The organism is Enterocloster aldenensis, from assembly GCF_003434055.1.
In the GTDB taxonomy this organism is placed as follows: Bacteria; Bacillota; Clostridia; order Lachnospirales; family Lachnospiraceae; genus Enterocloster; species Enterocloster aldenensis.
The window spans coordinates 230,170-287,840 of the sequence record NZ_QVEX01000001.1; the positions used below are offsets into that span (position 1 = coordinate 230,170).

58 protein-coding genes (1 of these 58 running past the window's edge) are annotated in these 57,671 nt (G+C 48.1%); 6 read left to right on the forward strand and 52 right to left on the reverse strand.

Annotated features, from left to right (window positions below):
* The 7 genes from DWX59_RS01030 to DWX59_RS01060 form a co-directional block, all read right to left on the reverse strand.
* Nucleotides 1-513: the start of a type I restriction-modification system subunit M gene (locus DWX59_RS01030; RefSeq protein WP_117555456.1), read on the reverse strand. The gene continues 1,218 nt to the left of window position 1, outside the view; 513 of the gene's 1,731 nt are visible here — the first part of the coding sequence; its start codon is at nucleotides 511-513; its stop codon lies beyond the left edge, outside the window.
* Complete coding sequence (locus DWX59_RS01035; protein WP_235844836.1) at nucleotides 510-785, reverse strand: helix-turn-helix domain-containing protein; 276 nt, start codon at nucleotides 783-785, stop codon at nucleotides 510-512. Before DWX59_RS01035 ends, DWX59_RS01030 begins: the two co-directional genes overlap by 4 nt.
* 99 nt (nucleotides 786-884) lie before the next feature.
* Nucleotides 885-1,406 (reverse strand): TnpV protein, encoded by a 522-nt coding sequence (locus DWX59_RS01040; protein WP_353626739.1) that lies wholly within the window; start codon nucleotides 1,404-1,406, stop codon nucleotides 885-887.
* Between the two features lie 64 nt (nucleotides 1,407-1,470).
* The gene (locus tag DWX59_RS01045) at nucleotides 1,471-2,304 is read right to left on the reverse strand and encodes an ATP-binding protein (protein ID WP_117555460.1); all 834 of its coding nucleotides are present in this window, start codon (nucleotides 2,302-2,304) and stop codon (nucleotides 1,471-1,473) included.
* Nucleotides 2,301-3,008, reverse strand: a complete 708-nt coding sequence (locus tag DWX59_RS01050) for a replication initiator protein A (protein WP_117555462.1) — start codon at nucleotides 3,006-3,008, stop codon at nucleotides 2,301-2,303. Before DWX59_RS01050 ends, DWX59_RS01045 begins: the two co-directional genes overlap by 4 nt.
* A 23-nt stretch (nucleotides 3,009-3,031) precedes the next feature.
* A complete protein-coding gene (locus tag DWX59_RS01055; RefSeq protein WP_117555464.1) occupies nucleotides 3,032-3,367 on the reverse strand; it encodes a plasmid mobilization protein in 336 nt (111 codons plus the stop codon).
* A 1-nt stretch (nucleotide 3,368) separates the two neighbouring features.
* Nucleotides 3,369-4,454, reverse strand: coding sequence for a site-specific integrase (locus tag DWX59_RS01060; protein WP_117555466.1), 1,086 nt, complete (start codon nucleotides 4,452-4,454; stop codon nucleotides 3,369-3,371).
* A gap of 384 nt (nucleotides 4,455-4,838) precedes the next feature.
* On the opposite strand from DWX59_RS01060, the gene DWX59_RS01070 reads away from it, so the two are divergent.
* The gene (locus tag DWX59_RS01070) at nucleotides 4,839-5,354 is read left to right on the forward strand and encodes a helix-turn-helix domain-containing protein (protein ID WP_117555470.1); all 516 of its coding nucleotides are present in this window, start codon (nucleotides 4,839-4,841) and stop codon (nucleotides 5,352-5,354) included.
* A 385-nt stretch (nucleotides 5,355-5,739) separates the two neighbouring features.
* On the opposite strand, the gene DWX59_RS01075 is transcribed toward DWX59_RS01070, so the two are convergent.
* From DWX59_RS01075 to DWX59_RS01090, 4 genes are all read right to left on the reverse strand, one after another.
* Complete coding sequence (locus DWX59_RS01075; RefSeq protein WP_117555472.1) at nucleotides 5,740-6,369, reverse strand: dual OB domain-containing protein; 630 nt, start codon at nucleotides 6,367-6,369, stop codon at nucleotides 5,740-5,742.
* 12 nt (nucleotides 6,370-6,381) lie between these two features.
* Entirely contained in the window at nucleotides 6,382-6,822 is a 441-nt protein-coding gene (locus DWX59_RS01080; RefSeq protein ID WP_117555474.1) for a DUF488 domain-containing protein, read from the reverse strand.
* A 9-nt stretch (nucleotides 6,823-6,831) separates the two neighbouring features.
* Entirely contained in the window at nucleotides 6,832-7,461 is a 630-nt protein-coding gene (locus DWX59_RS01085; protein ID WP_117555476.1) for a DUF488 domain-containing protein, read from the reverse strand.
* A gap of 162 nt (nucleotides 7,462-7,623) precedes the next feature.
* Nucleotides 7,624-7,872 carry a helix-turn-helix domain-containing protein gene (locus DWX59_RS01090; RefSeq protein WP_117555478.1) on the reverse strand — a complete coding sequence of 83 codons (249 nt, stop codon included), beginning with the start codon at nucleotides 7,870-7,872 and terminating at the stop codon, nucleotides 7,624-7,626.
* A gap of 120 nt (nucleotides 7,873-7,992) precedes the next feature.
* Between DWX59_RS01090 and DWX59_RS01095 the strand changes: the two genes are divergently transcribed.
* Entirely contained in the window at nucleotides 7,993-8,289 is a 297-nt protein-coding gene (locus DWX59_RS01095; RefSeq protein ID WP_117555480.1) for a DUF6809 family protein, read from the forward strand.
* A 124-nt stretch (nucleotides 8,290-8,413) separates the two neighbouring features.
* Here DWX59_RS01095 and DWX59_RS01100 read toward each other — a convergent pair whose 3' ends face one another.
* The 6 genes from DWX59_RS01100 to DWX59_RS01125 all read right to left on the reverse strand — a co-directional run bounded on the left by DWX59_RS01100 (nucleotide 8,414) and on the right by DWX59_RS01125 (nucleotide 12,986).
* Nucleotides 8,414-8,719, reverse strand: coding sequence for a hypothetical protein (locus DWX59_RS01100; RefSeq protein WP_117555482.1), 306 nt, complete (start codon nucleotides 8,717-8,719; stop codon nucleotides 8,414-8,416).
* Complete coding sequence (locus DWX59_RS01105) at nucleotides 8,652-9,935, reverse strand: plasmid recombination protein (protein WP_117555483.1); 1,284 nt, start codon at nucleotides 9,933-9,935, stop codon at nucleotides 8,652-8,654. Before DWX59_RS01105 ends, DWX59_RS01100 begins: the two co-directional genes overlap by 68 nt.
* Nucleotides 9,936-10,250: 315 nt before the next feature.
* Nucleotides 10,251-11,231: an AAA family ATPase gene (locus DWX59_RS01110; protein WP_117555485.1), complete on the reverse strand. Its 981-nt coding sequence runs from the start codon at nucleotides 11,229-11,231 to the stop codon at nucleotides 10,251-10,253.
* 104 nt (nucleotides 11,232-11,335) lie between these two features.
* Nucleotides 11,336-11,716 (reverse strand): plasmid mobilization protein, encoded by a 381-nt coding sequence (locus tag DWX59_RS01115; RefSeq protein ID WP_117555487.1) that lies wholly within the window; start codon nucleotides 11,714-11,716, stop codon nucleotides 11,336-11,338.
* Nucleotides 11,700-12,776: a site-specific integrase gene (locus tag DWX59_RS01120; protein WP_117555489.1), complete on the reverse strand. Its 1,077-nt coding sequence runs from the start codon at nucleotides 12,774-12,776 to the stop codon at nucleotides 11,700-11,702. Before DWX59_RS01120 ends, DWX59_RS01115 begins: the two co-directional genes overlap by 17 nt.
* Before the next feature lie 15 nt (nucleotides 12,777-12,791).
* Nucleotides 12,792-12,986, reverse strand: a complete 195-nt coding sequence (locus DWX59_RS01125) for an ICEBs1 excisionase (protein WP_087225176.1) — start codon at nucleotides 12,984-12,986, stop codon at nucleotides 12,792-12,794.
* 177 nt (nucleotides 12,987-13,163) lie between these two features.
* Between DWX59_RS01125 and DWX59_RS01130 the strand changes: the two genes are divergently transcribed.
* Entirely contained in the window at nucleotides 13,164-13,718 is a 555-nt protein-coding gene (locus tag DWX59_RS01130; protein ID WP_117555491.1) for a helix-turn-helix domain-containing protein, read from the forward strand.
* A gap of 130 nt (nucleotides 13,719-13,848) precedes the next feature.
* Here the strand turns inward: DWX59_RS01130 and guaA are convergent, their stop codons facing one another.
* The 5 genes from guaA to DWX59_RS01155 form a co-directional block, all read right to left on the reverse strand.
* Nucleotides 13,849-15,390, reverse strand: coding sequence for a glutamine-hydrolyzing GMP synthase (gene guaA, locus DWX59_RS01135; protein ID WP_117555493.1), 1,542 nt, complete (start codon nucleotides 15,388-15,390; stop codon nucleotides 13,849-13,851).
* Between the two features lie 316 nt (nucleotides 15,391-15,706).
* Nucleotides 15,707-17,152 carry a sulfatase family protein gene (locus DWX59_RS01140; protein ID WP_117555495.1) on the reverse strand — a complete coding sequence of 482 codons (1,446 nt, stop codon included), beginning with the start codon at nucleotides 17,150-17,152 and terminating at the stop codon, nucleotides 15,707-15,709.
* Between the two features lie 3 nt (nucleotides 17,153-17,155).
* Nucleotides 17,156-18,694: a tripartite tricarboxylate transporter permease gene (locus DWX59_RS01145; protein ID WP_117555497.1), complete on the reverse strand. Its 1,539-nt coding sequence runs from the start codon at nucleotides 18,692-18,694 to the stop codon at nucleotides 17,156-17,158.
* Nucleotides 18,695-18,715: 21 nt separating this feature from the next.
* On the reverse strand, nucleotides 18,716-19,777 hold the full coding sequence (locus DWX59_RS01150; protein ID WP_166460142.1) for a tripartite tricarboxylate transporter substrate binding protein: 1,062 nt from the start codon (nucleotides 19,775-19,777) through the stop codon (nucleotides 18,716-18,718).
* Nucleotides 19,778-19,867: 90 nt separating this feature from the next.
* Entirely contained in the window at nucleotides 19,868-20,308 is a 441-nt protein-coding gene (locus DWX59_RS01155; RefSeq protein WP_117555502.1) for a tripartite tricarboxylate transporter TctB family protein, read from the reverse strand.
* Nucleotides 20,309-20,520: 212 nt separating this feature from the next.
* On the opposite strand from DWX59_RS01155, the gene DWX59_RS01160 reads away from it, so the two are divergent.
* Nucleotides 20,521-21,558 carry a substrate-binding domain-containing protein gene (locus tag DWX59_RS01160; RefSeq protein ID WP_165642530.1) on the forward strand — a complete coding sequence of 346 codons (1,038 nt, stop codon included), beginning with the start codon at nucleotides 20,521-20,523 and terminating at the stop codon, nucleotides 21,556-21,558.
* A gap of 62 nt (nucleotides 21,559-21,620) precedes the next feature.
* Here DWX59_RS01160 and uvrA read toward each other — a convergent pair whose 3' ends face one another.
* From uvrA to ftsH, 9 genes are all read right to left on the reverse strand, one after another.
* Entirely contained in the window at nucleotides 21,621-24,476 is a 2,856-nt protein-coding gene (gene uvrA / locus DWX59_RS01165) for an excinuclease ABC subunit UvrA (protein WP_117555506.1), read from the reverse strand.
* Between the two features lie 69 nt (nucleotides 24,477-24,545).
* On the reverse strand, nucleotides 24,546-26,216 hold the full coding sequence (locus tag DWX59_RS01170; protein WP_117555508.1) for a M20/M25/M40 family metallo-hydrolase: 1,671 nt from the start codon (nucleotides 26,214-26,216) through the stop codon (nucleotides 24,546-24,548).
* A gap of 17 nt (nucleotides 26,217-26,233) precedes the next feature.
* Nucleotides 26,234-26,707 (reverse strand): LURP-one-related/scramblase family protein, encoded by a 474-nt coding sequence (locus DWX59_RS01175; RefSeq protein ID WP_117555510.1) that lies wholly within the window; start codon nucleotides 26,705-26,707, stop codon nucleotides 26,234-26,236.
* 330 nt (nucleotides 26,708-27,037) lie between these two features.
* Nucleotides 27,038-28,018, reverse strand: a complete 981-nt coding sequence (locus tag DWX59_RS01180; protein ID WP_008718748.1) for an ABC transporter permease — start codon at nucleotides 28,016-28,018, stop codon at nucleotides 27,038-27,040.
* 16 nt (nucleotides 28,019-28,034) lie between these two features.
* Nucleotides 28,035-29,153 (reverse strand): ABC transporter permease, encoded by a 1,119-nt coding sequence (locus tag DWX59_RS01185; protein ID WP_117555513.1) that lies wholly within the window; start codon nucleotides 29,151-29,153, stop codon nucleotides 28,035-28,037.
* Nucleotides 29,146-30,678 carry an ABC transporter ATP-binding protein gene (locus DWX59_RS01190; protein WP_117557145.1) on the reverse strand — a complete coding sequence of 511 codons (1,533 nt, stop codon included), beginning with the start codon at nucleotides 30,676-30,678 and terminating at the stop codon, nucleotides 29,146-29,148. Before DWX59_RS01190 ends, DWX59_RS01185 begins: the two co-directional genes overlap by 8 nt.
* A gap of 160 nt (nucleotides 30,679-30,838) precedes the next feature.
* A complete protein-coding gene (locus DWX59_RS01195) occupies nucleotides 30,839-32,116 on the reverse strand; it encodes a BMP family ABC transporter substrate-binding protein (RefSeq protein WP_117555515.1) in 1,278 nt (425 codons plus the stop codon).
* A 252-nt stretch (nucleotides 32,117-32,368) separates the two neighbouring features.
* Complete coding sequence (locus DWX59_RS01200) at nucleotides 32,369-32,653, reverse strand: DUF6809 family protein (protein WP_117555517.1); 285 nt, start codon at nucleotides 32,651-32,653, stop codon at nucleotides 32,369-32,371.
* A 262-nt stretch (nucleotides 32,654-32,915) separates the two neighbouring features.
* Nucleotides 32,916-34,799: an ATP-dependent zinc metalloprotease FtsH gene (ftsH, locus tag DWX59_RS01205; protein ID WP_117555519.1), complete on the reverse strand. Its 1,884-nt coding sequence runs from the start codon at nucleotides 34,797-34,799 to the stop codon at nucleotides 32,916-32,918.
* Nucleotides 34,800-35,109: 310 nt separating this feature from the next.
* On the opposite strand from ftsH, the gene DWX59_RS01210 reads away from it, so the two are divergent.
* A complete protein-coding gene (locus tag DWX59_RS01210) occupies nucleotides 35,110-35,610 on the forward strand; it encodes a MarR family winged helix-turn-helix transcriptional regulator (protein ID WP_117555521.1) in 501 nt (166 codons plus the stop codon).
* Nucleotides 35,611-35,799: 189 nt separating this feature from the next.
* On the opposite strand, the gene DWX59_RS01215 is transcribed toward DWX59_RS01210, so the two are convergent.
* From DWX59_RS01215 to DWX59_RS01255, 9 genes are all read right to left on the reverse strand, one after another.
* Nucleotides 35,800-36,549, reverse strand: a complete 750-nt coding sequence (locus DWX59_RS01215) for an amino acid ABC transporter ATP-binding protein (RefSeq protein WP_117555523.1) — start codon at nucleotides 36,547-36,549, stop codon at nucleotides 35,800-35,802.
* Nucleotides 36,539-37,231: an amino acid ABC transporter permease gene (locus tag DWX59_RS01220; RefSeq protein ID WP_117557147.1), complete on the reverse strand. Its 693-nt coding sequence runs from the start codon at nucleotides 37,229-37,231 to the stop codon at nucleotides 36,539-36,541. Before DWX59_RS01220 ends, DWX59_RS01215 begins: the two co-directional genes overlap by 11 nt.
* Nucleotides 37,232-37,476: 245 nt before the next feature.
* Complete coding sequence (locus DWX59_RS01225; protein WP_117555524.1) at nucleotides 37,477-38,322, reverse strand: basic amino acid ABC transporter substrate-binding protein; 846 nt, start codon at nucleotides 38,320-38,322, stop codon at nucleotides 37,477-37,479.
* Nucleotides 38,323-38,499: 177 nt separating this feature from the next.
* Entirely contained in the window at nucleotides 38,500-39,360 is an 861-nt protein-coding gene (locus tag DWX59_RS01230) for a bifunctional 5,10-methylenetetrahydrofolate dehydrogenase/5,10-methenyltetrahydrofolate cyclohydrolase (RefSeq protein ID WP_117555526.1), read from the reverse strand.
* Nucleotides 39,361-39,436: 76 nt separating this feature from the next.
* Nucleotides 39,437-40,063 (reverse strand): cyclodeaminase/cyclohydrolase family protein, encoded by a 627-nt coding sequence (locus DWX59_RS01235; RefSeq protein WP_117555528.1) that lies wholly within the window; start codon nucleotides 40,061-40,063, stop codon nucleotides 39,437-39,439.
* 52 nt (nucleotides 40,064-40,115) lie between these two features.
* Complete coding sequence (locus tag DWX59_RS01240; RefSeq protein WP_117555530.1) at nucleotides 40,116-40,718, reverse strand: pentapeptide repeat-containing protein; 603 nt, start codon at nucleotides 40,716-40,718, stop codon at nucleotides 40,116-40,118.
* A gap of 10 nt (nucleotides 40,719-40,728) precedes the next feature.
* Entirely contained in the window at nucleotides 40,729-41,193 is a 465-nt protein-coding gene (locus DWX59_RS01245; protein WP_117555532.1) for a pyridoxamine 5'-phosphate oxidase family protein, read from the reverse strand.
* A gap of 25 nt (nucleotides 41,194-41,218) precedes the next feature.
* A complete protein-coding gene (locus tag DWX59_RS01250) occupies nucleotides 41,219-44,203 on the reverse strand; it encodes an AAA family ATPase (protein WP_117555534.1) in 2,985 nt (994 codons plus the stop codon).
* A complete protein-coding gene (locus DWX59_RS01255; RefSeq protein WP_117555536.1) occupies nucleotides 44,200-45,342 on the reverse strand; it encodes an exonuclease SbcCD subunit D in 1,143 nt (380 codons plus the stop codon). Before DWX59_RS01255 ends, DWX59_RS01250 begins: the two co-directional genes overlap by 4 nt.
* Nucleotides 45,343-45,627: 285 nt before the next feature.
* On the opposite strand from DWX59_RS01255, the gene DWX59_RS01260 reads away from it, so the two are divergent.
* Complete coding sequence (locus DWX59_RS01260) at nucleotides 45,628-45,870, forward strand: hypothetical protein (RefSeq protein ID WP_117555538.1); 243 nt, start codon at nucleotides 45,628-45,630, stop codon at nucleotides 45,868-45,870.
* Between the two features lie 51 nt (nucleotides 45,871-45,921).
* On the opposite strand, the gene DWX59_RS01265 is transcribed toward DWX59_RS01260, so the two are convergent.
* The 12 genes from DWX59_RS01265 to DWX59_RS01320 all read right to left on the reverse strand — a co-directional run bounded on the left by DWX59_RS01265 (nucleotide 45,922) and on the right by DWX59_RS01320 (nucleotide 57,563).
* Complete coding sequence (locus DWX59_RS01265) at nucleotides 45,922-46,341, reverse strand: DUF1893 domain-containing protein (protein ID WP_235844841.1); 420 nt, start codon at nucleotides 46,339-46,341, stop codon at nucleotides 45,922-45,924.
* 18 nt (nucleotides 46,342-46,359) lie between these two features.
* Nucleotides 46,360-47,541, reverse strand: a complete 1,182-nt coding sequence (locus DWX59_RS01270; protein ID WP_117555542.1) for a MalY/PatB family protein — start codon at nucleotides 47,539-47,541, stop codon at nucleotides 46,360-46,362.
* A 48-nt stretch (nucleotides 47,542-47,589) separates the two neighbouring features.
* Nucleotides 47,590-48,951, reverse strand: coding sequence for a C4-dicarboxylate transporter DcuC (gene dcuC / locus DWX59_RS01275; RefSeq protein WP_117555544.1), 1,362 nt, complete (start codon nucleotides 48,949-48,951; stop codon nucleotides 47,590-47,592).
* Between the two features lie 430 nt (nucleotides 48,952-49,381).
* A complete protein-coding gene (locus DWX59_RS01280; RefSeq protein ID WP_117555546.1) occupies nucleotides 49,382-49,885 on the reverse strand; it encodes a MarR family winged helix-turn-helix transcriptional regulator in 504 nt (167 codons plus the stop codon).
* A 99-nt stretch (nucleotides 49,886-49,984) separates the two neighbouring features.
* Nucleotides 49,985-51,202 carry a phosphopentomutase gene (locus tag DWX59_RS01285; RefSeq protein WP_165642539.1) on the reverse strand — a complete coding sequence of 406 codons (1,218 nt, stop codon included), beginning with the start codon at nucleotides 51,200-51,202 and terminating at the stop codon, nucleotides 49,985-49,987.
* Nucleotides 51,199-52,365, reverse strand: coding sequence for a YhfX family PLP-dependent enzyme (locus DWX59_RS01290; RefSeq protein ID WP_117555550.1), 1,167 nt, complete (start codon nucleotides 52,363-52,365; stop codon nucleotides 51,199-51,201). Before DWX59_RS01290 ends, DWX59_RS01285 begins: the two co-directional genes overlap by 4 nt.
* Nucleotides 52,366-53,460 (reverse strand): aminotransferase class V-fold PLP-dependent enzyme, encoded by a 1,095-nt coding sequence (locus DWX59_RS01295; protein WP_117555552.1) that lies wholly within the window; start codon nucleotides 53,458-53,460, stop codon nucleotides 52,366-52,368.
* Between the two features lie 12 nt (nucleotides 53,461-53,472).
* Nucleotides 53,473-54,387, reverse strand: a complete 915-nt coding sequence (locus DWX59_RS01300; RefSeq protein WP_117555554.1) for a phosphotriesterase family protein — start codon at nucleotides 54,385-54,387, stop codon at nucleotides 53,473-53,475.
* A gap of 37 nt (nucleotides 54,388-54,424) precedes the next feature.
* On the reverse strand, nucleotides 54,425-55,435 hold the full coding sequence (locus DWX59_RS01305; protein ID WP_207621850.1) for an amidase family protein: 1,011 nt from the start codon (nucleotides 55,433-55,435) through the stop codon (nucleotides 54,425-54,427).
* 38 nt (nucleotides 55,436-55,473) lie between these two features.
* On the reverse strand, nucleotides 55,474-55,830 hold the full coding sequence (locus DWX59_RS01310) for a DUF2620 domain-containing protein (protein WP_180215727.1): 357 nt from the start codon (nucleotides 55,828-55,830) through the stop codon (nucleotides 55,474-55,476).
* Nucleotides 55,831-55,850: 20 nt separating this feature from the next.
* Nucleotides 55,851-57,173 (reverse strand): YhfT family protein, encoded by a 1,323-nt coding sequence (locus tag DWX59_RS01315; RefSeq protein WP_117555559.1) that lies wholly within the window; start codon nucleotides 57,171-57,173, stop codon nucleotides 55,851-55,853.
* Nucleotides 57,174-57,200: 27 nt separating this feature from the next.
* Nucleotides 57,201-57,563 carry a PRD domain-containing protein gene (locus DWX59_RS01320; RefSeq protein ID WP_165642541.1) on the reverse strand — a complete coding sequence of 121 codons (363 nt, stop codon included), beginning with the start codon at nucleotides 57,561-57,563 and terminating at the stop codon, nucleotides 57,201-57,203.
* Nucleotides 57,564-57,671 lie beyond the last annotated feature (108 nt).

The window sequence follows — 57,671 nt, forward strand, 5'->3', positions numbered from 1 at the left end:
CTCGGAAAATCTACGAATAATCTCTTCGAAAATATATCCCATTTCCAGATTGGAAATAACATCAGGGTGCAGGTTCGCTCTTGGCGACGTAAACTCCTTGATGACAATATAAAGAATCCCTTTATTTGCCATTGTGGTAATATGTCCATCAAACTTAAATTTCTCGATAATATCCTGAACATTGTCAGAGAATCCGTTCAGATAATCACGAAAATTCTCTTCAATATTATCTGGATCATCAAGCATTCTTTCAAATGTATACTTGCTTGTATTATAGAATGCGTGTCCGGATGCCTTACGAAGAAGAACATCTTTCATCGGAAGTTGTTTCACTTCTTCATATTTCTTCAGCACATAATCTTTGGTATCAGACAAAATGCAATCAAAACGTCTCATAACAGTAAGTGGGAGAATAACCTCACCATATTCGTGTGGCTTGTATACGCCAGTTAATTTATCTGCAATCGCCCAAATAAGGGCAGCCTTTTCACTTACATTTGAACTTAAACTCATTTTGAGTTCCCTCCATCTTCCAATTTATTTAATTCCATAATGTCATCCATCGTACAATTTAGTACATTACAAATTTTCGCAAGAGTCTCCACTCGGACATCTTCATTTCTTCCAAGCTTCGCCATTGCGTTTGTTGTAATCTTTGCCTTTTCGCAAAGTTGCGTTTTGTTTATCTTTTTATCAATCATTAATTTCCAAAGTTTGTCGTAGCAGACAGCCATGTTTTCTGCCTCCTTTTTGCTCGAGTTTAACATTGTTAACGTTATTCTCATTATACTCCCTTATTAAATATCATTCAAGATTATCTTGAAATATTCAAGACTCAAAAAGTAAAGAAAATGAGCCAGCATTTCTGCCAGCCCATCCATTCTTTAAGCATAAATCAATTCGAATTTTACAGTTTCTTCTGCCTGTGCTTTTATGGTATTCATATACTGCACCCACTTCATTTGCTCAGTCTTTTTATCCGGTGCAGGATTCTGTTCCTGATACTGCTGCATTAACAGCTCCACTCTCTTATTTGCAGTTTCATCTATCTCTTTCAGGTGAGGATATAGCGTTTCGCTCAGCACCATATCCTCATACATCATGGGATTATGGAGCTTTAAGAACGCCTTCCTCATCATTCCATACTTGCCAATCGGTCCGACAAGCTTGATTTGGACGTTCGGAATCAGATAGTCCCCTTGTTTCGTATACGTTAATTTGTTCTCCATGGTCGTTTTCTCCTTTATTTTCGTCATTTTTGAATTTTCTTGCTTTTCACTAATTGTCACAACTTGGCAAGCAGTGTAAACCGGTACCGGTTCACTCATTTTCGCAAATTTGCCTATCGGCTCATTTTGCAAAAATTGCTTGTTGGGGAAATCTCCCCAATCCCCATTGAACAACATCTGCGATGTTGGCTTGCAAGTCATTTTGACTTTTTTCTTAAAACGGTTTGCGTGTACTTTTTCATCAACTGCATAATAATTCTCTTGCCATTTTCATATTTTCTACCCGATTGATTTGTCGAATATTTTGATTATTTATCTTGAGTGGCATACAGCGTTCCAGCACTCTATCGTAGATTCGACTGTGTGCCAAATCTTTTGGATTTCTCAGCTCATCCAATGTCAGATTCGTTGTAACAATGAATGGTAGCTTGCTGCGATATCGACTATCTATGACATTGAAGATTTGCTCTAATGCAAATTCTGATGAATTACGCTCCATGCCTAAGTCATCAATAATCAAAAGCGGATACTGGTTGAAACTGTCGATATATTTATTCTTATCTTCAAATCCCATTGACCCTAATACATTTAAGATTCTTGCAAAGTTTGTCATCAACACTGGTATGCCTTTATCCAATAATGCGTTGGCAACGCATCCCGCAAAGAATGATTTTCCTGTTCCAACATTTCCCCACAGCAACAGCCCTGTGGATGAAGCTTTCATCTCACTCCAATGATTCACATATTTGTGTGCCATCTTCATTTCAGGATTGATGCCATTATCATTTGCAAAGGTATAATCACGCAATGCACTATCTTGCAGCCCTGCCGATTTCAATCGGGCGATTCTATTTAATTCTTCCCTGCGTCTCTGTTCCGCAAGCTCTGCTTCACGCTTTTCTCCCTGACACTCACAAATACAACTTGGATGAATTCCTCCGATAATAACTGTTGATTGTCTGGGCGTATGACACTTTTTGCAATAGAACAGACCAGTATCTTTGTCTAAATATTCATCCTCCAACATTTCTCTTGGTGTTAAGCGTATTCCTAAAATATCGTTAATATCTTTCATAGGCTGTCTCCTTCTGCACATTCATAAACTCGTTTCATAGGTGCTGTACTTTCTTTGTCCTTGGTTGCCCAAGAGCGAATGGTTGCTGCATGATTTTTATAACTCTTCCCTACAGATTCCATATAGGCAGATAGCCGTTCAATATAATCATCACTCGCCGGTATTTCTTCATGCAGTTCCCTAAGCTCATCCTCAGTCAGATAAACATTTTGATATTTACCTAACTTGTGTTTCTCTTTACTCCTTTGTTTTTGATGATTGTTTTTAATAGACTCTTTATTATTAGTGGAAAGTTTTCTTACCCCTTGAGAGTCAGTATTCTGTCCCTCTATAGGTAAGTTTTCTATACCTACTGGGGTAAGAATTCTTTCCTTCTGTTTTGGAATCTTTACATATATCCAATTCGGATTTCCAGAGCCTTGACGCATTCGCATTATCAATCCTTCTTCGGTCAATGCATTCAATGCTGTCTTGATTGTGATTTCACTTTTGCGAAGCGTGGCTGCCATATTCTTTATGGTATAGATGATATAGATGCGATTGTATTCATCTGCCCAGCCTTCATTTTGCATGGAGAGTCTGGCTCGATCCAGCAATATCACATAAAGCAATTTTGCCGTTTCATTCACATTGATGTCTAAGAGGAACTTTGGGAATACCATGTAGGGAGGAAAGCAGGTATTGCCTGTAATGTACTCTGTCACGAGTTCACCTCCGATACATTTTCTTATAATGCGGGTTTGTCATCCTCTTTCAATCCATTCATCGTCATATTGATTAAGCCAAGCACTTCTAACAACTCCGGCGATACTTCATCTGCCTTTGAAATTCGTTCCAGTTCTGAAAGCACCTTGTCGAGTTCTCTTTTCAGCATGATATATACCCTAGGATTGCCGTATACCGTCACCTCCTTATCCATAAGCTTCCTGATAATATAATCCTGTTTCGTGAGCCCTGAGAGCCGCACAGCAGCCTCAATGACCTCATCCTCTTGGGGTGATACTCGGAAAGCAACCGTTTTATTTCTCCAGCGACCTCTTTGATCCAATACTTTCGATGACATTTCATTTTCCTCCTTCTAGTCCGATTCGTTCTGTGTTGAGCGCTTGCACCATTTCATCCTGTTTTGATGGAAACAGATGTGCATAGCGATATGTTATTTTCTCCGACTCATGACCCACTCTGTCAGCGATTGCCAGTGCAGAGAATCCCATATCAATCAGCAATGATACATGGCTGTGTCTCAAGTCATGAATTCTGATTTTCTTTACGCCTGATGCCTTACATCCTCTTTCCATTTCGTGAAACAGATATTTCTTCGTTACTGGAAACAATCTATCCTTAGGTTCAAGGCTGTAATACATCTTCATGCAGTCCTGCATTTCTTCGACCAAGAAGTCCGGCATCTTAATGATTCGGTTACTTTTCTTGGTTTTAGGCGATGTGATGACATCTTTCTTTTTCAGCCTTTGATAAGATTTATTGATACGGATAGTCTGTGTATTGAAATCAAAATCTTCTGGCGTTAGAGCAAGCAGTTCTCCCTCTCGAATACCACACCAGTACAGCAGTTCAAATGCATAATAGGATAGTGGCTTGTCCATCATTTCTTCCGCAAATTTGAGGTACTCCTCCTTTGTCCAAAACAGCATTTCTTTACTTTCTTCTGTCCCCATTGTTCCTGCACGCTTGGCAGGATTGGAACTCATTTCGTAATAACGAATCGCATGATTGAAGATAGAACTGAGCTGTGCATGAATCGTTTTCAAGTAAGTCGGTGACAGGTGTTTCTCCTCCCCAATCTCAATCTGACGCATTGCATTTTGCCAATCCATCACATCCTTTGGTGTTATCTCTGACATTTTCCTCTTACCAAGATACGGCAATATCTTTTTTCTGATGATAGATTCCTTTGTAAGCCAAGTATTCAGCTTCAATTTCTCTTTTACATCCTGTTCATATAATTTACAGAACGATTCCATTGTCATATCAATATCAGCGTGTTTTTGTAATTGGAACTGCCTTTCCCACTCCTGTGCATCTCGCTTTGTTGTAAAACCTCGCTGGCACTTTTGCTTGTTTTTGCCTGTCCAATCGGTATATCGTGCCATCACATACCAGGTACCATTGTCTTGTTTATATACTGGCATTAGGTGTTCCTCCTCTCAAAATGCTTCGTTCCATAGAATTGCTCAAAGAAGTATTTACGATCAATCCTGCCTTTGATGATTGGTCCTTTATATCCTTCCTCTACCATTTGCTTGTTCAATTTCTGCACCAATTTATAGGCATAGGATTGTGATACTCCTAATAGCTCCGCTGCTTCATTCACTTTAATAAACATTGACTCCATTCACTTTCCTCACTTTCACTTTTACTATACTAATTTGTTTTGGTGTGTTTTTAGATTACTATACTTTTCTGTATTGGTCAATAGGTTTTCAAAAAAATATTTAATTTATTTGTTTAGATTATCTTGAATTATCTAAACATATTTGTTATACTAGAATGAATACAGGAAGGAGACTACCACTATGGCTATAGGAGAAAGAATACATTTTTTTCGTATTTTGCGTGGCATGACGCAGAAATACCTGGGTACCGTCATTGGCTTTGACGATAATTCAGCTGATGTTCGTATCGCTCAATACGAAACAGGTAAAAGAAAGCCGAAAGAACTATATCTAAATAAAATAGCTGAGAAATTGGGTGTCTCCCCGCAGGCTCTTGATGTTCCTAACATTGATAGCTACGAGGGGCTTATGCACACTCTTTTTGCCTTGGAAGATATATATGGTTTAAGGATCGATAAGCTGGATGATGAGCTATGCATCAGTATCAAGAAAGTAAATAATCCCGATTACAAGCAACTTAGAGAAAACTTTGACTCCTGGTATGAACAGGCAAACAAGCTACGCAATGAAAAGATTACAAAAGATGAATATGACGAGTGGCGTTACCACTACACGCAAAAAGATAATACAAGTGGCATTCACGCTTCTGTACCATCGCAGGCAATCAGTGACTTATTCTCTACACCGGAGAAATAGTCTCTATTGGCTTGCCAACTAACGCAAAAAAGGTCTTACTGAATTTTCACACTCAGTAAGACCTTTTCTTATGGAATTAAGCTTAACACCTGTAAACCATCTGTCTATATCAAAACAAATGTGTTTAGAAAAGTGTTATCAAATCGTTATCAACTCAACTAAAAAAGTCCCGAAAACCCAGTATTTATGCGGGTTTTCGGGACAGCAGTCCTTATTCGAATTCCTCGGCGGATAGCTTGAACTGGCTGTTGTCACCTGCATTTTGCTGAACTTATTATCTATATTCTTCAAAATTTGCTCTCATTTTTGTGCCAAATAAAATTTCTAGAGCCAAAATAGAGCCAATCACAACAACTAAATTTTGGTAGGCATACCATTATAAAATTTAAACATAAATTGCAGATATAAATTTATAGTATTTATTATTATAAGGTGTGCCAATACTAACAACTAGATAGGCTTCTTTAAATAAAGTTCCATCTGCTATCGAATAAAATCTATAATCTGTAACAGAAATATTTTCATATTTCTCAAACTGGTATGTAAAATCAGCCTTAGTTTTAGGACTTCCTCCCGGATTTGAAACCTGTTTTATTAATAGATTATTTACTTTTACTAATGTTAAAGAATATCCAAGTTGTCCTACTTTTTCATCTTTAATATAAGGATATTTATTTCCTAAAATATAATTTCTAATTTCTGTTGGATGAATTTTTAGAACATCTCCCATTGTAGCTTTTCCTATCAATTGTATATATTTTGATGTATCCATCTTAATATTCTCAGGTTGCAAAACGTCATTTACACTACCAATAATTGGTACTTTTATAACATCTAAAATTTCACATTCTTTTCCATCTTTATAAATTAAATCTTCTGCTCTCACCGCCCCATGCGAAACCAAATCTTCTGTTACCAATCTTACCCATTCACCAGAATAATAATTTATACCAGCAACACAATAGCCTGAAAACTTCGATGATTTAGTAAGAACTACTACTGTAACTTCCCCCATTATGTTTCCTCCTCATAAGTGAACTATATCTACATTTGCAACGCAATTTTTAAGCCTTTCTGCCAATAAGCGCCTATGGCAATTTTCTGCTGTTGCTTCCGAACACAACAATAAAATCTTATTAAATTCTGTATACTTCTTTACAAATACTTTTTCAACATTACGCTTTTCAATCAATAAATTATATTGTACAACATATTCTTCCCAAGTTATTTGTTGTTTTTTATAATCGTTCAATATCTCTTTAGTTGGTGCAAATATAATATTATGCTCATACTTACAATTACATATTTTGTTTAGAAAGAACTCCAAATCTCTACCTTTTGTAAATCCTGCTAATTGTGATTGATTATTCAAACGCACATCAATCAATAATTCTATTTCATTACTACTAACCAGTCCAAAAAATTGTTCTGCACTTTTTTGGGTAAATCCCATTGTAAAAATTTTCATAACCATCTCCTACATAACGAGAATTTTTTTAGTTTCATCAATATAATATCCAATTTCTCTATTCCTTTTTTTATAAGCTTCCATCAAATATTCTTGTTCGCTAATTTCTCTTCCACACGTAAATAATGACAGTTGCCCTCTATCCGGGAAATATTGTTGTAAAAGTCGTTCATTTAGTTGTTTTTGTGTCAATATACCTCCATTTGGTAAAATATGTTTGGCATAAATCATTTGCAACTCAAATGCTCTTGCCACCAAAATTGCCCTATGACAATCAATCGGCTCTTTTTCCGTACACATCAACGCAATTCTATGACCTTGATTTAAGCCTAAAATTACATTTTCTATTCCTTTATTAAAATCTCTCGATTTTCTTACTTTTTCAAAGTCCAAATACCCTTCATTATTATACAGGTCTATATTTTGCGGTCTTGCACCAAAATACTTTCCCATGAAAGTATATTTAATATTAGCAAACTCTAATTCTCTACTAATATTTTCTTTATTGTATTGCTCTGCATATTTAGAATATGGTGTACTCCTAACGTCAAGAAGATAATCAATATCATACCCCTTCAATAAACCAATAAAATATTTTATACCATATTGTGAGTGACCAATAGTAAATAAATCTCCCAAAATTTCACCACCTTTATAAGTATATCTTTTTATATAGTCTTATATCTTATTCAAAGAGTTCTAATAATAAAATTCATTATTCACAGACAAATATGTTTCGGTCTAAACTGTCGCAATTTCCAGCTTTTAGCTTTCCTTAATCATATTATACTATAATACCCCCTAATCATCTAGCAAATCCTGATAACTCACTCCCAAAACTTCCGCAATAATTTTCAACTCAATATCCGTCACAAACCGTTTGCCGCTCTCTATTCTCTGCACAGCATTTTTATCAATATCCAACCCTGCTCTTTGAAGCATATCCGCAAGTTTTCTTTGTGATGTTTTTTCTGGCAGCTTCTCCCTAATTCCCTTTATCCTCTGTCCACAGATATTGTTACCGCCGTCCCCTGCCTTATTCTTATACATAAAGTTCTCTCCCATTTGACATTTACTAATTGTCATTTATTCCATTATATGATAAACTAAGAAATAAGTTGACATTTAATAGATGTCAATATAAACATTTTAGAAAAGGAGACACTATTTATGAAAAGCGTATTACTTAGATTGTATGACGGTGAGATTTGCCCTGCCGAGCAATTCGGTCTTAAAACAGAGGAATATCGCTCCATGCGGCAAGCACAATACCAACACTATGAAGATTTTATTGAAAAACTAAAGTCTCTCGCCCCACCACTACACGAAAAATTCATTGACATCATGGACGAACAACTTGATACCGTCCCCCTTGAACTTTCTGGGTCATTCCTTGATGGCTTCCGTCTGGGCGCAAGAATGATGATTGAAGTGTATCAAAGCAATTACACAGACCTTGAAGAATAATTTCTCTGTCCGTAAATCGTCCATTTGACAGCCGAAACTTAGAGGGCGAAACAACTAATATCACGTTGTCCGCCCTCTCCATCATGGCGCTAGCGCCATGCTCCTGTATGCAATCAAGGAAAAATCAAATCTCCCGTTCCAACTTCCACAGCTTATGCTTCACTTCCTGCTGGCTTTCATACAACTCGTCCCTTCTACCACAAATTTCTTTTCCTCGCTCTAAGGCTTCTCTAATACTTTCCCTCCGCTCCGGTTCCCCCTTTTTATATTCCGCCATTAAAGAACGGATTTCATTGTTGTTCTGCTTCCGCTGATTATCGAGCAGAACCCAATTTACCAACCGCTCCGCTTCCCGGTCTGTCTCAAAATCTGCATATTGCGTAACCTTTGCGCATAGCCGGAGCATGACTTTTTTCTCCATGTCTGTCATAGTGATACCTCCGTTTTTTGTGTTGTTTAGGAACCGTTAAGCACATTTCTGCCGCTTTTTGACCTTCAATTATGGCTTTTACCTCTTGTTCTCCAAGTGCGGCTTTTACGCGCTCATAGTCTTTTAAATCAGTTGATAGTAAAATATTTTGTTCTTCTGCCTGCTTTACCCGTCCCTCCAAATAATTGATATTTCTTTGAAGCCGCTCCACCTGCTGTTTTAGTTTATCAGCCGCTTCTATCAACTGGACATTCCGAACAAGTGCCGCCACCAGTGCTTCCTTGACCTTCTCTAACAGGGGCATTGCTTTCTTATCCCGATACGTTTTTGCAGTTGTCAGAGCCACCGGCTCCGGTAACTGCCACGCCGGATTTTCACGAATTACGTGAATATTCTTCTCTGTTGCTTTTTTATCAGATGACAGCTTTATAATTTCCTGCTGTATCTCCTGCTTCTTCCCTTGTAACCGTTTCAAATCTTTTGTTTCACTGGAAACAGTTTTCTGTATTTCATGAATGTTCCGGCTGATTTCCTCCTTTCGGGAGGTAAGTATCTGCACTTCCTTTTCCCGTTCCTGTTTCTCAAAATCCAATACGCTCAAATGTTTTCTATGGGTCCCCTTTTGCTTCCAGATAACGCCGTGACGCTCCATTACCTTTCCCAGTTCCTGTTTCTCTGAAGCTATCCACTGGCTCCATTCTGTTTCCTGCTTTGTGCCGCCCTTAAAGCCCATAGAAGCAAGTGCTTGTTTCATGGATACCCTTGTGTCCAATCCTCTCTTACTTTCAGATACGAATGGAACAAAATCTATATGTAGGTGGGGCGTTTCTTCGTCCATGTGGAGGTGGGCGGAGAACACTCTAAGATTGGGATTTCTTTGCTGAAAATTTTTCATAAATTCGTCCAGAATTTTCTTTCCCAATTCCCCATTTTCGCTTTGGGTGTTCATATCGTCTTTGTTACCTATCTGAAATATGACTTCATGAAATAATTTTTCCTGTTTAGATGTGCGTATCTTCTCGTAATAATTATCTATCTTTCTATCATTGCGTGTCTGTTTTTCATTGTAACGCTCTAAGGCTTCATCAAACAATTCATGGTAAACAGTCTTGATATTTTCGTTACAGTATTCTATATTAAATTGAGTATAATCTTCCTTTACATTTTTTGCCTTGAACGCTCTGCTATTATGGGTAATTGAGCCTTTTCCCACCATGCCACTGATTGTCCTCTCGATTGTCTTATCCTCCTTCCAGCAATACAGGGGCGGCGTTTAAGCCGCCATAGCTTTGTTACTTTCGTCGAAAGTAACGCAAAAGCACTTTTGACAGGCTACGCTCTATCAAAAGCTGCCTTTGCGCCCTGCCGGGGGCTTTTCGTCCTACGGACGGGGCGGCTGTTCCAGCCGTTTTGCTTCCGCCAGTTTTCCAATTTCGTTCAACTCCGCAACAATGCAAGTTCTATATCTCTTGCAACCTTACAATCCTAAAGTCCGCAAATTTTATATACCCTGCATTGTTGCGTTGTTCCCTTATTTCAATCTGATTTTGTCTAGTTCCCAATACCATGAGTTATTTATCCGCTTCGCCCGGATACCCAACTCTTTTTTTGCATTTTCCAACGTCCGTTTGGATATGCCCTGTTCGTCCGCAATATTGACAATCTCATTGCTTTGCATGGCGTTATTCGTTTCTGCCAGTTCCCGAAGCAAACGTTTTGCCTGCTCCATTTTATTTGCTTTTGGAGCAATACCGCCTAAAACTTCATCTGCCGTAATCTCATAATCACCCAGCCACTGGAAGCCGCTCTCTGATAGTTCAAAGGCTTTCGGGTGTCCAAACGCCGCCAAATTGTTTTTTATCTGGACAACTGCTCTTATATTTGCTTCTCCCTCTACCCTGCCTACCAGTAAAACGCTTCTTGCGACTGCAAAGAAATCAATGGAACCCATGCCCCGATATGCCGCCTTATTTCCTGCCGCTTTGTTCATGTGACCGACAAGCACAATAGCGCATTGATATTTCTCTGCCAGAGCCGCCAGCTTCTTTGTCATATCCCTTGCTTCATTTGCCCGGTTCATATCCATACCACCGCCTAGATAGGCTTGTATTGGGTCTAAAATAAGCATTTTAGCTTTTGTCCTTATAATTGCTTCCTCTAACCGTTCATCTATCATAGAAAGTGATTTTATGCTTTCATCAATGACAGAAATATTCTCACAGTCTGCCCCCGCCACTTCCAGACGGGGCTTTACTGTATCAGCAAGTCCGTCCTCCGCCGTTTGATAAATTACATTTAATGGTTCCGTCAGCTTCATTTCATTGTCTAACCCCTCACCATTTGACAGCTTTGCCGCTATATTGAGTACCAGCGTTGTCTTTCCGTCTCCCGGATCGCCCTGCATAATTGTCAATTTCCCATAGGGAATAAACGGATACCACAGCCACGACACTTCTTGTGACTGTACCTCCGACATTTTAATCATCTGTAATTCTGTTTTTGTTTCTTCCATAATGCCCTCCGTTTCTGAAAATATCATTGTCACTGGAAGAAACCTCTGTTATAATTGTGATGTGATTTTATGTGATAACAGAGGTTTTCCAGTTATCCCAAGCCCTAACAGTTGCCGCTGTCGGGGCTTTTTTCGTTATCGCCCTGCCATAGGTACTTAGCACCGTCCAATAGCCACAGAATAGCTTTCAGCATGTCCAGACAGTCATTTTTCATATCCTGTAAGCCCTCCGGCGTTAAAGAGACTTCCGACTGTTCAAACTGTTCCGTCACTTCCCGGATATTGGTCTGCATAACCTTTAATTCCTCTACCAACTGATAAATCACCTCTTTTTTACCGACCACGCACACTCGGTTATAAATACAGGAGCGGACAAAATAATCTTTCTTTAACATTCCGCTTGCTAAAATCTTTGCTTCGATTTCCTCCCGTTCTCTGGACGAGATACGGAAGCTGATAGTTGGGTACTTATGAACTCCGCTCATTTCCTTCCTCCTTGCCGTTTTCAATCTCCAACCTGTCCGCAAGTTCTCCCTGCTTATTGGGATATAAATGTGAATATGTATTTAATGTTGTTTCAATTTTCTCATGCCCCAGCCGTTCAGCGATTGCCAGCGGCATGAACCCCATTTCAACAAGCAGAGAAGCGTGTGAATGTCTCAAATCGTGCAGTCTTATCCTCTTAACCCCGGAAGTGTTGATACCTCTTATAATTTCATGTTCCATATAGGATTTTGTAAATCGGAACATTCTTTCGTCAGCCATAATACCGTATAAATGGGAAATATACTCCTGTAATTCTTCTACAAGAAATGGCGGTATTGTCACAATCCGTTTGCTCTTAGGTGTTTTAGGCGGTGTAATAATGTCCCTGCTCCCTATCCGTTGATAGGATTTATTGATAGAGATTGTACGCTTTTCTACGTCAATGTCCTTGTATGTCAGTGCTAATAATTCTCCTATCCTCATGCCCGTCCAGTAGAGAAGCAAGAACGCCATTTTTGTTTCTGGCTTATCCTCTACCGTTTCAAGAAACTGCTTAAATTCCTGTTTCGTCCAGAACTCACGCTCCCCGGCATGGCTCTTTCCAATGCTCCCTGCTTTCCGGCATGGATTGTCTTTCAAATCATAATAGCGAACCGCATAATTAAAGATTGCCGCCAACTGATTATTAACCGTTTTCAGGTACGTTGGGGAATAGCCCTTTTTCATCAGCGAATTTTGCCACGCCCGAATATCCGATGTTTTAATCTCGTTCATACATTTTTTCTTGAAATAAGGAATAATTTTCAAATCAATAATGAATTTCTTCGTCCGCATGGTATTCTCACGCAGACGGTGTTCCATATCCTCATAATAAATGTAGACAAAGTTTTCAAAATTGATGTCTAAATTTCTCTGCTGTTGTTGTAGGAAATCACGCTCCCACTGTTCAGCTTCCCCCTTAGTTTTGAACCCCCTTTTATTCTTCTTATGGCTTACTCCCTGCCAGTCCTTGTAATAGAATTGGCAACGCCACATCTTTCCGTCCCTTGTTGCCGCCATAGATACTCTCCTTTCTTACATGGCTACGGTCAGACCGTAGAATTTTTCTTCAAAGTATTTTGTCGGAACCTTGCCGCAGATTGTCCGGTAGCCTTTTGCTTTTAATTCCTCATTCAGTCCTCGGATAATCTTATAGGCATAGCCCGTTGATACGCCAAGCATTACCGCCGCTTCCTCTGCCGTTACATACATCTTCTTTGATTTCTCCATTCATTGTCCTCCTATATTTTTATAGGGACTTTTGTCCCTTAACTACATTCTTATTATACAGGCTCTTTTGTCCCTTGTCAATATATTATTCTTGAATTGATTGATTATTTGCAATAGATATGATAGAATACAAATGTCCCTATTATTCATATTATCAAATACTAAAGGAGTGACTACATGACAGTAGGAGAGAAAATAAAGACATTCCGAACAATCCGGGGGATTTCACAGAATGTGTTAGGAGAACTGGCTGGCATAGATGGAACCACTATTCGCAAATATGAATTAGGAAGCCGGAAGCCTAAGCCCGACCAGCTTTTAAAGATTGCCAACGCTCTGGGCGTGAGTATCAACGTATTCACGGATTTTGATATAAAAACCGCTTCTGATGTCCTTAGTCTGCTTTTTAAAATGGACGAGCAGGTAGATATGGAAATTGACGGTGAAAAGGATAATGAGGGAAATCTCATTCCAGACACGATATGTATTCGTTTCAAACACCCGGAAATCAACAGCCGACTTGCAAAATTCGCAAAGGCTAAGAAATTACAGACAAATCTAATTGCGTCCAAAGACGCATTTCCAAGTGAAGAAGCATTTCAGCATGAAGTAGAGCAGATGAACGAGACTTGCGAACAGATTAAACAGCATTTAGTAGATACAAATAGAGTTGTAAGAAAGGGAGTGGCAGATATTTCTGTCAAAGTATATCCAGAAAATAAGCCCATATAGTAAAAGACAGGTATTATGATACCCGCCCCAAATCCAGTATTCTTCAATTAATTAGAGCCAAAGTAGAGCCAAACGGCATAAAACAACCCCGGAAATGCCCATTTTATCAGCATTTCCGGGGTTCTGTCCGTTATTCGAATTCAATCGTAGCCGGCGGCTTCCCCGTACAATCATACAGCACCCGGTTAACCCCCTTCACCTCATTCACAATCCTGCTGGTCACCTTCCCCAGTACCTCCCAGGGAATCTGGGCGGCTTCCGCGGTCATGAAATCAGATGTAAGCACGGCCCTCAGTGCAATTGCATAATCATACGTCCTCTCATCGCCCATGCATCCCACGGAGCGCATATTGGTAATGGCTGCAAAGTACTGTCCCAGGTCCTTATCCACCCCGGCCTTTGCAATCTCTTCCCTGTAAATCGCATCCGCATCCTGTACAATCCTTACCTTATCAGCCGTTACCTCACCGATGATCCTGACGCCAAGACCCGGGCCTGGGAATGGCTGCCTGAATACCAGATACTCCGGAATTCCCAGTTCCAGACCAGCCTTACGCACCTCATCCTTAAACAGCAGGCGGAGCGGCTCCACCAGTTCCTTAAAGTCAACATGCTCAGGAAGCCCGCCCACATTGTGGTGGGACTTAATCACAGCAGACTTGCCCAGGCCGGACTCAATCACATCCGGGTAAATGGTTCCCTGGACCAGATAATCCACGGCGCCAATCTTCTTTGCCTCTTCTTCGAATACACGGATGAATTCCTCACCAATAATCTTACGCTTTGCCTCAGGCTCTTCCACGCCCTTCAGCCTTGCATAGAACCTCTCCTGGGCATTCACACGGATAAAGTTCAAATCATACTGTCCTTCAGGGCCGAATACGGCTTCTACCTCGTCCCCTTCATTCTTCCTTAAAAGGCCATGGTCAACGAACACACAGGTCAGCTGCTTACCGATTGCCTTGGACAGCATGACCGCCGCAACCGAGGAATCCACCCCGCCGGAAAGCGCACAAAGCACCTTCCCATCGCCAATCTTTTCCCTCAGCGCCTTAATCGTGGTATCTACGAATGAATCCATCTTCCAGTCCCCGGAACAACCGCAGACATTGTATACAAAGTTGGACAGCATCCTGGTTCCTTCTTTTGTGTGGACTACCTCAGGATGGAACTGAACTCCATAGAAATTCCTTTCCACACACTCCATACCGGCAACCGGGCATGATTCCGTATGGGCCGTAATCCTGAACCCTGCAGGTACCTGGGCAATATAGACCCCATGGCTCATCCAGCACACGGTCTTTGGCGATACCCCCTCAAACAGCTTGCTGGACGTATCTACATCCACCTCCGTGTGTCCATACTCGCTGACAACCGCTTTCTTGACAACGCCGTCCAGCAGGTAACTCATCAGCTGGGCTCCGTAGCAGATTCCAAGAACCGGTATCCCCAGTTCAAAAATCTCCTTGGAACAACGCGGCGCTCCGTCTTCAAATACCACATCCGGTCCGCCTGTGAAAATGATTCCCTTGGGATTCATCTCCTTAATCTTGTCCAGGCTCATATTGTAAGGATGGACTTCGCAGTATACATTGCACTCGCGGACGCGGCGCGCAATCAGCTGATTATACTGACCGCCAAAGTCCAAAACGATAATCATCTCTCTATCCATGAGATTTCTTCCTCCATGTCATGTCTTTTCTGGATATTCCCGCCAAAACCTAAAATCCGAACTACCTCTCCCTATACCATGACCCAATTTACCAGAAAATATTTATATCCGCATAAATTGAAAGAGATTGTACAAAATAGTACAATCTCTTTTTTATCTTTCGTATGAGTATATTATACGGCACCCTACCGCAAATAGCAAGTAATTTCGACAATTTTTTCAGATTTTTTCTCAATCTATTTTCTTAAACTGTTTTTCCCCTTTTTCCATCCCCCTCAATACCTATCCTTCTTCAAAAGCGTTTCCGGAAAACCACTTAAATCAGGTAGTTTCTTTCCGGGTCCCCTCTCCACTCCTCTATCAGCTGGGGTTTTACCACATCATACCATTGTTTCATCATCCTGAAATGAAATATATCCTTTTGCAGGCCCTCCAAAGCATGTGTTTCATTCCAATACCGCCCAAGCCGCATTTCCAGGTCCGCAACCATCCCCGCATATTCCGGGCGGTCCCCCAAATCCTCCAATTCTTCCGGATCATTCTTAAGGTTAAACAGCTGGCATGTTTCATGACCGGCATGCTTCACCAGCTTATACGTCCCAAGCATCAGCATTGCGCTGGGTTTATCTCCTTTAATATCACTGCACACCGAAACCACCTCCCTGTCCCCAGGGACAGGCGCACCTGAGGTCAAATGGGAAACCAGGCTCATTCCGTCCATATCCGGCAGCTGTTCGCACCCAGACAGTTCCAATAGAGTGGGCGCAATATCCAAAAGGCTGGTCAGACCGCCCACATGGCCGCCCGCCGGAAATACTCCAGGCCACACATATACCATAGGCACATGGGACGCCCCTTCATAGAAATTGGTTTTCCAGAATAGTCCGTGTTCTCCTATGTTATCCCCGTGGTCGGAACCATAGATTATAATGGTATTTTCCCATCCAATGGTAGACTTGACCACATCCAGAATCCTGCCTATGAGGCCATCCACATATTCCACCATGCCGTAGTAGGCTGCGCGTATCCTGCGCACATCCTCAGGCGTTACCTTTTCCATGCCCCGGTTTGCATACCATTCCCGGATGGCGGGATGCATCATGGCCTTTTCCTCACGGCTGGGAAAATGAAGCTCTGGCAGATGCTTATAATAGTAACGGAACAATTCCTCCGGGGCTATGTATGGGCAGTGGGGGCCGTAGAATCCCACGGTCATGAACAGGGGGCGTCCATCCGTCCTCTCCGTCAGATAACGGCAGGCCTCCTTTGTTACGTCTTCATCGTAATCCAATACCGCGGAATGTCCGGCCCCTGACTTTTTTATGGAAATAAGGTTCTGACCTGATGAGCGTTTAAACCCTCCATAGATGAAGGCTTCGTTATCCCCGCCGATGAAGCAGGGGGTGATGTCCCCCACAAGACGCTTCTCGTAACCATGGCGCTGGTCATTTCCCACAAAATGCATCCTTCCGCACAAGACGGTCTCATATCCGCCAACAGTCATGGAATTGACAAAGGTGGCCTTATCGGACGGCAGGCACTGCATGTTATTATAAACCCCGTTCCTGGTGGGCAGAAGGCCTGTCAGCATGGACGACCTGCTGGGCACACACAAAGGCGCGGCGCAGTAGCATGAATCCAAAGCCGTTCCCCTGGCGTAAAGGCTGTCCAGATTTGGTGTGCGCGCATAGGAATCACCGCTGTTTCCCATTACCCTGTGGTTGTGCTGGTCTGATAACAGGTATATTATGTTGGGCTTCATGTTCTATTCCTCCTGCAGTTCCTGTTGGATTTTAGAATCCTGCTGAACTTCTTTTCCTCTTTTAAGGGCCTTTATATTGGCATAAATCAGATAAACAGTCAGCAGCAGTATGCCGATACAAAGCGGCCTGGTAAGCACATATAACAAAATACTTTTTCCCTGGGCAGAGACAATGGTGTACGTCCTGACAAAATTACTTTCTATAATACTGCCCAGGATCAGTCCCAAAACCACCGGTGTGTTAGGAATCCCAAGCTTAGCCAGTAGGACGCCGAAGATGCCCATGCCAATGGCCACGATTACATCATATACGGAATTGTTCACACTGTATGCGCCAATCAGGGAACACATCAACACTACCGGAATGATATGCCGTATATTCAGCTTGAGAATGGATGCAAAGACAGGAATGCCAAAGACTCCGATAGCCACCATGATTACTGCTGCCAGAAACATTCCAAATATAAAGGTATAAACAATCTCTCCATGATCCACGAACAGCCTTTGTCCAGGAACCAGGCCATGAATGGTCAATGCGCCGAACATGATGGCCGAGGTGGAGGATCCCGGTATCCCCAGGGACAGCATGGGGACCAGGGAACCGCCTACTGCCGCATTGTTTGCACTTTCCGGCGCAACAATTCCCGCCGGATTGCCCTGGCCGAAGGTGCCTTCCCTGTCCCTTCCCTTGGCTTCCCCATAGGCCAGAAAGGAAGCAATCGCGCCTCCGGTCCCGGGCAATATACCTATAAATGTCCCAATTGCGGAAGATTTCAGTAAAACGCCCTTATATTTTTTCCAGGTTTCCTTCCAGATGTCCGGGAACCTTACCTGTTTAAGCTGCAGGGCAGTCTGATTCCCACCCGGTTCCTCCAGCCCGGTTCCCTGTTTAATCATTTCTGCAATGGCAAACAGACCAATGATTGCAGGTATCAGGTTGATACCGCCCCTGAGGGCCCTGGCCCCAAAAGTAAAACGCATGGCGCCTGTGTTCCCGTCAATCCCTATCATGGCAAGGAACAGGCCGGCAAGCGCTGCCAGCAGTCCCTTCGGAACATTTTTCCCGGTAAGGCTACCTACAATGGTCAGGCCGCATATGGCTAAAAGCATCATCTCCGGAGGCCCGAACATAACCGAGATGCTTGACAGTACAGGCGCGAAAAACAGCAGGACCACCAATCCTATGATACTGCCTATCCCGCTGGCGATAACGGAAAAATATAAGGCGCTTTTCCCTTCCCCTTTCCTGGTCATCTGGTATCCCTCCAAAGCAGTACAGGATGCCTCTGCTGTTCCCGGACAATTAATCAGGATTCCCGATATGGATCCGCCATAGGACGAGCCAAGATAAATCCCGCCCAGAAATAATAGCCCCTGTTCCGGTCTCATGGCATAGGTAAATGGCAGCATGACCGCTATCCCAATCCCCCCATTCATACCGGGTATGGCTCCCAGTACCACACCTGCAGCAGTGCCCAGGAAACACACCACCAGTGTCTGAATACTGAACAAATTAACCAGTACCTGTGTCATCAGCTCCATTTGCCGCACCCCTCTCCGGTTTTATTTTGTCAACATGGCCTTTCTCATAGCAAAATCTTCTTTTAAAAATGCATCCAGCTCCGGTCCTGTCAGCAGCGCGGGTTCCTCATCAATACCAGAAACACTGTCCCTGATTTCCCCATCATATCCCTGCTTTAAATTTTCTACCAGGACATCCACCACTGAATCGGGAAGGCCCTTTGGTCCCACCAGCATCCTGATTGCCGGGTTGGCAATCCCATATCCCTGCTCCGCAAAAGTGGGGACATCCGGAAATGTTCCAAGACGCTCCGACAGCATGATGCCCAATACGTTCAGATCCTGTTCCTGGGCCTGTGAGATAAACTTGGCGCTCAGGATCCCGGCTTCAATATGCCCGCCCAGCAAATCAGCCAGGACCTTGTTGCCGCCTTCATACACAACACCCGTGGTGACAATCCCCATTTTTTCATTCATCAGGTCCAGCGACAGGTTCTGTATCGCAGACGGTAACGCAACGGTCATCTCTCCGGGCTTTTCCTTGGCCTTTTGGATAAAATCCTCCAGTCCGTTCATATCCGTGCCCTTTTTCAAGACCAGGATATCCCCTGTTGTATTCAGTCCTGCGATATAAGTGAAATCCTCTGTGGTAAAATCACATTCACCTGCCCCATATACGAAATTAGCCACATCCGTATTAGAGAATACCCCCAGTGTATAGCCGTCGGCATCTGCATCCGCAATATCCCCCATACCGACCAGGCCGCTTGCACTGCCATTATTAATAATCACAATGGCCTTTCCCAATGTTTTTTCAAGCGGTGTACAGACAGCCCTTGCCATGGCATCTGTCCCGCCCCCGGCCGCTGCCGTGACAATGCATTGAATCTCTTTCTCAGGATATGCAGCGGATGCCGCTGTCTTATCCTCTGGTTTATCACCTGCCTTATCGCCTGATTCCGGCCCCTTAATTGTCTCGGCCGCTGCCTTCACCGAAGTCTCCTTGGTTCCGTCCCCGCTCTTTGTACATCCGCACAAGACCGCTGCTGCCATTAACGCTGCACATACTGATACCCATAATTTTTTTGTTCCTCTTCTCCTCATAAGATTCCTTCCTTTCTTCTGCCGGGGCATGTTTCAATACTGCCAGATACCAGGGCGTGTTTGAACATTCATTCCCGCCGTCTGCACGCCTTAAAATAGGATGCCTGACGGTGTGACGATTTTAAGCCCTAATGTAAATACTGCAAAAGCGCCCGCTGTTACCAACAACGAATATCCCAGGACGCCAGCCAGCGCTTTTCCTGTTTTCACCGGAGTTATCAGCCATGAGATACCTGCAATTACTAAGAATGCCGCAAAGTAAAAACCCAGAATCCCTGCCATTAGCGGATTAATAAACAGGAAAAGGACCATCACAATCTCCTTCCATGAAATCCGTGGTGACTTTTCATCCGGGGCGCCTCTGACCGCGATGCCCATTAGTAATAATCCTATCAGGATTATCATCACAAACACAGCCATGGGATACATTCCTCTGGACAGCCCAGTCATCCCTGCCATGCAAAATCCAAAACAGCTGGCCAGGATACCGGATATAAAGCTTGTTTTAAGAAAAATTTTCTCTTTTTTCAAAGTACGCCCCTCCCTCTTTCCCTTATTTTCTTAGTGATATTGTCATAATAGCATATTCTTTCTTTAAAATCAAGAAATATTTTCTCTTTTTCCATGATTTATTTTATATAATCAGGAAATATTTTCTCTTTATTTTTTCTTTTTTTCTCTTTTTCCTTGTGTTCTCTGTAAAAAAGTGGTATAATACAGGAAAATCAATGGGAGAAACAGTTATGGAGAAAAAAATCACCTTACAGGATATTGCAAATACAGCCAATGTGACAGTTGCAACTGTCCACAAAGCACTTCACAACAAAAAAGGAGTCAGTCCTGAGAAGCGTGAGGAAATCCTGGCGCTGGCCAATTCCATGAACTACTATACCGAATCGTCTTCTGCCCAAAAGACATACAAAATTGCCGCTGTATTTCCCGGCCCGACCAATGATAACCGGTATTTTTACCAGTATATCTGGAAAGGAATCCATGCGCGGGCAAAGGAACTGGCCCCCTGCCACGTAGAAATCCTGGACATGACCTTTGACGGAGGCCAGGAACAGCAGCTTCAGATATTGAACCATATCTGGAGCACCCGCCGTCAGGAGCTTTCCGGATTGCTTACCGTGGTCTGGAACGAAACTGATTCATTGGAGATACTGAACCGTTTTACAGACGAGGGAATTAAAGTCTTTACCATTTCCGCAGATGCCCCCTTCAGCCAGCGCACCGCCTGCATCATGGCCAACCCTTACCGTTCCGGCCGTCTGGCCGCTGAGTATCTGGGCTCCGTCCTCAAACAGCCGTGCCGCGTTGTTATTATCGGTACAAAGCGTGACACCAACAACCATGCCCAGGTAGTGCGGGGATTTTTTGATCAGATGACGGAAAGCAATCCTCTGATAGAAATCATTGAACTGTATGAAAATGTTTATTATCCGGATAAACTCTTTGATACACTCAGTGAATTCCTTCATACAATTGACAATATTTTAGGAATCTATGCAAACAATGCAAGGACCACTGCACGTGTATGCACCATGGTAAAAGACATTGGGTATCAGGACAAGGTGACGATTATAGGGAGCGAACTTTTTGACGAATCCAAAGAAGCATTAAAACAGGGAATCCTGAATGCCATTATTGACCAAAACGGTTATGAACAGGGATACAAAGGCTTATCGATTGCATTTGACAACATCGTGCTTGGGAATGATGTACCGACAAAACATGAAATCAACACCTCTTTGATTTTGAAGAACAATCTTCCTCTGTAAATGCAAAAACCGTACCATCTGACTTTTCTTATCGGTCAGATGGTACGGTTTCATTCTGTCTGTCATTCCATGTCCATGGCGCCCTGTTCATTGGATTCCAGATACTTATTAATATAAACCCCAGTATAAGAAACAGGATTCCCGGCCACATCCTCCGGCGTTCCCTTGGCAATCACGGTACCGCCCTTGTCCCCGCCTTCGGGTCCGATGTCAATGATGTAATCCGCCGTCTTAATCACATCCAGATTATGCTCAATGACCACCACCGTATTGCCGCCGTCAGACAGCCTGCGGAGGATATCAATCAGCTTGTGCACATCCGCAAAATGCAGTCCCGTGGTAGGCTCATCCAGGATATAGATGGTCTTGCCCGTGCCGCGCTTGGACAGTTCGGTTGCCAGCTTGATACGCTGGGCCTCACCGCCTGACAATTCGGTGGAAGGCTGGCCCAGCCTGATGTAACCCAGGCCCACATCATACAGGGTCTGTATCTTCCTGGTGACAGAAGGAACATTCTCAAAGAACGTAAGCGCCTCCTCCACCGTCATGTCCAGCACGTCATAAATGCTCTTGCCCTTGTACTTCACATCCAATGTCTCACGGTTATACCGTTTGCCGCCGCAGACCTCACATGGCACATATACGTCCGGAAGGAAATGCATCTCAATCTTAATGATACCGTCGCCGCTGCAGGTCTCGCACCGTCCGCCCTTGACGTTAAAGCTGAACCGTCCCTTGGTATATCCCTTTGCCTTTGCATCCACCGTGGACGCAAACAGATCGCGGATCAAATCAAACACACCTGTGTAAGTGGCGGGATTAGACCTTGGCGTACGGCCGATGGGGGACTGGTCAATGGCAATGATCTTATCCAGCTGCTCCGTGCCGTCTATTCCCTTGTGCCTGCCCGGAATGGTTCTTGCACGGTTCAGCTTCCTGGCCAGGGCCTTGTACAGGATTTCATTAACCAGTGAACTCTTGCCTGAACCGGACACGCCAGTGACACAGGTCATGACGCCCAGGGGGAAATCCACATTGATGTTCTTCAGGTTATTCTCAGCAGCTCCCCGGACCGTAATCCAGCCCGTGGGCTTCCTGCGCTCAGACGGCACAGGTATCTTAAGCCTGCCGCTTAAATACGCCCCTGTCACGGACTCCTGGTTATCCATAATCTCCTGGGCAGTACCCATGGCAATCACCTGTCCGCCATGTTCGCCTGCCCCGGGACCGATATCCACAATGCAGTCCGCTGCGCGCATGGTATCCTCGTCATGTTCCACCACCAGCACGCTGTTGCCCAGATCCCGCAGATGGACCAGGGTCTTTAAAAGCTTGTCATTATCCCTTTGGTGGAGGCCGATGCTGGGCTCGTCCAGGATATAGGCAACGCCCACCAGGCCCGAACCGATCTGGGTCGCCAGGCGGATCCGCTGTGCTTCTCCTCCTGACAGGGTTCCGGTTGCCCTGGAAAGGGACAGATAATCCAGCCCCACATCAATAAGGAAGCAGATCCTGGCCCGTATCTCCTTGAGGATGGACGCCCCAATGGCCAGCTGCATATGGGTAAGCTTCAGTCCATCCAGGAAATCCTTGAACTTCACAATGGACATATTGGTGGCCTGGTAGATATTCATGTCCCCCACCGTAACTGCCAGGGACTCCTTCTTAAGCCTCTGCCCTTTACACGCGGGACAGGGGGTAATCCGCATATAGGTTTCGTACTCTGCCTTGGATGCCTCGGAAAATGTCTCCTTATAGCGCCGGTTCACGTTCTCAACCAGCCCCTCAAAGGCCACGTCGTACACACCCTCGCCCCTCTGGCTCTTATAGCGTACCTTGACTTCCTTTCCGCCCGTTCCGTACAGGATCACGTCCTGGATTTCCCTAGGGTAGTCCTTAAAGGGCGTGTCCAGGCGGAACTTGTATTCCTTGGAAAGCGCCTCAAGGATTGCCCTTGTAAAACTTCCCTTGTCCGTACAGGACTGCCATCCCATCACCACAATGGCGCCGTCGTCAATGGAAATGGACTTGTCAGGAATCATCAGGTCCTCGTCAAACTCCATCTTATACCCAAGTCCGAAACACTCCGGACATGCGCCAAAGGGGTTGTTAAAGGAAAAGCTTCTGGGCTCCACCTCGTCCACGCTGATGCCGCAGTCCGGGCAGGAAAAGCTCTGGCTGAAGTTCACCGGCTCCCCATCCGCCACATCCACGGTCATGAGCCCGCCGCTGAGCGCCATCACTGTCTCAATGGAATCCGTAAGACGCTTTTCAATGCCTTCCTTCACAATCAGACGGTCCACCACCACTTCTATGTTATGCTTGATATTCTTATCCAGCCTGATATCTTCCGAAAGTTCATAAAGGTTCCCGTCAATGCGGACCCTTACATAACCGCTCTTGCGCGCCTGGTCCAGAACCTTCACATGCTCTCCCTTGCGCCCCCTGACAACAGGAGCCAGAAGCTGGATCTTGGTCCGCTCAGGCATCTGCATGATATGGTCCACCATCTGGTCAATGGACTGCTTGTGTATCTCCTTGCCGCACTTGGGACAGTGCGGGATTCCCACCCTGGCATACAGAAGCCTCATATAATCATAAATCTCAGTCACGGTGCCCACCGTGGAACGGGGGTTCCGGTTCGTGGACTTCTGGTCTATGGAAATGGCCGGCGACAGCCCTTCTATGCTCTCCACATCCGGCTTCTCCATCTGTCCCAGGAACTGGCGGGCATAGGAGGACAGGGACTCCATATAACGCCTCTGCCCTTCCGCATAGATGGTGTCAAAAGCCAGTGATGATTTGCCGGATCCGGACAGCCCGGTCAGTACCACCAGCTCATTTCTCGGTATATCCACGGATATATTCTTCAGATTATGCTCATTGGCCCCGCGGATTTTAATGTACTGCTTTGCCATTCAAAATGCTCCTTGTCTCTTATCAGTAATCTTTACTTATAACCCTTCAAAGTGTATGGCGTAAGTATATCACATTCCACCGTCATTTGCAAACACTTGTTCGATAAAATGCTGTAGGATTGCTGGAACTTCTTCCAGCAGGCTCCTTGCATTGACACGCTCTGACATCTGGTGCGCATCCCTGCCAACGGGGCCGAACAGAAGGGCCGGTACCTGGAAAACGGACATGGCGTCCAGGTTCATTCCATACACCTTCCCCCACAGAGGGGCATTGGCCGCATAAGCCTTAAGCTCCTCCATATCCGGCCCCGCACAATAGCTTAAGTCCGAGATACCGCAGCAGTAATTGCGCTTTCCCAGCCGGATGCCGCAGGTCTCCCCCGCTGCCTTTTGAAGCATTCCATAGAAGGCGCTCCCCTGCCCTGTCCTGCCTGGCAGGCGGTCACTGTGAAATGCAGGATAATACGGCGGGGCAAATGCAATCACCATGACAGGCGCCGTAATCCCGGAATAGGTCAGGGCTGCATCCATGATCTCCAGGGTCGCCCTGGGATAGTTCCACCGGCCCAGGCGGATGCGTTCCCCTGCATCCTCATACAGCGCCCTGAACCATGTTCCCGCTTCCTCCCCGTGCCGCTCATGGCACAGCCTTACCAGTTCCCCATACTCCATGACACAGCAGGACAGATCCACATCCGGCAGCACTGCGCCGGACCGCACCGCTGCCTCCCGGGCCTCCATCCGTTCCATATAAGAGGAAAATGCCTCCCGCCCAATCTCCTTAAGCCGTCCCATGACAGAATCAGCCGTCTTCCCAAATCCCAGCATGCTCATATAACCTGCTGCCCGGTAGGGCACCGACACATCATACCCTTCCTTGCGGTCCCTCAGGTTAAACCAGGTGGGCGGCGGACACGGCTCCCCTTCCCATTGTTCTGAAAATTCGGGGGCCAGCTCCGTGCGCAGGAACATTTCCGCCAGGACCCCTATTGCGTTCAATCCGCGGAAGCAATCCACCACATGTGCCTTCACGCCCTGGACCAGCACCGCAGGCATGGTCTTCCCCACGGACCCGATATAGACCTGCTGCCTGCCATCCTCATTAAAACTGGGTTCCAGGTCCACCAGACATCCATACTCCAGCCCAAACCGTCCCTGCATCCCCGTAAAAAACGGGATGGACCCCCGCATTCCGGCTGAATAAGCCTCCTCATCCGCCACCGCGGCAAACAAAAGACAGCCCGGCAGTTCCGGATGTTCCAGCATCAGGCGCCCATACCAGTCCATCAGGGCCATGCCAACCGCAAGTCCCCCCTTCATGTCGTTGACGCCCCGCCCGAACAGCCACTCCCCTGTCTCAAAATCCGCCCTGGCCTCCTCAGGCAGCATGGACATCAAGGTCTCCAGTTCCTTTCCCTGCGCCAGTTTCCACGCTTCCACATCATACGCATAGGACTGGAAGTCCCCATATTCCTCCGTATCCACCACATCATAATGTCCGGTAAGGATAACGGTCCTTGAAGTGCTCCCCTTTACCAGGCCATAAGGGGTCCCCCGGGAAAGGAAATCCCCCTCCAACCCATACATTCCCGTAAGTTCAGGATGCGCCTGAAAGTAGGGCTGCCGCCCCAGTTCCTCCCTTATGTATTCCCCAGCCGCCTGTTCCTCCCTGCTGTTGGAAATACTGGGGATTGCAACCAGTTCCTTCATATAACGGTAAATCTCATTTTTCACTTCCATAATCATCCGCCTCACTGTCATTTATCCGATGAACATTTTGCAGCATCGATTGCCAGGGCCGCCATAAGCACATACAATGCGTCTTCCGGGTTCCCAATCTCAAGCACATATGTATCAGTCAGCTTAAACAGCTGCTTGGACAGCCCCGCTACCCGTCTCCCCATGGCATCCTCTATGTAATAATCCCATTCCAGGATATCCCCGGCAATATGCCATCCCCTGACATCCATCTTAAAAGACGGCCTGAAAAATGTAAATTCCTTCCACACCTCGCCCACCAGCTGTTCACCCGCATACAGCCGGAACCTTGGCAGAAAAGTAAGCACCTCCTGCTTAACAGTACCCAGATGCCCTCCCTGGGCATCATATATCTCCAGCCTGTGCCCCCAGGCCAATTTCCCCTGGACCGTATAAACCGTCCTGCCTTCCTCATCAAAAACATCATAACTGTCAAACCACGAAAAAAACCTCTGCCGGAACAATAACTTCATCCCATATCCCCTTTCTCCGGCCCATACCCGGCCATAGTCCAAAATCCTTATGGAATCATCCGCTTCTAATCATAACAGCATAATCCCCCTTGTCAAGTCATCCCAAAAACTCCCAATCCTTTACCTACCACAAACCAACAATCCCACGCCTCTTTTTTGAAGCGTCAGCGGACGTCCGCCGTCACTCCACCACCCCTCTTTGAAGCGCCAGCGGACGCCCACCACCTGCCGGGTTAAAGACCGGATGGCGCTGCAGCATTCGGCCGCAGCGCCATCCTGATCCTCCAGCGGACGGAATCCCCGCCCCGTCCGTATCCATCCTGACCTACCCTATCTCTCCTCCCTGAAATAAGCCAGCCCCAGACTCTCCGGCGGCTGGTACTCCCTTTTCTTCCTCAAGCTGGTAATCACCAGCACCACAATGGTCACAACATATGGCAGCGCCTTAAAAATCTCCTGGGCCCCCCTGTCCAGTCCCGGGATATAGAGATAAAGGATATACAGGCCGCCAAACAATATGGAGCCCCAGATTGCATTGACCGGCTTCCACAGTGCGAAGATTACAAGTGCAATGGCCAGCCAGCCCCTGTCGCCGAATCCGTTATTGGTCCAGGTCCCGCCGGAATACTCCATCACAAAGTACAGTCCCCCAAGTCCGCTGATACCGCCGCCCACACAGGTGGCCAGGTACTTGTACGCAGTCACGTTAATGCCCGCTGCATCCGCGGTTGCCGGACTCTCGCCCACAGCCCTCAGGTTCAGCCCCTTCCTGGTCTTACCCAGGAAGAAAGCCAGTACAATTGCCAGGAGGACCGCCAGATAGGTAAGGAATCCATAGGAAAACAATACCTGCCCCACCACTCCCAGCTTAGAAAGCCCAGGAACCGGCGTCTTGTAGGCCGCGCCCGTAACCGCCACGGAAATCTGTCCCACGCCGCCTGCCAGCTTTGCAAGGGAGCCGCCGAAGAAGTTACCGAAGCCCACGCCAAAGGTAGTCAGGGCCAGACCCGTGACATTCTGGTTGGCCCGCAGCGTAATGGTAAGCACACTGTACACCAGACCGCCCAGGGCCGCGCATGCGAATGCGCACAGGAAGGAAATCAGCATCCCCACAAAGCCGTTAGGTGTCCCCACTGAATTTTCATATAAAAATGCACCAATCAGTCCTGCAATCCCGCCCATGTACATCATCCCGGGAATACCCAGGTTCAGGTTGCCGGACTTCTCCGTCATGATTTCGCCCAGGGCGCCGTACAGAATCCCTATGCCCTGCCCAATGGCCTTCTGAATGAATATAACTAAAAATCCCATATCCTTGTCCTCCCTCCTAAGCCTGTGTGTCTTTGCGCCTGCTGCGCACCGCTACTTTGTAATTGATGAAAAACTCACAGCCCAGGATAAAGAACAGGATGATTCCCGTTATGACATCAGAGGCATTTTCATTCAGGTTGAACTGGGACGCGATCTGTCCTGCGCCCTTCTGCATGAATACCAGGAAAAAGGATACCAGGACCATGGCAAATGCATTGAACTTGCTGAGCCATGACACTATGATTGCTGTAAATCCCCGTCCTCCCGCCGTGCTGGTGGATATGGTGTGGCTTGCGCCGCTTACAATGATAAAACCGGCAATGCCGCAGATAGCCCCGGACAGGGCCATGGTGCGAAGGATTACCTTCTTCACATTGATACCCGCGTACCTGGCCGTGTTCTCACTCTCACCCACCACAGCAATCTCATACCCCTGCTTGCTGTATTTCAGGTAAATGAACATGGCCAGGGTCAGAGCCAGGACGATTACCAGGTTCCACCCGTAGTCCAGCCCAAAAAGCTTGGGAAGCCAGCCGCCTTTTGTAGCGGAGTTGATGGTGCCCACCGAGTTGGACCCCTTTGGGTTCTCCCAGAAGATAATGCAGTATGTGATGACCTGCATTGCCACATAATTCATCATCAGTGTAAATAGTGTCTCATTGGTATTCCAGTATGCCTTGAAAAATGCCGGGATTGCAGCCCAGACCATGGCGGACAGCGCGCTTCCCGCCAGCATCAGCGGGAACAGCAGGATTGGCGGAAGGGAATTACCCAGATAAATCATCATGGCCGCCGATGTGACGCCCCCGATCAGGACCTGCCCCTCGGCGCCGATATTCCAGAACCGCATCTTAAATGCCGGGGTAATACCGATTGCAATACACAACAGGACCAGGGTGTCCCGTATGGTCATCCAGACACGCCGTTTGGTTCCCACCGCTCCGTCAAACACCCCTTTGTATACTTCAATGGGATTCAGGCCAGTAAGCGCGAAGATAACGCCTGCACAGACAATCAGGGATATGAGGACCGCCGCCAGCCTGATAAGCCACGCCTTGTACGGCTCTATGCCGTCACGTTTGGATATATGCATCAGAGGTTCCTTTACCGATACCGCTGTCATTTCCTTACTCACTCTGGTCACCTCCTACTTTTGTCATCATCAGGCCCACGCCCTCTTTGGTGGCTGTCCTGCCGTCCACGATACCGCTTATCCGGCCGCCGCACAGCACCAGGATACGGTCGCACAGTTCCAGAAGCACATCCAGGTCCTCTCCCACACAGATGACCGCCGCCCCCTGCTGCTTCTGTTCATTGAGCAGATGGTAGATGGTATAGGATGAATTGATGTCCAGCCCCCGCACAGGGTAGGCAACCATAAGTACCTTGGGATTGGAGGAAATCTCGCGTCCCACCAGAACCTTCTGCACATTTCCGCCGGACAGCTTGCGCACCGGCGTGGTGACGCCCGGGGTCACCACCTCCAGCTCCTCGATGATATGCTCCGCCAGGCTTCTGGGCGTCTTCCTGTCCGCAAAGAAAGGACGGCCGTTCCGGTAGCCCCTGAGCATCATGTTGTCCGTCATGTCCATGGAACCCACCAGTCCCATGCCCAGCCTGTCCTCAGGCACAAAGGAGAGCTTTACGCCCAGCTTGCTGATGGCGGAAGCCGCCATGCCTTCCAGGTTCTTTTCCCCGCCCTCTGGCGGATAATATGTAATGGTTCCCGACTCCATGGGCTGTAAGCCCGCAATGGATTCCAAAAGCTCCTTCTGTCCGCTTCCCGCGATTCCGGCCACCCCCAGTATCTCTCCGCTGTATGCGGTAAAGGTGGCGTTATCCAAAGTCCTGACACCTTCCTTATTCACACAGGTGACCCCCTGTACCTCCAGTCGCTTCCGGGGATTGACAGGCTCCGGGCGGTCGATGTTCAGGCTGACCTTCTTGCCTACCATCATTTCGGTCAGGGACTCCTCCGTTGCCTCGGCTGTCTGCACGGTCCCGATGTACTGGCCCTTGCGCAGCACGGAAACCCGGTCTGACAGCGCCAGCACCTCATGGAGTTTATGGGTGATGATGATGATGGAATGGCCTGCCTCGCGCATGTTGCGCAGGACCGCGAAAAGACGGTCTGTTTCCTGGGGCGTGAGGACTGCCGTCGGCTCGTCCAGGATCAGGATGTCCACGCCGCGGTACAGGAGCTTGACAATCTCCACGGTCTGTTTCTGGGATACGGACATGGTGTATATCTTCTGGTCCGGGTCCAAATCGAAGCCGTATCTGCCTGTCAGTTCATTAATCCGTGCCGCCACGCTTTTCATGTCCAGGATTTCTTTTCCCGAAAGGCCCAGGATGATGTTTTCCGCCGCGGTCAGGACATCCACCAGTTTAAAATGCTGGTGGATCATGCCGATTCCCAGTGCAAATGAATCCTTGGGCGAACGGATGGCCACCTCTTTTCCATTCACATATATCTGCCCCTCATCCGGGTAGTAGATTCCCGATATCATGTTCATGAGGGTGGTCTTCCCGCTTCCGTTCTCACCCAGGATGGACAGTATCTCCCCCCGCCTGACAGACAGGCATACTTTGTCATTGGCAGTTACCTTGCCGAATCGTTTTGTGATGTTTTTCAGTTCAATTGCGTATTCTTGGCTCACCCGGCAGACCTCCATTTTTATTATTTTTATCTTGCTTGCGGCAGGGCGCTGTACCAATCCGCCATGCACCCCAATGCCTCCGTGGAAAAAAGCGGAGCCAGTCAGATAGCTCCGCTTTTGCAGCTTTTACAAATTCACCCAGCTTGGAATCTGCGGGAATTTAATTGTCAATTGTCTTGATTCCGTCAATCAGTATGTCGAATGCGGGCGCGGATGCAAATTCGGACTCATGGAAATATCCGTCGGATATGTACTCGTTGCCGTCATCCTTCTTATATGAATCCAGTGTCTTGCCTTCAACGGTCCATGTGGAGGTATCGAACACATGGAGCTCACCTGCTGCCAGTTTGGCCTCAACCTCTTCCACCTTTTCCTTGGTTCCCGGAGCAACTGCTGCTTCGTTCAGTTCAGTAATCAGCACTGCGCCGTCTGAGAAGCCCTTGCACCAGTCAACCGGGATTTCGGTTCCGTCCACAACATGCTGCACGGCCTCGGTTACATACGCACCCCAGTTATTGGTGGAGGATGTAAGGGCCTGGGTAGGAGCAGTGGCAATCATGGAAATGTTGTAGCCCACACAAGGAACGCCCGCTGCCTCACATGCGGTGGGGGCGCCGGTTGTATCGGCGTGCTGGCTGATAAGCACGCAGCCATCGGAAATCAGGGCGTCTGCCGCTTCCTTCTCCAGGTCAAAGCTGGCCCAGCTGTTGGTGTACTTAACTTCCATGGTGGCATCCGGGCATACGGAGCGCACGCCTAAGAAGAAGGAGGTATATCCGCTGATAACCTCAGCATACGGATAAGCGCCCACATAACCGATCTTGCAGGCATCCTTTGCAACGGTCCCGTCCTCTATCATCTGGTTCAGCTTCATTCCGGCCACCACGCCGGACACATAACGCGCTTCGTAAATAGCAGTGAAATAGTTGTGCATGTTGCTCAGTCCGCTGGAAGCTGCCTGGAAACCGGTGGCATGGCAGAACTGGACCTCAGGATATTCCTTGGCTGCCTCAATCACATAGGACTCATGCCCAAAGCTGTTTGCAAATACAATCTGGCATCCCTGGTCAGCCAGATCCATGGCCGCATCCTGAGCAGTCTCATCCTCCGGGATATTCCATTTAACGATAATCTGGTCATCGGCCAGGCCAAGGGCTTCCTTCATCTCCATGGCGCCTTTATAATGTGCGGCTGTATAGCCCTCATTCTCATCACCGATGAATACAAAACCAACCTTTAAGTCTTCCTTTGCAACACCGCCTGCAGGCGCTGCCTCTTTTGCCTCTGTCTCCCCTGCATCCGCCGCAGTGGTGTCTGCCGCTGCTTCTGTGGATGCCGGCGCCGCGGTCGTGTCTGCTGTTCCGGAACTGCCGCAGGCTGCTAATGACAATGTCATCACACCCGCCATTGCTACGCTGACTAACTTACGTAATTTCATAATGCTCTCCTCCATGAAGTTTGGTATAGGCGCATCCAGACGAAAATACGTCAGGTATTGGCTGCCATTGCCCCTGACGTTCCATTGATGTCCTATCCGTTAAAATGTAACACAAATACGTAGTTAAGTATATCACTTTTTCCATCATTGTCAATATTAACCATATATTTAAAACAATTTTATACACAATAAAGCGGGATTGGTTTAATTTATCACCAATCCCGCCTTATATTCTTAAGCTACGCTTATAGTTCAGGCATGCTCACGTCCATTTTCACTGAAAACCTCGCACATGATCCCGGCGCCCAGACGGAATCCCTGACAGAACGTCTCAGACTTTTCCAGATACGTAAGCTCCAGATAATGCTCCATCAGGCAGTCAAACTCCGCCTTCATCCCCGCATCCAGCTTCTCTGTAAAGCGTTCCACTTCCTTTAAGGATTCCCTGCACATGGCCTGGTATTCCGCTGAATCCTGCATGGCACAGTCAGCGGGGTGCAGATCCCCAGTATAAAGCATGTTCAAAATTCTTCCCATTCCTGTTCCTGCCTTTCATCTATCTGTATATAACAGGGTCACAGGTCATGTAATGTCAGTTCCCGGCTCCTCACTGCCTATCTTCCCTTCACAAAATCCCTTATCATCCCATCATCCATCCCGGACGCGCCCGGCCGACCGCTTCTGCTTCCGGCAGAAGGGAATACCGGACACGCCAGGATCCGCTCATCTTCAGGCACTGGCCCGGGGAAGCATTCATGCCCCTGCCCCGTCTATACTTCCAGAATAGCACAGCCCCAGGTCAATTGCAATGGACGGACTGCTCCTTATTAAATATTTCCATGAATTCCTCGCCCGTAATGGTTTCCTTCTCCAAAAGATAGGCGGCAATCTCATGCAGCTTTCCTTCATTTTCCCTGAGGATATCAAGAGCCTTGGCATGCTGCCCCTTCACGATGCCGACCACCTGCTCGTCAATGCGTTTCGCTGTCTCAGGCGCACAGGCCAGGGAGGTGTCGCCGCCCAGGTACTGGTTGGTCACTGTCTCCATGGCAACCATGTCGAATTCATCGGTCATGCCATAGCGCGTCACCATGGCCCTTGCAATCCTGGTGGCCTGCTCAATATCATTGGATGCGCCTGTTGTGATGGAATGGAAGATCAGTTCCTCCGCAGCGCGCCCTCCTGTAAAGGTGGCAATCTTATTCAGCGCCTCCTCCTTGCTCATGAGATACCGCTCCCCCTGCTCCACCTGCATGGTATAACCCAGGGCGCCGGAGGTCCTTGGTATGATGGTAATCTTCTGCACGGGCGCGGACTGGGTCTGGCAGGCAGCCACCAGGGCATGCCCCACCTCGTGGTATGCCACGATTTTACGCTCTTCCTGGGAAATGACCGCGTTTTTCTTCTGATATCCCGCGATGACGGTCTCCACGCTTTCTTCCAGATCCCCCTGGACAACCGCGCCGCGGCCCATGCGTACGGCCCGCAGCGCCGCCTCATTGATGATATTGGCCAGTTCTGCGCCGCTGGCCCCTGCCGTGGCCCTGGCAATAGCGCTGTAATCCACGTCATCGGACATCTTGACATTTCGTCCGTGTACCCTTAAGATGGCCTCCCTTCCCTTTAAGTCGGGCAGTTCCACCGGAACACGCCTGTCAAAACGGCCCGGACGCAGAAGCGCCTTGTCCAGTGATTCCGGACGGTTGGTGGCAGCCAGGATCACAACCCCTTTCTTGCCGTCAAATCCATCCATCTCGGTCAGAAGCTGGTTCAGGGTCTGTTCCCGCTCATCATTGCCGCTCATGCCGCCGCCGTCCCGCTTCTTGCCGATGGTGTCAATCTCATCAATGAATACAATACAGGGCGCCTTATCATTGGCCTGCTTAAAGAGGTCGCGGACCTTGGCAGCGCCCATGCCCACAAACATTTCCACGAACTCAGAACCGGATATGGAGAAAAACGGTACATGGGCTTCTCCGGCCACCGCCCTGGCAAGAAGGGTCTTGCCGGTTCCGGGAGGGCCTACAAGCAGGGCGCCCTTTGGAAGGTTTGCACCGATATCCGCATACTTCTGGGGGTTGTGGAGGAAATCCACAATCTCCTTTAAGGCGTCCTTGGCTTCCTCCTCGCCCGCCACATCCGCAAATGTGATTCCTGTTTCATTCTCCGCATAGATCTTAGCATTGGACTTGCCGAAGGTCATGGCATTGCTGCCGCCCATACGCTTGGAAAGCATGCGTCCCATGATCTGCCCGATGATCACAAACATCAGGATTGGGGCCACCCATGACATCAGGAAGCTGAGGAGCGGGGATGCCTTGGTGGGAATCTCCCTGGAATAATTATCCACCTTTCCCTCATCCTTGGCCGTTTCCAGACGCTGGGCCAGATTATCCCCGGGCAGGGGGCCTGTCTTATAGGAAGCAACGTTCCACTGCTGGTCCTTAGTGGAAAACTGGATCTGCGTCTCATCGCTGCTCATATATACATCTTTCACATTGCCTGCATCCAGCTGCGTGATGAACTCACTGTATGGCACCTCCACGGTATGCTCCATCATGGGGAATACCAGTGCGTTCAGTATCATGACAATCAGGATGACCAGGAAATAATAGTAAATAAACGGTTTCTTGGTTGGACCGTCCTTCATATCCCGCTTTCCATTATCTTCATTCACACCCATATAGGTTCTCCTTTTCTTATTCATACTCTTCTATAGTATCGCCAATTACATATCGGCCTATTACGGCCGGCAGTGACAGTTACGCTGGCAACACCGGTCATGCAGCGCAGTTCCATACAGCACAGCGTCATCCGCCATCCACCTGTAAGATAATACGAAATGCAAAATTTGTCAATCTTTTATTGTAAAACTTTATTTACTTTTAATATTTATTGACATTTAACCAGGAATATGGTACAACGGGTACAGAGAACAGGCGCGCTGGTTTTGTCCGGATATCCGTGCCCTGACAGAGGAGGTATTTATAAACATGACTGACCATACCCCGGATTACAGGACGGTAGGGGAACATTTCCTGGATTTTACCATCACATTTTTTAATCTGGCAAAAAGCAAATACCAGCAGCAGAACCAGATTAAAGCCAACTCCGTGGGTTTCCAGGCCCTTATATTGTTAAACCAGACCGGACGCAGCGCCCCTACCATGTCGGAACTGGCGGCACGGCTGGAAATCACCAAGCAGCAGCTGACCAAACTGGTCAATGACCTGGAGGAAAAAGGCCTTGTCAAAAGGGAGCATGATTCCAGGAACAGGCGCCAGGTCTATCTGTACATCACGCCCACCGGTGCCGCCATTGTCAGCCAGCTAAAGGAAGCCATGCTCAGCTGCACCGTGGCCGGTCTGGCGGGATACTCCGAAGAGGAACTGGAGGAACTGGACAACTGTCTCCTGAAACTCTCCGTCTTGCTGTCCAGATTCAACCCGGATGCGCCCGGAGCCGTGAAGTGCCCGGAGTTTCCAAGTCTGTGAACAGAAGCAGAGGGCCGTGACCTTTCATATGAAGAAAAGGAAACGAATAATAAGATACCTAAAAGCTAAAATCCAGGAAATCCCTTTCCCTCAGGCAAATGGACAGCTGCCGTAATGAAACGGAACTGGCCATATGGCTGAAAGTCCGGAATTTCCTGGATTTTCTATTTTCATAATTAAGGAACTGTCTTACAGCACCTTGCTGAGGAAGGATTTCAGCCTCTCATTCTTCGGATTCCCAAAGAATTCTTCCGGAGCAGCTTCTTCCATGAAATATCCCTCATCCATGAACATGACACGGTTGGCAACCTCCCTGGCAAAACCCATTTCGTGGGTAACCACCACCATGGTCATCTTTTCCTTTGCAAGGTCGCGCATAACGCTTAAGACCTCTCCCACCATCTCAGGATCCAAAGCAGATGTTGGCTCGTCAAAGAGCATCACGTCCGGTTTCATGCAAAGGGCCCGCACAATGGCAATACGCTGTTTCTGCCCGCCGGAAAGCTGGCTTGGGAATGCATGGGCCCTGTCAGCCAGGCCCACGCGTTCCAGAAGCTGCATGGCTTCCGTCTCCGCTTCCTGCTGGCTTTTCCCCTGCAGCTTCATAGGCGCAAGAGTCAGGTTCTTCATGATATCCATGTGGGGGAACAGGTTAAACTGCTGGAACACCATGCCCATCTTCTGCCGGTGCTTGTCAATATTGACCTTGGGGTCCGTGATATCCGTTCCCTCAAAGAAAATATGCCCCTGGGTAGGTTCCTCCAGAAGGTTCAGGCAGCGCAGGAAGGTACTCTTGCCTGAGCCAGAAGGCCCCACCACGAAAACCACGTCGCCCTTGTATATATTTACATTGATTCCCTTTAATACGTGGATGCTGCCAAAACTCTTTCCCAGGTCCTGTACCCGGATTAACGGCTCCTTATTCATATTAGCGCTCATTCTGCCTTAACCTCCTCTCCAGAATCTGAATCAGCTTTGTAAATATCATGACAATGATAAGATAAATCAGGGCAACTGCAATCAAGGGCATGAACGCGCTGTATGTTCTGCTTCGGATAATATCACCGCCCTTGGTCAGATCCTGGATTGCGATATATCCGGCCACGGATGTCTCCTTTAACAGGGAAATGAACTCGTTGCACAAGGTGGGCAGCACGGTCTTAAACGCCTGGGGCATGATGATATACCACATGGTCTGCGCATAATTAAACCCAAGGCTCCGTCCGGCTTCCATCTGGCCCCCGTCAATGGACATGATGCCGCTTCGGAATATCTCAGCCACATATGCGCCGGAATTGATGCCAAAGGCCAGGATGGCCACCAGGACCTTGTCAATCCTCACGCTGCCAAAAAGCACGAAATAGATGATTAACAGCTGTACGATTACAGGTGTGCCGCGGATTACGGTCAGGTACACTTTGCAGATGGCATTTAACAGCTTAAGCTTGTGGGTCTTTTCGTAGGTAGAACGTATCATGCCCACAATAAAGCCCAGGACAATTCCCATCAGGCAGGCAAAAAGTGTAATAATCAACGTTGTCTTGAGACCGTCTGTCAGATACTTCCAGCGGTTCTCAGAAACAAAGTTCAGGTAAAATGCATCTGTAAACGTGTTCCACATGCTCATCATCCTCTGCTCTCCATTCTATAGTTAACCCGTAAAAACTGCCGCAGCCTGCCGGAACAAATCCTGTTTCCTTCCCGCAGCCTGCGGCAGTCCAATACCGGCCCATTATGCCAATGCCGGCACTCTCATGTCGTTATTCATGTCTTTATGCCAGTCGTTCCAGCCAGTGCCGCCAAACGAATCTGCATCGGGCGGCGCTGGTACCGCCAGACATGCATGCGCCTCACTGGTCCGGCTGATTATTCCGCCTTGATGTACTTGGCAACAATCTCATCCAGGGTTCCGTTATCCTTAAGGGTCTTTAATGCGCCGTTGATTTTCTCCAGCAGCTCGGTATTGCCCTTCTTAACAGCGATTGCATATTCCTCATCGGTGAAGGATTCCTCAAGGATCTTCAGGCCTTCGGTCTGTGCAACAAATGTCTTGGCCGGTTCGCCGTCGATTACAACAGCGTCAATCTTGCCCTGGCTTAATGCCTGGACAGCCTCAAAACCCTTGTTGTAACGCTCTACGGTGGTGCCGTCTGCTTCCAGGTCAGACACATAGATGTCACCTGTGGTTCCCTGCTGTACGCCCACGATAACGCCTGTCAGGTCATCCGGAGAGGCGATTGCGCTGTCTTCCTTTACAATGATTTTCTGGGAAGCCTTTGCATAAGTATCAGTGAAATCCACGGACTGCTTACGGTCTTCCGTCACAGTCATGCCTGCCAGGCCCATATCAGCCTTGCCGGAAGTAATCTCAGGAATGATGGAGTCAAATGCAATATCCTCAATCTCCAGCTCCATGCCAAGCTCGTCAGCAATGGCCTTTGCAATCTCTGCGTCAATACCGACGATTTCGCCGCCGTCATGGTATTCATATGGCGGGAACTCTGCATTGGTTGCCATAACCAGTACGCCGCCTGCTGCTTCTGTCCCAGCTGCCTCTGCGCTTGTTTCCTCTGTCTTCTCAGCCGCAGTGGTATCAGCCGTATCTGCTGCAGTGGTATCAGCCGCCGTGGTCTCTTTTGCACCGCCGCCGCATGCGGTCAGGGAAGCTGCCATAAGTGCTGCCATGGTCAAAGCCAAAACTTTCTTCTTCATAATTACTCTCCTCTTTTCTTTTATGCATCAAAATGCATAACTATAAATAATTATTAACGTTTTATATTATAAAGCATTTTTTAAGTTTAGCAAGAGGAAATTACGGGAATCCGGCCTATTTTTTTATTTTCTTCGGTTTTCCGGCCCTCTGCATCCATTTGCACACGCCCTGGGCCCCTATCTGTCAACAGCCGGCTGTCCTGCCTTCATCCCTGCCGCCCTCAGGAGATGCTTGGCCAGCACCGCCGTGGTCACCGCGCCCACGCCTCCCGGGACAGGGGTTGCCATGGATGCTGTCCCGGAAATGGAATCCATATCCACATCCCCGCACAGTTTTCCATCTTCATCCACATTGATGCCCACATCAATCACAACCGCGCCCTGGCCCACGTATTCCTTATCCAGCATTTTGGCGCGTCCCGCGGCAGCCACCAGGATTTCTGCGGATTGGCAGGCGCCCTTCAGGTCCGCTGTCCTGGTGTGGCAGATGGTAACGGTTGCATTTTCCTTAAGCATCAGCATGGACAGGGGGCGTCCAACCACCATGCTGCGCCCCACAATGGTCACGCGTTTCCCGCTTATGGCAATCCCGTTGGCCTTCAGGACTTCGATGACGGCTTCCGCCGTACATGGGGCAAATCCCGTGCCGTCCCCTGCAAATACCTTTGCAATATTGGAAGGCGATATCCCGTCCAGGTCCTTTGCCGGGTCAATGACCCGTTCAATATCCGCCTCATGAATCTGCTTTGGAAGGGGACGCAGCAACAGGATCCCGGTCACATCCTCGTCCTGGTTGATGTTGATGAACGCTTCCTTAAATTCCTGGTGGCCTATATCCTCAGGAAATACGTAGGACTGCACCCGAAGCCCAAAGCTCTCCATCTTTTTAGTGGCCCCCCGCTCATATGACATGTCGTCCGGGCGTTCCCCCACCCTGACAATCGCAAGCTTCGGCACGTTCCCGCCCAGTTGTTCAAGCATCTGGGCTGCCTGCTCCTTCATCTTTGCAGATACCTCTGCACCTTTCAGTAATTCCATGGCTGTCTTCCTTTCTGACTTTGTGAAAATTGATGGATCCTTACATCCCCCGGGCGTACAGACGGGGATGCGGCCCCTATCTCAGCTGGTCCAGCACCTTTGCATAAATCCGGTCCGCCCACGCGGTCCCCTCTTCAATTAACTGCCCGGCCCTGGCGTTCAGTTCCTCTGCCTTCTCCCTGTTTTTCATGGATTTGGTGTTAATATACACATTCATGACCGCGCCTAAAAGCGAGGCGCGGATAAACTGCACGCCCACACCCACGTCGCTGACCGCAAGACGGCTGCCCTTATCCCCAAGGATTTCAAGGATGCCCAGCATGGCAACCGCATGTTCCATGATTTCAAGGGGAACAAAACTGGCATCCAGAAGCCGCTCCTCCATGACCTTTTCCTTATAAGCCTTTTCTTCCTCTGTAAGGGACGGAAGGCTGTAGCACTGTGCCAATGGCGCAAACACCTGCGCATCCCTGTCAGCCAGCGTGACAAAGGCGGCCTGGAGTTTTTGCATCCGTCCCAGAAGTTCCTTTATCTCTGCTTCCACGTCCGCATATTTTTTCTTCCCAATGGTCAGGTTCGCAACCATCTGTCCCAGCGCATTGCCCAGGGCGCCTGCCAGGGCGCTGGCTCCTCCTCCGCCCGGTACCGGCTCCTTGGATGACAGGACCTCCAGGAATCCTTCTATTGTTTTCTGTTCAACCATTCTGTTCTCCTTTCCTTATCCCTTTGTTCCGATTGGGCGCAGCCCAATCCCGTCACACGATCTTAACCCCCATCAACTTGGCAAGTTCCGCTGCCTGGAAAAGATTTACCTTCACGCCTGCAAGTTCCGTGTACTGGTCTGATACCATTATATTGTCAATGGTGCAGTCTGACAAGTCCATTCCTCTCAGCAGGGTCTTGAAAAAATCCACGCCGGTAAAGTCTGTCCTGGAGCATATGGTTTTCTTGAACCTGACCTCGGACAGGAATGCCTCCCTTAAGCTGCATCCCCTTATCTCTGAGAATTCCCAGAAAGCCATGGAAAAATTGGCGTACCGGAACTGGCTGTCCGTCAGCTTCACCCACTTAAAGCTTGCATTGGAAAACCGGCTCCCATCTCCTTTGCAGCCCTCTGCCCTTGTGTTCTTCCAATAGCTGTCCTCAAAAGAGCTGTTGGAAAAATCGCATTTATCAAACACCACATTGCAGAAGGATGCACCTGTAAAATCGCAGTCCGTAAACCTGCACCTTACAAAATGGATGGAGTCAAATTCCAGCTTCTGCCCCTTAATGGAGTCAGCTGTTTCATCTGTATACGTCCGGCCTGATAACGTCCATTCCTCTTCAGCCGCCTGCAGGATATCTTCTGATAACATAATATCCTCCCTAACTGTTGGACTTGGCGTGGAGTTCTTCCACATCCAGACGGATGACCGCTGTCAGCTTAAGCATCGGGTCCGGATATTCCCACCGGCCGCCTCCCGCCATGTGCTCCATGATGCAGTCCAGCCCATGGCGTTTCTCCTCCAAGTCATCCACCACGGTAATCCTGCCTTTTCCGATAATACTGCTGTACTCAAAGGAAAAACCGCATGCCTCATCAGCCGTCACCAGGCGGTGGTCCGTATCCATCTCAAAACCGGCATATCCATTCTGGCGTATCAGATCGATTTTACGCCCCTTGGCCGCGCCGTGGAAGTAAAATGCCTTCCCGGCCTTGTCATATCCGAAATTCACCGGCACGATGTATGCACATGCCCCGTCCGCCAAAGCAATCCTCATGCACTGGCAGGCATCGATGATTTTCTGTATCCTGTCACTCTCCGTGATTTCCCTGTCTTTTCTTCTCATGTCTGTTTCTCCCTGTATTAATCCGTCACAAAACCTGTATCCGTGCCCTGCTTCCCCCGCTCTTTTCCTTCACCACCACAATCTGGCGCTCAATCCGTTCCTTTAACTCGGTTACATGGGAAATGATTCCCACCAGCCGTCTTCCCTCTGCCAGGTCCCCCAATGCCTTCATTGCAAGATTCAGCGTATCCTCATCCAGGGAGCCAAAGCCCTCGTCCACAAACATGGTGTCCAGGCGTATGCCGCCTGCCGCGGACTGGATTTCATCGGACAGCCCCAGGGCCAGGGACAGGGATGCCTGGAAGGACTCGCCGCCGGACAATGTCCGGACACTGCGCTGCGTGCCGTTGTAATGGTCAACCACATTCAGCCCAAGGCCGCTTTTTCCGCGGTTATCCTCTTCGCTGCACCGCTTCAGCTCATACTGGCCTCCGCTCATCACCATGAACCTGGTATTGGCGCGTGCGATAATCCGTTCAAAATACGCCATCTGGACATATGTCTCAAATGTGATTTTTTCCTTTCCGCCCACTTCGCCAGCAGCGGTGTCGGCCAGGGACTTAACCCAAGTCCACTGCTGCTGTATTTCCTCCATGGCGTCCTTCTGTTTCAGTATCCGGCTATATGCGGCGCGGTTGGTTTCCAGGCGGTGATGGATACGGCTCTTTTTCTGTTCCTGTAAATCCAGTTCGGCCTTTGCCCTTTCCTGGGCAGCGGTCAGTTCCTCCATCTGCCGGGCCAGTCCCAATGCAGTCAGTTCCCGGTCCAGTCCTGCATCCAGCTCCGTATCCGGTTCCGTATCCTGCAGCTGCGCCCTCAGCGCTTCCATGCGGGATCTGGCGTCCGCAGCCTTCTGGCTCACCTCAAGATAGGTTTTTTCCGCTTCCCGGAACGCCTTCTCCCCTGCCTCAAAAGCCGCCCGTTTGCCGGCCAGTTCCTCCCGGGCCTGGTTCCTGTCCTTAAAGGGGAGTTTTCCGGCCAGCTCCTTTATCTGATCCTCCAGGCCCTTTTCCCTCTCTTCTGCCTCAATCAGGAGTTTCAGGACCTGCTGTCTCTTCTCTCCTGCTTCCTCCAGGGATTTCTGATGGCCCACCCGCGCCTTCTCCAGTTCCTCCTTATGCTTCAGACGGGCGCGGCACTCTGCGGCCCGCTTTTTCGCGGCTGCTTCCTGGCGCGCCAGCTGGTCCTTAAGCTCTCCCAACATGTACTCCCATACTTTAAGGAAATGCTGCCGTTGCTCCATCCTGGCTGCCGGACTGCCGGCCGCCCCGCCATCTCCCCGGTCCTCTTCCTGGTTCAGACGTTCCCGCCACGCTTCCTTCCAGGACCCTACCTCTGCATCGATCTGCTGCCTCATCCTGGTATAACGCGTTTCCAGGCTTCCGGCCAGCCTGCCGGCCTTAAGGCTCAGTTCCGAGGCAGTCCTGGTCCTGGCTTCAGAATCTTTTGCGGCCTGGTCCACCAATTCCTTTGTCACATCACAATCCGGATATGCACAGGGGAATGTGTCTGCGGGATTCCTGCCCCCGGCTGCAGGATTCCTGCCCCCCGCCGCCTGTCCCGGGCCTGCCGGGGCAGGATGTACCGTGGAACCGCATACCGGGCAGGGGCTGCCCTCCACCAGTTCCCTTGCCAGGATTCCGGCCTGGTTGTCCAGGAAACGCTGGTACAGGCTTTTGTATACCTGGTCCACCCTGCGCCGCGTTTCATCCGCCTCCCTGTAGAGTTCCTGGGCCTGTTCCAGGTTTTTGCGCTCCCTGTGGTATTCAGAAAGTTCCCCCACAAGGGAATCCACCCTTGTCCTGTATTCTGCCAGCTTCTCAATGGCGGACTGGGCTGCTTGGTAATCCTCTCCTGCAGTCTTAAGGGCAGCCAGTTCATTGTCCTCCTTAAGAAGCTGCTCCCGCCACCGCGCTTCCTCCTCCTGGTTCCTCAGCGCATTGGCCTTAAGCCTGCCAATCCGTTTAAGGCATTCTTCCCGTCCCGCAGCCAGCCCGTCATACCGGGCATAGGACTTCATGGCCTCTTCCATCTTTGTGATGGTGACCATAAGGATATCCCGTTCTGCCTGGCCTTCCTTTTCCTTATTATAATTCCCTTTGGCAGCAGCCAGCCTGGGGGCCTCCCTGTCCAGAATCAGGCGGGCCGCTTCCAGGTCCTTAAATACCTTTGACGCTGACTGCGCCTTTCCCAGCTTCAGCCCCAGGGCGGACATCTCCTCGCGGATTGCTTTCATCTTCCCGTCTAAGGCATTTTCCTCTTCCCGGTCCGCCGTAATCATCTGCTCCAGCAGGGCCAGCATGACCTCGAGGCTTCCCTTCTGCGCTTCCTTCCACCGGATTGCCAGGTCCTCCCTCTCATCGCCCGGGATGACGCCGCCCGTATACTGCTCAATACTCTTCCTGGTGTCTGCATACTGCCCGTACAGCGCCTTGGCCTGCTCCTTTAATTTTTCCTGGAACTGCTGGTACGGCCTGGTTCCAAAAATCTCACGGAATATGATTCCCCGGTCCTCCGTCTTACCGGAAAGGAGCCTGGAAAAGCTGCCCTGGGCCAGCATGGCAATCTGTGAAAACTGTTCACGGCTCAGGCCCAGCAGTGTTTCAATCTCCTGGGTCACGGCCTTGTCCCCCGTGATTACACGGCCGTCCGGCATGTTCAGTTCTGCATCCGGCTTTTCCTTTGTCTCCCCTTCCCCTCTCTGTTTTGCCCGCATGTATTCAGGATTGCGGCGCACAGAATACTCCATCCCATTATAGACAAATGACATTTCCACAAAAGTCCCCGCGTCCGGCAGCGCATATTTGCTTCGCAGCATCTTCGGCCTGCGGGCCTCGCCGCTGGCATTTCCATAAAGGGCAAATGTAATGGCATCAAATATCGTGGTCTTTCCCGCTCCTGTATCACCGCTGATAAGATACAGTCCCCGGTCCCCTAAAGCATCCATATCCAGTTTTATTTCCCCTGCATATGGCCCGAATGCGGATATGGTTAATTGTGTCGGTCTCAATGTGCATCCTCCCAGATTTTTTCCATCAGTCTTAAGGAAAACTCCTTCTGCTTCTCACTCATGGGCTGGTTATTCTGAAGTTCATACAACTCCCCGAACAGCTCCATGGGCGGCTTGCGTATCTCCCCGGCCTTATCCACGGACTGCCCTGACCTGGTGCGCTGGTTATCATAATCCAGCTTCATCACATTGGGATAGATGGAGCGCAGTTTCCCAATGGCATCCAGTATGTCCTCTTCGTCTGTCAGGGTGATATGCAGGTAGTCATCCACCGCGGTCCCCCGGTAAAATCCCAGTTCCGTCACCTGTTCATAGCTTCCTTTTATATTGCGCATATCATGCAGCGGCTTAAGGGGCCTGGTGGATACGGCCACATTTCCCTTTTCCAAAAGTTCCACTACGGTTACGGACTTCTTATGTCCTGCTTCAGAAAATGAATATTTAAGCGGGGTGCCGCAATAGCGCAGGGTTTCCCTGCCAATCTTCTGGGGTCCATGGATATGCCCCAGGGCCACATAGTCAAAATCCCGGAACCAGTCCGCGTTCACCTGTTCCAGCCCTCCGATGGACAGTTCCTCGGAGTCACAGGCAGATGCCCCCATGACAAACTGATGGGCCAACAGGATATTGCGTTCCCCTGGCCGGAATCCATTGGCTGTCATGTGCGTCAAGGCGCAGCGTACCCCGTCGTCAAAATCCTGGATCTCTTCATCCGGGAAACAGCGCCGCACCATGGCCGGCTTGATAAATGGCAGCATATAAATATACACGCTGCCGTAAGCATCCCTAAGTTCCACCGGCTCCACATGGCCGTCATACACAGGAGCCATGTGCACCCCTCTGCCAACCATCAGCTTCCCGCCAAAAGCCAGGCGCTCCGGGCTGTCGTGATTCCCGCTGATTACAAACACAGGCACGCCGCAATCAGCCAGGCTGGTGAGGAATGAATCAAATACCTGGACCGCCTCGGCAGGCGGCACCGGCTTGTCGTATACATCGCCTGCAATCAGCACAGCCTCCGGCTTTTCCTGGCCTATGATGGACAGTATCTCATTCAGTATATATTTCTGGTCCTCCAGCATGGGAAATTCATTCACCCTTTTTCCTATGTGCAGGTCTGACAAGTGAATCAGTTTCATATATCTTCCTTCCTATTATTGTCTTATCCTTCAATGCAGTTGCTGCCCTATTCTTCCATACCGCGGTTCAGCACCGCCATATTTTATCCTGCCCTGATTCCACACCATTGTACTCTCAACATCATACCACGCAGACCACATCCATTACAAGCATTTCCATTGCGCGGAAATGGACTCTGTGGTAAATTATTACCATGACCAAAGAATCATAGTACAGGTGCATGTGCCGGTACATATGATAATAACATGTCACATGAAAATATCAGACAACGAGGTGAAACCAACATGAATCCAATGCTTATCCTACAGTTAAAGCCGGCCTGGGAGCAGTTTAAGGGCAGCCACCCAAAGCTTCTGAATTTTATAAAGGCTGCCTCCAAAGACAGTTTCCTGGACAAAGGCTCCCTGATTGAAATCAGCGTCACCAACAGCGCAGGAAAGACCATTGCATCCAATATACGTGTAAAGGAAGACGACCTGGCCTTCCTTTCCGCGTTAAAGGATGTGCTGGAAGATACACAAGTTTGAAAACAGCGTCAGCTGGTTCCTTGTCATAAGGAACCAGCTGACGCCGGTCTTTTATTTATATCGTTCCTCTAGGAACTCCCATTGTTCCTTACTGTCTCCATGTTCAAAAAGGAACTGCTCAATGGGACAGACCTTGCTATTATCCTTGGAGGATTTCACAAGGGGGATTGACTCTTCATAGGTAACTGCAACCCCCTTTTCATTCATTATCCTTAAACCGCCTTCGGATATCCTGACTGCATGGCATTCCCTGATGGGAATCTTTCCTGCCATGATTCCCATGGCAATGCCGGCCTGGTCTGCATAGAGGACCAGGTTCCCGGTTCCGGATAATCCGCCCTCATAGTATGCATGGTACATGCCCGCCACCGGACTCTTATCTGTTTCCCAGACGATATTGCCGGAATCATCGGTCAGGATTGCAAGGGCTTCCCTGGTTGATACTTTCTGCAACAAATCCTCTCTCATCATGACACCTGCCTTCACCTTTTACAGCCTGTCAGCGGCCTCTTTAATCCTCTTTAGTCCTTCCATGACAACCGGCCTGGGCGCTGCAAAGTTGAACCGCATGAATCCGTTGCCCTCTTTTTCCCCAAAGGTGGTCCCATCGTTTAATAACACCTTGGCATCCTTAAACATGAAATCTTTTAATTCTTTCTGTGTCTTAAAGCCAAGCCCGCGGCAGTCCAGCCAGATCATGAAGGTTGCTTCCGGATTCACTGCATGGATCTTGGGGATGTTCTCGTTGATATATGCCACTGCCTGGTTCTTGGTCTCGTTTAAATACGCAACGCACTGGTCCGCATAATCATCCCCATGGTTATAACATGCCATCAATGCTACATTTCCAAATATGTTCCGTCCCATGCCTTTTTTGTAAGTCTGCTGGTTCATCATCCTGCGGTAAATCTCTTCATTATGAGTAAACCATGCAGCGGTACGGAAACCAGCCACGTTAAAGGTTTTGGCAGGATTGATGAAGGTGACGGAATGGTTGGCAAATTCTTCCGAGATGCCGCAGAACGGTACAAATTCATGTCCGTCGAAAATAATATCCGCATGAATCTCATCCACACCAATCATTACATGATTGCGGATACACAGTTCTCCCATCCTTACCAGTTCTTCCCTGGTAAAGCATCTGCCGGTCGGGTTCTGTGGATTGCAGATAAAGAGGATCTTAACCTTTGGATCTGCTAATTTTCTTTCCAAATCCTCAAAGTTGATTTCATACCGTCCGTTAATCAGGTCCATTTCATTGAAAACAAGCTGGCGGCCGTTATTCTTCACCAAATCATGGAAGGGCGGATATACCGGGGTCTGAAGGAGGATCTTATCGCCAATACTTGAAAATTCTTCCGCAAACCAGATCATGGCCGGTATCACACAGGGTGAATAATCTATGTACTCAGGATTCAGGACCGTATTATGCCTTACTTTGTACCATCTGGCAATGCTTTCCTCAAAAGCAGTATCAATGTATGGATAACCGTAGTGATGGATCTCCACACGCTCCCTTAAGGCTTCTGTGACTTCAACCGGACTTGGGAAATCCGTGTCCGCAATCCAGAAGGGAAGTACATCTTCCGGGCACAGGGATGGGTCGTACTTCTTTGCGTCTGTTCCTCTTCTCTCTACACCTTTATCAAAATCATATATTATTTTACTCATGATGAAATCTCCTTTTCCTTCTTTAATAATAACATATTATCGCCCATTTTAGACAATTACATATGAAACAATCAGGTTACATATAAACATGGCAACCGCAGGGACAGAACACCTCTTTACAATGTCCATGATATCCAGTTCGGCCATGCCTGAGATGGCAATCACAACGCCTGCCACCGGTGACATACAGCGCCCGATGCCGGAGGACAGCTGCATCGGAAGGGCAATGGTAGCGGTGGAGACTCCCATCTGGGCCGTCACATCCGGCACCAGCGGGCCAAAGGCATACCAGGACGCGTTGCCTGAACCAAGCAGCATGCCGGCAAAGAATGTTATCATTGACATCAATGCCATGGTAATGATGGGAGCGCTCTTAACAGCTGCCAGGGTATTGGATATGATTGTAATACCGCCCAACAGTTTGATGGCCTCCGCAAAAACCGCCGCACCGATCAGGATACTTACGACATTTGCAAATGAGTTCCCCATGGCTTTCATCACAACGCTGAAATCAGCCGTTACCTCTTTCCTGTCCTTTCTCCTTACCAGTTCCAGGATGAATACAAAGAACAGTCCAATCAGATTTGCCGTAACCACGTCCAGGTTGATGGATGGTATGAAACTGAACACGGTAATCAGGACCAGGGGTACGATGGGGAGCATTGCATAACATGCAGGGCAGCTGGCATCCTGAGGCATCTGCGCTTTTGTCACGGTGCCTCCGGCTGATATATCTTTCTTATCCATATGCCGCAGATAGATGGGCAGGAATACAGCACAGACCAGGATCAGGATAGCTGCGGTTTTTCCCTGGTAGGTAAGGAAATAATCCATCATCGGCATTCCAACCACATTTTCTGCCGCAAATATGGCGCTTGAATCATTGGGTCCCCAGTCAACAAAACCACACATGATCATAACCGTTGCAGCGCTCAGCTTGCTGATTCCCAACGAGGTAAGTATGGGGAATGCAATGGCCATCAGGAGCATGGCCAGGCCTGCGTGGCTTGTGATTACCAGCTTTAACAGGGTGCCGATAATGAAGAGCATGCTTAAAACAATATATGGGTTCTTAATCTTCGATAATGGCTTGGTTGCCAGGTATGCCAGCTTTGTGGATGCCCCGATATGGGACATGTAAACAGCGTATCCTGTTACCATCATTAAGGTCAGTCCAACACCGGATGCATTGGATTTAAATGCGTTGGCCGCATAAGCGAACACATCTATGACAGCATTTCCGGTAGTCTTATCCCCCATGATTGAATTACCGCCAATGATAGCCGATATCAGCAGGATTGCCATGCCTGATACCAGGAATACAAAAACAGAATTATACTTTTTGATTACCAGCGTTGCAACTATGACTATGTACAGCAGCGTTAATATCACAGCTATAGTATTATTCATTCTACCTCTCCTGTCTCTTGCAGAGGACTGTTTTTATTTTCCGGAAAATAGTACAGCCCCCGCGATTCTTTCATTTTAATTTTTGTGCAAACCGGCCTGCAGTACCGGGTTTGGTAATGATACAGATATACATGACTCATATTTTTGTTGTTTAGTTTCTTAACCTTTAGTTTAGTATGTATACCTCTTGTTTAGATTCTAAACCTTTTCCATTCCTTTGTCAATATCAATGATACAAATTGTCAACATGCACGAATACCATATCTATATTTTGTGCAATCTATCCAATTCTATTCCTATAAATAAAACTGCTTCCTTATCCAGCCCTGAAAAAACCGCAAAGGAGCCGCAGCAACCGCTGCGGCTCCTTAATCATCTTATCAGCTTATGGGGTCCTTACCATGGAGTCCTTACTATGGGCTTTCGGCATTTACCTCTTTTTAGCCTTTTTCTTTTCATTCCGTTTATCCTGAACCTTGCGCCTTATATCCAGCCATGCCTCAAGCACACGGAATGTTGTATTGATTTCATCCTCAGAAAACCGTTCCCTGACTATATCCATTGACTCGCCAAACCCTATCTCATCGTATCTGCGATGGGCTTTATCCAGTTCTTTTCCTTTATCCGTTAAGAACAGATGGTAACGGTTATCATTCTCAGGGTCCACTTCCCTGTATACCAAACCCTTGCTTTCTACCTTTTTCAGGATTTGGGAAACCGCGCCCTTGGTCTTTCCGTAATCCCTGGCAAGCTCAGTTACCGTGATTCCATGATGGTCAGCAATATGCTTTAACGTATGTACCTCTACCGAAGTATAGGCTTCACCTGTTCCATAATCATGGGGCACTTTTGTAGAGATATAAAAGTTTGAGACCTGGTGCAGTATATCTACAGCTTCTACATCGTTATATGATTTCCTTGCCTTCTCGTCCATAATTATACTCCTAATCCTGCTATATACCTTATCATCCTTACCACAAATTGTTAAAGCATCGTTAAGAGTATACTATAATTAGGTATCAATGGCAAGTTTTTATTCAGTCCGCTTCAGGTACTCCATGAACGAACTGCCATTTTGGGGCGCTTTTACCCCAAAGGAATCACACACACTTGCACCCACATCCGAAAGGGTCTTCCTGGTCCCCAGCCTTTTCCCGGTCACGCCCTTTTTATATACAAGAAGAGGCACGCACTCCCGGGTATGCCTGCTGTGTCCGATTGCAGGATCATTGCCATGGTCCGCCATGACCAGAAGCACATCCTCACTGGTGAGAAGGGGGAGCAGCTCCCCGATTCCCTTATCCGCTGTCTCCAGTATCCGCTCATAGACGGCCGGGGACTGGGAATGCCCGGCCAGGTCTGTTTCCTGGATATTCGTGCAGATGAATCCTTTCTCCATATGCCTGAATTCATTTATGGTGTGCTCCATGCATTTTGCAGTCGGCACACAGGAAATGCTTTTCCCGCCGTTGTTTGCCACAATGTCCGCCACCTTTCCAATAAGGGTCACGGGTATCCCGGCGCCTGTAAGTATGGTTGGGGCCTGTACATTTTCATCAACCCCGTATCCCAGGTGAAGGCATTGGTAGCCCTGCCTGTATGATTTGGATTTTGCTGACGCGATTCCGATAAAGGTATTGTCCTTTATCTCCTCGGCGGCCCACAGATCCTCCATGGTGTTCCCGGTCCCGCCAAACACGATCACACGGCCCACCGTCACCACCTGGCGTACCAGCTGTCCAATCCCATACTCCTTTTCAAATGGAATATAATCCAGGGGAGCCGTCACATTGTAGCACATGCCCAGGTCTGCCTCCAGGTTGTCTGCCACTGTCACGTAATCGTCACAGAGCACATAGCGCAGACCCTTCCGCTCAATGATTTCCACCTTGTGCCCATATTCCCTCAGATGGGCCGCCACCGCGTCCACCTTTTCCTGAAACGGATGGACATCTGGTTTTTGTGGGAATGTGCCCATGATTTCCTGATGACCCATGAAGGTGTCGGCTCCAAAATGCATCAGTTCCGACCGGCCGAAGTTGGCATCCCCTGACATCTTCATCCGGCTGCTTTCAGCGCCGTAGGCATTCATCAGCCCCAGCTTCTCCAGGTTGGGAAGCTTCATATCAGGATCCTGCGCCAGGATGCTTCTCAGTGTATTGGCCCTTTCGTCCCCGGGGCGCGCTGTCACGGCATCGTCCATTGCCCCTATCCCAAATCCGTCCAACACAATTACAACAAATCTCTTCAAAATCCTTCCTTCTTTCTTCCCTGGCTGTCATAAATGCCCACAATCCCAGGACATCCTTCCTGGATGCCCTTTACCAGGACCACATCGCTTCTTGTAACAAAAATCTGGAACCGGAACGCCATCACGGCCGTGTCACCCACCGCGCATTCCTCAGATATCCCAAAATGATAGTCAATGCTCTCATCTGTGGGCGGTATCACCGTAAGTTCCCTGCTGTGACCAAGGGACGTGCCCACCCGCACCTTCTTTACATGGGACCTCCTATAATGGCCGCCCCCAAAGCAATATGCATTGCCCATGAAATTATGGGAAATCTCACTGACATATACCACGGCCGGCCGTTCCTCCAGTTCATATACCGCATGCATGGGCGTTGTCCCGCTGAGCCCGTGTCCCGGCTCCCCGCAGTTGCCCCCAAACTCCGCCATCCTGTCAATGGTCCTGCAGCAGGTGGCTGACGGGGTATTGATTAACGCTATGTCAATGCCGCAGGTCTTCAGGATCTCCACCGCACATTTTACCGTTTCCAGGTTTTTGGTGGGCAGCACGTCCCTGGCCTCCCCGTCATAGAGATAACAGGGAAATGACGTCACGCCCTTTATCTCAAGATGGGGACACTCCGTCTTCATCCAGATAGCGGTCTCCTTCAGTTCATCCAGATGGAATCCCGCTGTCTGCCCGGAATATATCATGTCAAAATCACCATATACACGCAGCATCACCGCCTGCCTGCATCCAAGACCGGCTGCCGCTGCCTCAATCTCCATGGCCTTTTCCCTGGAATAAATGGTCATTACCTCTGGTTTATATGCCACCAGTTCCTTAATAAGGGCCCCCGGCACCTGCACCAGGTGGCCCACATTTCCAATGGGAATCCGGTTTTCCATCATCACAAGGGCTTCCCTGAAATCCACAACCACCGCGCCGCTGTAACCCATTTCCACCAATGCCTTTGCCAGATAAGGGTTTCGTCCAATCTGTTTTAACATGAAGTACAGCCTGATATGGTTCTGCCCTGCCTTCTGTAGGAGCCTGCGGGCATTTTCCAGAAACACATCCACATCCACCAAATAGGAATCCGGGAGTATCTTCCCCTCCTGATGAAGCATGAACGCGGTTTCCACTAATTGGGGATTCCGTCTGATTGTCTGGTCCAGAAACATCTACTTCACCCTTTCTACTGATTCCTTTATGATTCTTAAGATTGTATCCGCCCCGGCGCGCATGGGGTTAATCCTTATCATGCGGTGTTCCAGGGTGGGGTCGGCTTTACGGAAGGTGCCGGAGACCCGGTAGAACATGGGAATCATCTCGTATTTTGATTCCGCGCCCACGGGATTGGGGGCAGCCCCCAGTTTCTCCGCCTCCGCCAGTACCTGTCCTGCAATGTCTTCCTGGAATTCCACCAGAAGCACCTTGGACTGGGCGTTTGCCAGAAATGCATCCCTGACCTGGGCAATCTCCCCTGCCTTCAGCCTGTTGACGCACTCCTCGCCCACCTGGGCCTGGATTGCCAGCGCCACAGGCGCATAAACCAGGCCATGGAGCACATCCAGGGCCTCATGTCCCTGGGTCTGCATCCCTCCGGAATAACTCTCCGATATGAGGCGGTCTATATAACGCTTCCTGCCCGCAATCACCCCGATTCCCTCTGGCCCCAGCAGCTTGAAGGCTGAAAAGCAGGACAGGTCCGCGCCGCACTGCACTCCGATGTCCTTTACCTTCATCACCGCATAATTGTCATCGGTGAGGACCGGGATATCCCTTGTGCCCTTGATGGCCCGTACAACTTCATGCATATCATAGCGGTCATCCAGCTTCTGCCTGGTATACTGTACCAGCGCCCCCTTGATATCAGGATTGGCCTGAAGGACTGCTTCTATGTCCGCCAGGTCATTAAAATCCGCCTCCACCGGGACCAGCCCCAGCATCTCAAAGGATGTGGCGGTAGTATTGTAAACCGGCGCTTTGTGCACCAGTATCTTATCCCCGCATGCCAGCATGGCGTGAAGCCCGAACCGTATGGCGCCGCTTCCGGCGCCCCGGACCAGGACACATGCTTCCGTATCAAAAATACGCGCAATCACTTTTTCCACCTTGCTGGTCGTAACCGGCTTATTAAGCCCCATCACCACGCCAAGGTCGCCTCTGTTTAAAAACGCGTGTCCTTCAAATTCTCTTGTAATACAGTCCGTCACTTTAAACTGAAGCTTTACTGCCTCCTCAAGGGACAGGCTGTTAAGCGGATATGTCTGCATGTCTGAAACCTCCTAATCATACTGTCTGCCCAAAAGGATCCTTTCCGGATTCTCCTTTAGCAGCATGTCTATCTTCGCCTGTGTAAATCCCACTTCCAGCAGCAGGGGGATGAATACTTCAAACATATACCCATATCCAATCCCTCCCCTGGACTTCAGGTGGGATTTCCTTGTAATATCCATGGAAAGCACCACATGGGAAAGCATTCCCTCCTGGTCAATCCGCTTCAGCGCCTGTGCGCGGAAGGAATCCGGGCAGTAATTCAGTTTTCCCACTGTGTCAAAGCCTACATTGACGCCCCTCTTCAGGACATCAAGGATAACCTCCACGTCCTGGGATAAATCCATGTGCCCTATAATGATATCCTCCGGCCTTACCCCATGTCCAATCAGATAATCCGCCTGCTCTGCGCCCATGGTTCCCAGCGTGGTATGGGTTGTCACCGGCGCACCGGTCCTTACGGCAGCCAGGGCCACGGCGTCAAATACCTTCTGCTCCATATCCGTCATCTGCCGGCTGCTGGTTCCGGATTCCCCAATCACAGACGCGCGCATCCCTGTGTCTCCGGGGGCAGACTCCCATTGGCCGTCAATGCCCTGTGTCAGTTCCTGTTCCATCATGGACGCCAGTTCCTCCACAGACCGCCCGTATACACAGTCCGGCAGGAACGGCTCCTTGTAAAACCCGGTGGACACAAGAATGTTGATTCCTGTTTCCTCAGACACCCGCCTGATGTACCCCACATCCCTGCCCATCCCTAAATTGGTCACTTCCAGTATATTCCTTACCCCATATCCGTACAGGCTTTTAAACTCTTTCACGGTTTCCTCAAAACAGTTAAGCCTGCAGTCCTCATCCTTTTTCACGCCTGACAGATTAATTGTCACATGTTCATGCATCAGCGTATAACCATCTGCTAGTTTCATTCTTTTCCCAATCCGTCCATACTTGACAATTTTTTACCTATTCCCCGAGAAGCCCTTCCTCTAAGGCCCCATAGGAAAAATAGGCATCCATGTTCCTGAAATACCTTTTTATCAGTTCGTCTTCTATCTTCGGAAAATCCTCTGCAATGCTGAACATTTTTTCTATTTTCTCTTTTTTTGACTCACACAGCAGCACATAGCCGCTTGCAAAGGCATTGTCTGGAATGCACAGGGCTGTTGCACCAACCATGTTGGCCACCCTGATTAAAAATTTGCCGCTTTTTAACTGGTCTTCCTGGGTTTCCTCATCAAAATGGCCAAGAATACTATCACCTATACCATTTACATCAATCTTTTTTTCGTAATGAATCAGCACGTCACAGCCAGGAAGATACTGTTTCAGGAAATTAATCATCGGCTCCCTGCTGTTATCAAAAACAGGAAAATCTACTGTTTCTATCTTTATCTTGGTTTTTTCATAAATCTTTTCCGGCAGTTTTTGGTGTTCCTTCCATGCTTCCGGGCAGATTACATGGACAGGCATATCGTTTTCCCTTAATTCCAGGCAGATTCCGGCGGCTTTCTTTATTACAGCTAAGTCCCTAGTAATAAATCCCAGAGATGGCGTAAAACACAAGCCATCCGTGGAACATTTCCCATATTGTTTCATATGCTCCTGTTCCATCAACGGGCTGATAAATCCGTAACATTGTACACTCATTGCCGGAGCAAGAACTGAACCGCCTCCATCCGTTCCGATTCCCAAATCATTGATTCCCAAAAATACATTGATTGCCGTACCGCTGCTGGAACCTGTCATCCTTCTTCCGGTAATGGGATTCCTTAACTGCATATCAACTGCCCTTCCATTGATACTGCACCGGTCCACCGTATGCAGTATATATCCATGGGCTTTCAGCCGCTGAATGAGCCGCAGGGGTATTTGGACCGCATTTTTCATACCGATATAATGGATATCATCATGTTTTTCCAGGGCATGGATTGCCTGAGGATATACTCTCTCTACTGAATGGTATGGATCTTTCATTGCAAGAAAGGTTTGCTGCGCATGTTTTATTATCTCATTCATCCCATGATTCCCCGCATGATTACAGGTATTACACTGGCTGCCGCTTCAGGGACAAACCCAAATGCCTTCTTTCCGTTTTCGATTGATTTTAAAATCTCATCATCATCCAGCACCTTTCCTACCATGGCAACCGTAATACATTTATCCATTCCGTTCATGGCAATCGCCATCCCCAACGCCCCTCCGGCCCCTGTCTGGCAGGAACCAAAATAATAATCCGCCTGTCCATTTTTTAACGCCAAAGCCGCTTGTATGTCCTGCATAATAACCACTTCCACCTGACCGTTTCCATACTTCTCTATTAACTCAGCATTCTCTTTTTTATTCAATGCCCCACCTACGACAATTTTCATTATACAATACCTCACTTTTCTTAAATTAATGAAAGTCCCAATACCTTAATCAGATTTGCTACAAAACCCATGGCAATTGTAACTACCGGTCCTACAGCCATTGGTATCAGGAACGGCTTTTTGGCACACTTATTCATCATCCATACAATCATCACAATCATGGATCCAATATATGACATGCCCACTTCGTTCATGATTGCCCCCGAAGCCGTAAATCCTCCTACCAGCAGCGCCACCTCAAGAATTTGTGACATCGCATTCCTGATATGGTCTCCCAATTCCCTAAGCGCCGGGAACTTATCCAGCATATTCCCGATACTTCCAAGAAAAAATGTCTCCATTGTAATCACTGCTGCCCCGCTTGCAAAGGCCGCTGCACAGGTCACTGGCGTGGAGAAACCGAAAGATGCGCAAAGCATCCCTGCTGCTACAGAAAAATAGGCACCCGCCGGGGAAAATACGCCTGTTACAATAGCGGTTGTATAAACCAGAGGGATATAACCGATTGCCCGGATAAATGCAACCAGGGATGCCTGGGCAAACTCACCTTTCATCTGGAGAGGTCCTGATATTACATCCGTTGTCAATACGCACTGTGAAGATGCAACTGAAAGCAATCCACCCATAATCAAAAAGTAAATCCAATTTTTCTTAATGCGGTTCACATTATCTGTAAAAATATTCGTCAAATCAGCTCCAATCGCTTCCTGTTTAGTCCTGACTGCAAACATAATCATCACAATGCTTCCTGCAAGCATGGACATTCCATCTGCATTAAGAGAAAGCTTGAACTCCCCAATATTAAAAACCCCGAAATTTTTAATCAATACATAGACTGCTAATGTGATAACCGCAGTAATACCGCCTTTTTTGATTCCATGCTGATATGCCACGGCAAGTGATGGAAAAATAGCAAAGGTTGCTACAACAATATCTGCTACATTTCCTATATAAGGCAGAAAGTTTACAGGTAATATGGAGAAAAAATTTGCAATCGATGACATAAAGGCAACTACCATAAGCCCCCATACCGCACCGATTACTCCTGATATGACCGTTCCCTTGGGCGAATCAGGACACCATGTTCCTATAATATCCCCCATCAGCAAAAAAGTATGGATTATGATGATTCCCATTGCAATCGAATTTGTAAAACCAAATCCAACAATTAATCCAAAACTTACGGCAAAGGATGTGGCAGCCAGGGATTTCCGATCCATCCTCCCATTAAAATACTCCGCATATACAGGCCGGAATCCATCATTGTATACAGCAACATTCTTATTTGCTAAAATAGATGACATGGCGCCGATTCCGGCTGCTAATAAATAGTTTAACATCATAATATTTCCCCTTTCTCCGCAATGGATTTACATTAATATATTACACAGATGGACTGTCAAAAAGTCGGTTTCCGCTTGTGTGAATTTCAGCGTTGTGCATTCTAAAATTTTCCGGCTGATTCCACATGCCTGCGGATAAACCCGTTCCTCCTTTACTGTGTCCAAAACCTCCTGGCTGATTTGCATCTCTCCTGTATCTCCTTTCTCCATTCTTTCCCCTGCCAATGCCAGATGGGTAATCAGCATATTCAGTTTATCCGAATCTGCGCCTGGGTGTTCTGCTAAAATCAGTCCCGCCGCCATCATGCAGAATTCGGACACCCCGCAGGAAATCATCCCCGCATCCTCCATGATTTTAAGCCTCTCCTTAACTTCAGCCATCCTATCCATTCCTTTCCCCCTTTTTTGAATATACATTTTTTTGTACTTTCAATTATATATGAAAGAGCGGACAATGCGCTCTTCATATTCCTCAATATAGCTTCCTTTTTAATTTCA

Bases quoted from the DNA above. Each gene is read 5' to 3' on its own strand.
- DWX59_RS01075 (WP_117555472.1), bottom strand. From the start codon at position 6,369: ATGGGGGAAGTTACAGTAGTAGTTCTTACTAAATCATCGAAGTTTTCA.
- uvrA (WP_117555506.1), bottom strand. From the start codon at position 24,476: ATGGCAAAGCAGTACATTAAAATCCGCGGGGCCAATGAGCATAATCTG.
- DWX59_RS01045 (WP_117555460.1), bottom strand. From the start codon at position 2,304: ATGAAAGATATTAACGATATTTTAGGAATACGCTTAACACCAAGAGAA.
- DWX59_RS01180 (WP_008718748.1), bottom strand. From the start codon at position 28,018: ATGGGATTTTTAGTTATATTCATTCAGAAGGCCATTGGGCAGGGCATA.
- guaA (WP_117555493.1), bottom strand. From the start codon at position 15,390: ATGGATAGAGAGATGATTATCGTTTTGGACTTTGGCGGTCAGTATAAT.
- DWX59_RS01290 (WP_117555550.1), bottom strand. From the start codon at position 52,365: ATGTTTCTGGACCAGACAATCAGACGGAATCCCCAATTAGTGGAAACC.
- DWX59_RS01140 (WP_117555495.1), bottom strand. From the start codon at position 17,152: ATGAAGCCCAACATAATATACCTGTTATCAGACCAGCACAACCACAGG.
- DWX59_RS01175 (WP_117555510.1), bottom strand. From the start codon at position 26,707: ATGAAGTTATTGTTCCGGCAGAGGTTTTTTTCGTGGTTTGACAGTTAT.
- DWX59_RS01280 (WP_117555546.1), bottom strand. From the start codon at position 49,885: ATGGACGAGAAGGCAAGGAAATCATATAACGATGTAGAAGCTGTAGAT.
- DWX59_RS01215 (WP_117555523.1), bottom strand. From the start codon at position 36,549: ATGAGCGCTAATATGAATAAGGAGCCGTTAATCCGGGTACAGGACCTG.
- DWX59_RS01240 (WP_117555530.1), bottom strand. From the start codon at position 40,718: ATGTTATCAGAAGATATCCTGCAGGCGGCTGAAGAGGAATGGACGTTA.
- DWX59_RS01235 (WP_117555528.1), bottom strand. From the start codon at position 40,063: ATGGTTGAACAGAAAACAATAGAAGGATTCCTGGAGGTCCTGTCATCC.
- DWX59_RS01200 (WP_117555517.1), bottom strand. From the start codon at position 32,653: ATGGGAAGAATTTTGAACATGCTTTATACTGGGGATCTGCACCCCGCT.
- DWX59_RS01305 (WP_207621850.1), bottom strand. From the start codon at position 55,435: ATGAAAGATCCATACCATTCAGTAGAGAGAGTATATCCTCAGGCAATC.
- DWX59_RS01095 (WP_117555480.1), top strand. From the start codon at position 7,993: ATGAAAAGCGTATTACTTAGATTGTATGACGGTGAGATTTGCCCTGCC.
- DWX59_RS01255 (WP_117555536.1), bottom strand. From the start codon at position 45,342: ATGAAACTGATTCACTTGTCAGACCTGCACATAGGAAAAAGGGTGAAT.
- DWX59_RS01295 (WP_117555552.1), bottom strand. From the start codon at position 53,460: ATGCAGACATATCCGCTTAACAGCCTGTCCCTTGAGGAGGCAGTAAAG.
- DWX59_RS01125 (WP_087225176.1), bottom strand. From the start codon at position 12,986: ATGGAGAAATCAAAGAAGATGTATGTAACGGCAGAGGAAGCGGCGGTA.
- DWX59_RS01320 (WP_165642541.1), bottom strand. From the start codon at position 57,563: ATGGATAGGATGGCTGAAGTTAAGGAGAGGCTTAAAATCATGGAGGAT.
- DWX59_RS01260 (WP_117555538.1), top strand. From the start codon at position 45,628: ATGAATCCAATGCTTATCCTACAGTTAAAGCCGGCCTGGGAGCAGTTT.
- DWX59_RS01055 (WP_117555464.1), bottom strand. From the start codon at position 3,367: ATGTCATCGAAAGTATTGGATCAAAGAGGTCGCTGGAGAAATAAAACG.
- DWX59_RS01150 (WP_166460142.1), bottom strand. From the start codon at position 19,777: ATGAGGAGAAGAGGAACAAAAAAATTATGGGTATCAGTATGTGCAGCG.
- DWX59_RS01310 (WP_180215727.1), bottom strand. From the start codon at position 55,830: ATGAAAATTGTCGTAGGTGGGGCATTGAATAAAAAAGAGAATGCTGAG.
- DWX59_RS01220 (WP_117557147.1), bottom strand. From the start codon at position 37,231: ATGTGGAACACGTTTACAGATGCATTTTACCTGAACTTTGTTTCTGAG.
- DWX59_RS01265 (WP_235844841.1), bottom strand. From the start codon at position 46,341: ATGATGAGAGAGGATTTGTTGCAGAAAGTATCAACCAGGGAAGCCCTT.
- DWX59_RS01035 (WP_235844836.1), bottom strand. From the start codon at position 785: ATGAGAATAACGTTAACAATGTTAAACTCGAGCAAAAAGGAGGCAGAA.
- dcuC (WP_117555544.1), bottom strand. From the start codon at position 48,951: ATGAATAATACTATAGCTGTGATATTAACGCTGCTGTACATAGTCATA.
- DWX59_RS01145 (WP_117555497.1), bottom strand. From the start codon at position 18,694: ATGGAGCTGATGACACAGGTACTGGTTAATTTGTTCAGTATTCAGACA.
- DWX59_RS01110 (WP_117555485.1), bottom strand. From the start codon at position 11,231: ATGGAAGAAACAAAAACAGAATTACAGATGATTAAAATGTCGGAGGTA.
- DWX59_RS01040 (WP_353626739.1), bottom strand. From the start codon at position 1,406: ATGTTGTTCAATGGGGATTGGGGAGATTTCCCCAACAAGCAATTTTTG.
- DWX59_RS01070 (WP_117555470.1), top strand. From the start codon at position 4,839: ATGGCTATAGGAGAAAGAATACATTTTTTTCGTATTTTGCGTGGCATG.
- DWX59_RS01080 (WP_117555474.1), bottom strand. From the start codon at position 6,822: ATGAAAATTTTTACAATGGGATTTACCCAAAAAAGTGCAGAACAATTT.
- DWX59_RS01300 (WP_117555554.1), bottom strand. From the start codon at position 54,387: ATGAAACTAGCAGATGGTTATACGCTGATGCATGAACATGTGACAATT.
- DWX59_RS01170 (WP_117555508.1), bottom strand. From the start codon at position 26,216: ATGGAAGTGAAAAATGAGATTTACCGTTATATGAAGGAACTGGTTGCA.
- DWX59_RS01120 (WP_117555489.1), bottom strand. From the start codon at position 12,776: ATGGCGGCAACAAGGGACGGAAAGATGTGGCGTTGCCAATTCTATTAC.
- DWX59_RS01270 (WP_117555542.1), bottom strand. From the start codon at position 47,541: ATGAGTAAAATAATATATGATTTTGATAAAGGTGTAGAGAGAAGAGGA.
- DWX59_RS01130 (WP_117555491.1), top strand. From the start codon at position 13,164: ATGACAGTAGGAGAGAAAATAAAGACATTCCGAACAATCCGGGGGATT.
- DWX59_RS01245 (WP_117555532.1), bottom strand. From the start codon at position 41,193: ATGAGAAGAAAAGACAGGGAAATCACGGAGAGTGACAGGATACAGAAA.
- DWX59_RS01160 (WP_165642530.1), top strand. From the start codon at position 20,521: ATGGAGAAAAAAATCACCTTACAGGATATTGCAAATACAGCCAATGTG.
- DWX59_RS01060 (WP_117555466.1), bottom strand. From the start codon at position 4,454: ATGCCAGTATATAAACAAGACAATGGTACCTGGTATGTGATGGCACGA.
- DWX59_RS01100 (WP_117555482.1), bottom strand. From the start codon at position 8,719: ATGACAGACATGGAGAAAAAAGTCATGCTCCGGCTATGCGCAAAGGTT.
- DWX59_RS01210 (WP_117555521.1), top strand. From the start codon at position 35,110: ATGACTGACCATACCCCGGATTACAGGACGGTAGGGGAACATTTCCTG.
- DWX59_RS01230 (WP_117555526.1), bottom strand. From the start codon at position 39,360: ATGGAATTACTGAAAGGTGCAGAGGTATCTGCAAAGATGAAGGAGCAG.
- DWX59_RS01315 (WP_117555559.1), bottom strand. From the start codon at position 57,173: ATGATGTTAAACTATTTATTAGCAGCCGGAATCGGCGCCATGTCATCT.
- ftsH (WP_117555519.1), bottom strand. From the start codon at position 34,799: ATGGGTGTGAATGAAGATAATGGAAAGCGGGATATGAAGGACGGTCCA.
- DWX59_RS01105 (WP_117555483.1), bottom strand. From the start codon at position 9,935: ATGGTGGGAAAAGGCTCAATTACCCATAATAGCAGAGCGTTCAAGGCA.
- DWX59_RS01195 (WP_117555515.1), bottom strand. From the start codon at position 32,116: ATGAAATTACGTAAGTTAGTCAGCGTAGCAATGGCGGGTGTGATGACA.
- DWX59_RS01225 (WP_117555524.1), bottom strand. From the start codon at position 38,322: ATGAAGAAGAAAGTTTTGGCTTTGACCATGGCAGCACTTATGGCAGCT.
- DWX59_RS01115 (WP_117555487.1), bottom strand. From the start codon at position 11,716: ATGAGCGGAGTTCATAAGTACCCAACTATCAGCTTCCGTATCTCGTCC.
- DWX59_RS01090 (WP_117555478.1), bottom strand. From the start codon at position 7,872: ATGTATAAGAATAAGGCAGGGGACGGCGGTAACAATATCTGTGGACAG.